Raw genomic sequence first — 57,058 nt, forward strand, 5'->3', positions numbered from 1 at the left:
GGCCAAATACGACATTGATACGCTCGATCTGCCTGCCGATATGACCACGCCCAAAGTGGAGCAGCGTTTTGCCGTGAAGCGTCAGAGTGGATTTTTACTGGATTTTCCGGTTGAACGTTTACGCGCCGCCAGCGTGATTCTGTTTGATGGCAATAACCAGCCGCTGCCGGTATCCAGCCAGGTGATCCGTCCGGGACAGGCAACCGGCTACGTTGGCTGGGACGGCATCGCCTGGCTGGACGACCTCAGCGAGCACAACCCTATCAAGGTCATCGCCCCCGATGGCCGAACCTGTGAAACCGATCTGACACTGCCTGGCGGTCAACCGCAGGCATTAAAAACCTACGGGCCGCTGACCTGCCCCCTACCGCCGCTGCCCAAAGGTGCACCGGTGCCCAATCCTGATAACGCTACCGCCGGAATGACGCCATGAAAAACCTGATGCTACTCCTTTGCCTGCTGTTGTTGCCCTCGCTGGGTTATGCAGCCTGTGCCCTGCCTGCCTCTAGCGCCAGCTTTGGCACAGAAACGACCTTTGTTGCAAATACCAGCGTCAGTTCCACCTCCACCAACGCTAACGTCAACTGCGGATCGGGCACGGCCCTGACCCTGCTGGGTAATAACCAGATTACGTTTCAGTTGACCAGCGCCAGCAACACCAACGGCACGCGCGGTACGCTCAAACGAAGCGGCGATACCGGCAGCGACAATATTCCGGTACGGCTGTGTACCGACAGCGCCTGCGCCAATGAACTCACGATTGGCGGGTCGGCTTTTGTCTACAGCTCGGCGACGTTGATTAATCTGGCGGGGTTACTGGGCAGCCTGAACTTTGCGATTCCCGTCTATTTACGCACCGTCGCCGGGCAAACCGTGGCGGCGGGCAGCTATACGCTGACGCTGAACATGGCCGTCACCTATAACGTTTGCACCAGCCTTTCCGCCCTGGGCGCTTGCCTGACCCCGCAGACCGGCAACGGGGTCATTCCCATCACCGTGACGGTTGTCCTGACTAACGACTGCACCGCGATTACCGCACCGAATATCAGCTTTGGGAGTGCACCGCTGGTCGCCAGCTTTGGGGCGGTTTCGCAAACCATCAATGTATTATGCAGTAAAGGCAGTACCTACACGGTGGGCTTAAGCAATGGCAACAACGCCTCAGGCAGCGTACGCAATATGACGAGCGGCACGAACCTTCTGAGTTACGAAATCTACAAAGGAACCAGTAGCGATCGTTGGGGACCGAGCGGGACAGAACGCGTTGGCAGTGCGGCGGCGAATACCGTCAGCACCGATGGACTGACGCGCAGCTTTAACTACACTGCGCGCGTCCTCACCACCCAAAACACGCCGCCTGCGGGCAACTACAGCGACAGCGTGGTGGTCGATATTGCCTTTTAAAGTGCGGCGCTGACCGGCGTGCCGCCGTGGCGCGCGCGGTACTGTTTGACCATTCGACCAATCAGCAAGGTGCCAATCAGCCCACAAATGGCCGCAAAGGTCAGCCATACGCCCGGCATCGCCTTATCACCCGTGGCGTGAATCAGATAACTCGACACCGCTGGCGTGAAGCCGCCAAACAGCGCGGTTGCCAGGCTGTAGGCCATGGAGAAACCGGCGGCGCGCACTTCTGCCGGCATAATTTCTGCCAGATAAACCACCATGGCACCGTTGTAGCTGGCGTAGAGGAAGGAGAGCCATAATTCCGCCTCCAGCAGATGGGCAAAGCTCGGCGAACCCACCATCCAGTGCAGTACGGGCCAGGCCGTGGCAATCATCAGCACGGTAAACGTCAGCAACAGGGGGCGACGACCGACGCGATCGGACAGCGCGCCCATCACCGGTAGCCAGAACAGGTTGGAAATGCCCACGAACAGCGTCACCATAAACGCCTGCTTGTCGCTCATCATCAACACCGTTTTGCCAAAGGTTGGCGTAAAGGCGGTAATCATATAGAACATCACGGTCGTGGTGACGACCATCAACATGCCCGCCAGTACCAGTGCCCAGTTGCTGGCAACCGAACGCATAATTTCTGTCATCGCCGGGTGATGTTTACGTTGGCTGAAGGCGTCGGTTTCTTCCAGCATACGGCGGATATAGAACAGGAATGGCACGATCAGGCAGCCCACCACAAAGGGAATACGCCAGCCCCACTCGGTCACTTCATCATGGGAAAGCAGATGGTTCAGCGCCAGACCCAGCAGCGCAGCAAAAATCACGGCGATCTGCTGACTGCCCGATTGCCAGCTCACAAAGAACCCTTTGCGTCCTTTTGGGGCCACTTCGGCCAGATACACGGACACACCGCCTAACTCCACGCCGGCTGAAAAGCCCTGCAGCAGACGACCCAGCAGAATCAGGACCGGTGCCGCCGCGCCAAGCGTGGCATAACCCGGTACCAGCGCAATGGTGAGCGTACCCACTGCCATCAGGCCGAGCGTTAACAGCAACCCTTTGCGACGACCATGGTGGTCAATGTAAGCCCCCAGAATAATCGCCCCCAGCGGGCGCATCAGGAAACCTGCGCCGAAGGTCATCAACGTCAGCATTAATGAAGAGAAGGGATCGTCACCGGGGAAGAAGGTTTTGGCTATCGCGGTCGCGTAATAGCCAAATACCATGAAGTCGTACATTTCAAGGAAGTTACCACTGGTAACGTTGAAAATGGTTCTGGCCGCGCTCTTGGGCGGCTTTTGTAAAGTTTCACTATGGCTCATCACGGCTTCCTTGGTTTTTTATCCGTTTTAGCCTGCCAGAAGCCAGATTAATGTGACATTGATCACCATTGCACTTTACAAACTCGTGAGTTTCCGTAACAAGAAATTAACAGAAGAGCTACAGCAGCATATCTGCCTGCGTTGATTGACAAAAGGCTATCGAAGATTCTGCAAAAAAGCAGAGACAAAAAAAGCGCTACAGAGTGAGCGCTTTTTGAGGAGGGCTTAAGATGTGGGGACAGGTAAGCGTATTAACTGCATCTGAGAAGTGAAAAAGGGTCAAGGCTTGCGGCTTAACCGGGTTTACCCCGCCTGATTCATCACTTCTTGACCGTTTCCATTCCCATTAAACCGATTTTTAAATAACCGGCCGTGCGCAGTTCATCCATAACGCTCATCAGCGTTTCATAATCCACAGACTTGTCGGCCTGGAAGAAAATCGTGGTGTCTTTCTTGCCTTGCGTCTGCTGCGTCAGCACGTTAATCAGCGACGCATTATTTACCGCCTCGTTGCCGACATAGAGCTGCTTGTCGGCTTTGATAGAGAGGTAAACCGGTTTTTCCGGGCGCGGCTGAGGCGCACTGGTGGACGCCGGGAGATTCACACGGACATCAACGGTCGCCAGCGGCGCCGCGACCATGAAGATGATGAGTAGCACCAGCATCACGTCAATAAACGGCGTGACGTTGATTTCGTGCATTTCACCCTCGGTTTCGGACGGGTCGTTTAATCGCATTGCCATAACGCTTACCCTACACGCAGTTTTTGCGCGGCGGCAGGACGGTTGGCTTCAGGCTGTGCCAGGTTTCCCAGGTCGATATCGCGGCTTTGCAGCAGCATAATTTGCGCAGCAACATCCCCTAACGAGGCTTTGTAGTTGGCGATCATGCGGGCAAACACGTTGTATATCACCACCGCCGGAATCGCGGCCACCAGACCGATCGCGGTCGCCAGTAAGGCTTCAGCGATGCCGGGGGCAACAACGGCTAGATTGGTCGTTTGGGTTTTGGCGATACCAATAAAGCTGTTCATGATGCCCCAGACCGTGCCGAACAAACCGATAAACGGCGCGACGGAACCAATCGTTGCCAGGAAACCATTGCCGCGGCCAGCGTGTCGGCAGAAAGCAGCGACGCGACGTTCGAGCCGGAAAGCGGTACGATCTTTGATTCCGGCCGTGTCTTCAACGCCTGCAGAAAGTTCCAACTCGTTTTGCGCGTCGTTAAGGAGCACCGCACTGTGGCTGGTGGTTTTAAACTGCTGGGCGGCGCGCGCGGCATCATTCAGGTTGCGGGCTTCACCCAATGCCAGCTGTTCACGTTTCAGGCGTCGTTTGGCCGCGCTCAGCTCAGCATACTTACCGAAGAAAATGGCCCAGGTCACAACAGAGGCCAATAACAGACCAATCATGACGACCTTCACCACGATATCAGCATGCTGGTACATGCCCCATACGGAAAGGTCTGCTTGCATTAAATCACTGGCTACCACGCGGCTTCTCCAACTTCATATTCAGGATGCGGAATAAGTGCAGATGATAGCAAAAATCAATCGAATTGATAGTGGTTCTCATTAGTATTTACAATCTGCCGTGGGTTTAGGCTATGGAGCCAGCACTGGAAAAAGGACGCTTAGGCCCGGTCCGCGCTGGCTTTATTACGTTCGTATTGGGATGGCCTGCATTGCGCCTGAGCCGCCAGTGCTTCAGGCGCGCGGTTCACAGGCCCGCGGCGCTCTTTTCCATCTCGCCCCACACGTCAGCTTTCACCACAAGGCACTGTGTTTTAGCACAGGAACGATAGCACCTGCCCACTTCGCCTTGTCGTCGCCGGTTTCATCAAACCCTGTTTCACCTGTCAACGGTCAACGGTCAACGTGAGTGTGCCGGTGCCCGACCTCGCCGCATCGCTCTGCTGGAATACGTGGTAGCAGCTCTGCCATTGATGGTCTGAAGTGGAGGTTCCCTCGTTATAGCCATCCGCGCACACCCAGGCGACATAACGGCCTGCAGGGAAATAACGCAGGGCTTTGGGCTGCGGCGGCGAGTTGATTTTACCAGGCCACCAGGCCCAGACAATATGCTTCGCGCCGCGTTGTACACAGATAACATGGCGTGATTGTCGCGACCACGGGGCTTTTGGCTTTTGGCTTTTGGCTTTTGGCTTTTGGCTTTTGGCTTTTGGCTTTTGGCTTTTGGCTGACACCCTGAGCAGAGGTTGCTCAGTTAACCCAGCATTTTTACCGCATCCAGATGCGCCAAAACGGCTAATTAGCGATCAATCTCATAAAATAAGTTTTTCGTTTCGGTGAATGTAAAAATTATGTTGCGGCCAAAATCCCCCTGCAGCAGGATGAGTAGAACGTTCTACCTACTATAAAAACGCTAATAACAGCGCAACATTGGGGAAACCTGGCATGAGACTGCTCTCAGGATTTGTTAAGTCGTTATCAAAACTATCAATGATTGGCCGGGCGCTCATGCTGCCCATTTCGTTGCTGCCTGCAGCTGGCTTGCTACTGGCATTTGGTAATAAATTTGAGTTGCCGCTGATGATGAATGCCGGCGGGGTGATTTTCGATAACCTGCCGATGCTGTTTGCTATCGGCTCTGCGGTAGGGCTGGCCTCCGAATCCGGTATCGCCGCGATCTCTGCCGCGGTTTCCGTCTTTGTGACCAATATTACCATCGGCACTATGTTGCATATCACACCGGAAATGGCGGCTCAGGGCGGAAAATATGCCATGGTCGTCGGCATTCCGACGTTGCAGATGGGTGTGTTTGGCGGGCTTATCTGCGGCATACTGGCCGCCTGGTGCTATAACCGCTTCCATACCCTGCAGCTCCCGGAGTTTCTCGGTTTCTTTTCCGGTAAGCGTTTTGTCGCCATTGCCACCGCGTTTTTATCCTTCCTGCTTGGCCTGCTGATGCCGTATGTCTGGCAACATATTCAGGCAGGGATTGATGTGCTGTCGGTTATCGTTAACGGTGATAATCAGGCGGCCTCAACCTTTATTTTTGGGCTGGTCGAACGCGCCCTGATACCGCTTGGTCTGCACCATATCTGGTATCCTTCATTTTGGTACTCCTTTGGCGATTACGTGACCAAAAGCGGCCAGGTGATCCATGGCGATCAAACCATCTGGTTCAAGATGCTGGAAGAGGGCGTGAAATCCTTTAGCAGCAACACCTACCAAAATGCGGGCAAGTTTATGCAAGGTGAGTACCCGCTGATGCTGTTCGCGCTGCCCGCCGCCTGTCTGGCGATGTATCACGAAGCCCATACCAAAAACAAAAAGATCGCCTTCGGTATCCTGTTTTCGGCGGCGCTGACCTGCTTTTTAACCGGGATCACCGAGCCGGTAGAATTCACCTTTATCTTTGTCGCGCCCCTGCTGTATGTCTTTAATGCCATCATGGCTGGCCTGGCGTATATGACCATGTACCTGCTGCATGCTCATATCGCGAAGTCCTTTTCGGCCGGAATGATTGACTACATTACCTTTGGCATTGTGCCCTCTCTTAACGGTTATCAGACTCACTATCTCAGTGCCGTTATCGTAGGCGTGCCGATGGCATTGATTTATTATTTCACCTTCCGCTTCGTGATACGCCGGTTTAATGTAAAAACGCCGGGACGAACCGATGTGACGGCCACGACCGATGATAAAACCGATGCAGAGCTGGCAAGCGACATTATGGTTCTGCTGGGCGGCGAGCAGAATATCAGCGCGGTGGGCGCCTGCATTACGCGCCTTCGGCTTGAAGTGGCCAACAGCAATGAGGTCGACCGTGAAGGGCTTAATAACCTTGGCGCGCGCGGCGTGGTTTTTGTCGGCGATAACGGAATACAAATTATTTTTGGTGCCAGAGCGCAATTTATTGCCCAGACGCTGTCCGGGATGGTGGGCAAATCCTAGCCTGCGTTTCTGCAGGCGACGGGCAAAGCGGTATCAGGCGGATGACGTGAATGTCAGGGAGCAGGTTTGAAGAGAGTCAGCATTACTGACGTTGCTAAACATGCCGGTGTTTCGGTTTCGACCGTTTCACTGGTGCTGCGTCAGAAAGGAAAAATATCCGATGCCACCATCAGGAAAGTTCACGCCGCCATTGATGCGCTCGACTATGTGCAGAATGTGGCCGCGGCGAATCTGCGCGCCAGTACCTCTAACCTTATCGGTTTGATTCTGCGCGATTTCAGCGACAGTTTCTCTGTCAAGGTGATGGCAAGCATTGTTCAGCAGCTTGAAAAGCAGGGCTACCTGGTATTTCTGGGCCAGCCCACTGACGACGACGAATCGCTGGCACGCTGCCTGCTTTCGTTTAAACAGCAAGGCGTCGCCGGGGTCGTCTATCTGGCGTCAAACACGCGAAACGCCAGCCTGCCCGAGCAACTCCTGCACTGCCCTTTGCCGCTGGTGGTGGTATCGCAGTCGCTGCTGGCAGAGAAGTGCAATCTGGTGATGCGTGATAACCGCCAGGCCGCGCACCTGGCGACGCGCTATCTGATAGAACGCGGTCATCGCAATATTGCTTACATTGGCGGGATTGAAGGGGATCTGATCCGGCAACAGCGCTTACTCGGGTTTCGCAGTGCCCTGACCCAGCACGGGCTGGCGCTGCGGGAAGGGTTTACGCCGTCCTGTCGGGCCGATACCCAGGCCGCCGCTTATGCCACTCGCCAGTTACTGGAGCAGAACAACACCATTACCGCCCTGCTCTGTCACTCGCCGGATGCGATCATTGGGGCGATTTCAGGGATTCATCATACGGGGCGCACCGTGGGTAAAGATGTGTTCCTGACCCAACAGGTCGCGCTGGTGGGCTTTGAAGACATGCTGCACGTGAACCTGACCTCGCCCTCTTTCACCTATGTTTCTTCCGCCAGTGAAGAATCCGGGCGGCAGGCGGCGGAACTTATCCTGCGTCAGGTGAAAGAACCCGAACGGCAAACGCAGCGTATTTTATTATCGGGCCAATTAATTACACGAGAGTCAGCATAAATCGGCATTTCCATTGTCAGAGAAGCGAGTCAGTGAAAAATCGCTTTCGTGAGCAGGGGGAATCCCCGCGCACGATTGTTGCGCAAACAGAATGATAAACAGACTATGAGCAATGCAATCATAACCAGCCTACTTTCGCTTTTACGTCGGACAATACCGTGGCTTTCATTACGAGGCCGCCGTTTACCGCATGACCACGCTGACCTTACTCGTGAGGGAGATCGCCCATCACGCCTGTCTCCCGCTCCCGTTTTCGCCGGGCCTGACGGCACCCTTTCTCACGCCAGTAACGCCTTAATCCAGGCAAGCGAGACGTCATCCGATCCCTGCCCGCCGCCAGACCGGACGATGCTGCTCTGGCTGTCTCGCTGTTTTTTGTTTGTATCACTGCTGCTACCCGGTTCAAACATGGCTTCACACTGTTCGGGAGCCTGCTATGCCGCCACCAATACCCTGATCACTTTGCACTTTTTCAGGCGCTGTTATGAATCCGGTAAACCCTCATCCGGGATGGTTAAATGTTTTAGTCGCCAGTTGCGCAGCGTGGCACTGATTCGTTTCATCCATGCCTCACGCAGCGCGGCCCCGCCGGGCAGGTTAAAGCGTTTTCGTCACGACCATCACTCAGGTAAGAAGAAAAGAAGCCAGGTACGTCCGCCCTTCCGGGCCGATCCCGAGCCAGAGCAGCCCGTCCGTGCCAGCCCGGCAGAACCCTCTTTGTTCTCGCCTGACACATTGCTCAGACAGCACCCGCTGCCACCGTCGTCGCCCTGCACCGGACGGCAATATCAAGAAATGCCATCCGGGGTGAGCCCGCCGCTGAACACGCCGACCACCTCAACCGGCTGTGTGCCCTGAGCGGACAGCATCTGGGCGTAACATAGCCCTGATTAGCGGATATCCCCTGGGCTAATTCCCCAGCGGGAAGGCGTGCTTCTGCTGGCGGCCTGGCGCTGCTGATAACGTCCTTTTGCCGTAATCATCGCCACCGTTAACAACGCCGGAATAGCCAGTACGGCAAAAATGGTGGCAAATCCCCAGCCCAGCGCCAGCATCTCTGCCCCGACCAACGCGCTCAGAATCGCGCCGATGCGTCCCACGCCGTGCATCCAACTGGAGCCGGTCGCGCGGGCCTCGGTCGGATAAAAGCTGGCCGAGAGCGCATTCATTCCAGTGTTAGCGCCACCGATGCAAAAGCCGATCATCATGGCACAACCGCCCAGCAGCACCGGGTGCGCAAGCGAAAATCCCATACCGACCGTGAACAGCGCGCCCGCACCGTAAATCAGCGACAGCGCCCGGTGCGACTCAATCCTGTCCATTAACCAACCCGAAAACAGCGAACCGCAGGTGCCGCCTGCCTGGAACAGCGCAGTAATAATCGCAGCCTGTACCACGTCAAAACCGTTATCTTTAATCAGCATGGGTAGCCAACTGCCCAGGGTGTAGAACAAAAACAGGGCGGTAAAATAGGCGCCCCACAGCATCAGGCTGCCAAACCGATACGCGTCATTGAGTACCACTTTTACCGGCTGCGCGTTCGCTTTGCTGACGGGCGGCAGCTCGACGCTGCACTGTTGCAGGTCCAGATCCGGCGCCAGCTTAGCCAGAATACGGTGAATTTTTTTGCTGGCAGCGCGCCTGACCACTAAAAAGCACACCGACTCCGGCAGCGCCCAGAGCAGCAACGGCACGAACAGCATCGGCAGGATGCCGCCCAGCATCAGTACGGCGTGCCAGCCAAAGTGCGGCATCAGCCATGAAGCGGCAAAGCCTCCCAGCGCGGCACCAAAGGTGAAGCCGCAAAACACCACGGTGATGAGAAAGGCCCGCCGCCTGGCAGGCGCAAATTCGGCCACCAGCGTACCCACATTGGGCATCGCCGCACCCAATCCCAGACCGGTCAGGAAGCGAAACAGGATCATCTGCTCCATGTTTTGCGAAAAGGCGGTGATCAGCGTCCAGGCACCAAAAAAGAACACGCTGTTAATAATGACCACTTTGCGGCCCAGCCTGTCAGACAGGGGACCAGAGAGCATCGCGCCCAGCGCCAGTCCCACCAGCGCTGCGCTGATAATCAGCCCCAGCTCGCGGTTGGTGATCCCCCAGTCGGCTTTTAATTCAGGTGCAATAAATCCCATGATGGCAATATCAAATCCATCAAGGGCGATGATGCAGAAGCCAAACAGCACCACCATCTTTTGCCACATCCCCAGCGGGCGGCTGTCGATTAACGCCCGAACATCAATTGTTTTGCTTTCCGCCACGGTGACTCTCCGGTGAAATACGTTATGTGGGGTTACTATATGCAGGCGCTGTAGGGCGATAAACGGCGATAATCGAAATTTTGTGCGTTTATCGCGCAACAATGCGTTAAATAAAATTCATTATCGCGTTATTAGATTGTTATATAAGGCAATTTTTCTGACAGCATGGCTCCCGTTATCCGCTAAGGATTGTGAGCGGGATCGGGCGTGTTTTCAGGCGGAGGGATGCGCTACAGAGGAGACAGGTGCAGGATAACGGGCCAGCGAAACTGGCCCGTCGAAGGATTACCGCATGGCGGTCAGCCGCACGGGCGCATTGGCCGCGCCAAAGCCGCGATAGCCGCCACGCCGTTCCAGCAATTCGAAGAAAAAGCGGCCTTTTTCATAGGGAACGGTATAGACATGCAGCAGTTCCCCGCCCTGTTCATCACGGTCATACAACACATCGTAGCGTTGCAGCTGCGCCAGAAAATCGGCATCGAGATCGAAGCGCGCCATCAGGTCCTGATAATAGTTATCGGGAATCGGTAAGGTTTTTAGACCGCGTTCGCGCGCGGCTTTTACCGCGCTAAACAGGTCGTCACAGCCAAAGGCGACGTGCTGTAATCCTGCGCCCTGATAGGTCGTTAAGGCACGGGCAATTTGGGTTTCCCGGCTGACCGACATATTCAGCGGCAGGCGAATCGCATCGTTGGGACTCCGCAGCACCCGACTGCGCACCAGACCCAGCGGATCGGGCAGTTCCCACTCGGTATCCTGCACAAAACCCGGCACGCTGCGCAGGAACATAATCCAGTTATCGCGTGTGTCATCGGGCAGGGCAATCGCCAAATGATCGATCGTCTGCATCGCGGGCTGCGGCGCTGTGCGGTGCGTTAAATGAAAATCGTTGTGGTAACCGTCCTGACCTGCTGGCTCATCTTCCACCAGATAGATCAGGCTGCCGTCGGGGGCACATAGCGCCGGTATCTGGCGTTCGTTCGGGCCGGTCTCTCCCTGCCAGATGGCGTAACCATAGTCCTGCGCGCGTTTAATCAGCTTATCGACTCCGCGAACCCGCCACGCCACCGCACACAGCGAAATGCCGTGTTGATGATAATACCCGCTGGCCTGGCTCTCCGGCTGGGCATTCAGGATCACATGCACCTTGCCGTTGCGATACAGCGCCACCTGCTTGGAGCGATGATCCCCCGCATGAACCAGGCCAAGCTGCGTCAGCCATTGCCCCAGGGCCAGTGCGTCGTTGTGGCTGACGGCAAATTCGATGAACTCCAGTGACAGCAGCGGCGGCTGGGGCGCAGAGTGAAACAGCCCGTCTCCGGCCAGGGAAGCCAGCGCACTGGGCAGCAGCGGCTGTTTGATCAGCCAGTCACGGGTTTGCTCCTCAAGCCACAGCAGCGATCGATAACCGTCCTGGGCGGTCGGCACTACCGGCGAAGCACGGAATCCGTCGTTAAAAATCTCCAGCGACCAGGCGTCCCGGTAACCATGGGCAGACAGCTGCGTCATAAACTGAGTCAGATTGAATTCGCCCTGGCCGGGAAAGCAGCGGAAGTGGCGACTCCATGACAGCACGTCCATTTTCAGCAGCGGCGCATCCGCCAGTTGCACAAACACAATCTTCTCTGGCGGCACCACGTCAAGCCCGTCAAGGCTGTCGCCGCGCGACAAAATGTGAAAACTGTCGAGCACGATGCCCAGCGCTGGATGGTTGACGGCCTCGACTCTGGCCCAGGCATCGCGCCACAGGCTGACATGGCGTCCCCAGGCCAGCGCCTCATAACCGAGAGTAATACCGTGTTGCTCCGCCAGCTCTGCCAGTGCCTTAAGATCGCTGACCTGAGTGGCGAAATCGTCACTGCAGTCGGGTGAGACGTTGCTGCAGAGCAGCATCCGCTGACAGCCCAGCTGTTGCATGACTTCAAACTTCCGCGCCGCGCGCGCAAGGTTGTGCGCCAGCCTGTCACGCGGGCCGCCCTCGAAGTCACGGAAGGGTTGAAACAGCAAAATCTCCAGCCCGAGCTGTTCACACAGCTGGCGGATTTCCACGGGTGAGCCGGGATAATAGACCAGATCGTTATCGAAAATTTCAACGCCATCAAAGCCTGCGGCGGCGATGGCCCGCAGTTTGTCCGGCAGCGTGCCCGATACCGAGACCGTTGCGATAGAACGTTTCATTGTTGCCTCCAGATAAACGGTCACCGGGTGACCTTAAAGCAGCCAGTCAGCAGCGAGGCGTTCCACTGACGGAGATTGGCAATTGTTATGAACCAGTTGGAACATTTCGTCAATGTGTAACTGGTCATGATTTTTGGTTATGACAAAGCCGACAATTTTTCACTTTTCTTTTACAAGTTGCGCTTCCTACACTTCCTGCTCTGTAGCCGAAAAATAATAAAGGATGCCTGGATGAAAAATGACTGGCCCGCCCGCGAACTGGTGCATCGTGATTACCGTGATCACCCACCGGCCCTCGCGCCCTTGTATAAAACAAGCCTGTTGCGATCCCCGCGCAATGCGCTGATTTCGTTGCAAAACTCATTATCAGAAATCACCGCGCCGGTGTTTACCCGCCAGGAGCTTGGGCCACGAGACAGTGACCTGATCCTCAATTACGCGAAAGAGGGTTTGCCCATCGGCGAACGCATTATCGTGCATGGCTACGTGCGTGATGCGTTTGGTCAGCCAGTAAAAAATGCCCTGGTTGAGGTGTGGCAGGCCAATGCCGGAGGACGCTATCGTCATAAAAAAGATCAGTATCTTGCGCCTATCGATCCTAACTTTGGCGGTTGCGGTCGTATGCTGACAGACGACAACGGTTACTACTGTTTTCGCACCATCAAGCCCGGCCCTTATCCCTGGCGCAATCAGGTCAGCGACTGGCGGCCGGCGCATATTCATTTTTCCCTGTCTGGCGAAGCCTTTGCCCAGCGACTGATTACCCAGATGTATTTTGAGGGCGATCCGCTGGTAGGCCGCTGTCCGATTGTTCAGTCGGTAGGCAGCGAGGACGCCGTGCGAACGCTGATTGCAGAACTGGATACGCACTCCGCTGTGCCGCTGGATTGCCTGGCCTATCGCTTTGACCTGGTCCTGCGCGGTCATCGTGCGACCTGGTTCGAAAACCGGACCCAGGGAGCCGCATCATGAAACGCTATCTTGCCGAAACGGCGTCGCAAACCGCCGGGCCTTATGTGCACATTGGCCTGGCGCCCCATGCGGCAGGCTTTGATATTTTTGAAAATAACTTTAGTGAGGTGCTGACCCAGCCGGAAACGCGCGGCGAGCGCATTGTAGTTGAAGGCTGCGTTTACGACGGTTCCGGCACGCCGGTTCGCGATGTGCTGATTGAAGTGTGGCAGGCCAATGCCGAGGGACGCTATCAGCACCCCGCTGACCAGCAGCACGATAAACCGCTGGACCCGGCGTTTCGTGGCTGGGGGCGGACCTGCTCGGATTTTGACAGCGGTATCTGGCGTATCAACACCATTAAACCCGGCAGCGTGACCGGGCGCGATGGCCGCCCCATGGCCCCGCACCTGAACCTGTGGATTGTGGCTCGGGGCATTAACATCGGTCTGAATACCCGGCTCTACTTCGCCGATGAACAGGCGGCAAATGCCAGCGATCCGGTGCTGAATTTAATTGAATGGGAAACGCGACGCAGCACCTTACTGGCGCAGCGTGAACAGCGCGGCGATGAGACGATCTACCGCTTCGATATCTGGCTGCAGGGTGAAAAAGAAACCGTGTTCTTTGACATCTGATTCTTAACTTCCTTGCAACATTGTTCTTGCCGCTTCGGCGGCAAATTCATAACATGAGCCATGGATAGGGTTTCCCGGTTTAGTCAGCGCGTGCGCCTGCGTCATCTTCACGCTTTTGTTGCCACCGCGCAGCAGGGGACGCTGGGTCGTGCCGCCCTCCATCTGGGCATTACCCAGCCTGCCCTGTCCAAAACCCTTAACGAACTCGAATTCCTTACCGGTGAGCAACTGTTGCTGCGAAGCCGCCAGGGAACCGAGCTTACCGCCAGCGGCGCGCGTTTCCTGCACGACGCCATTCGTATTCTGGATGCCCTGAATATTGCTGACCAGGTCATGCGACCCGGCTGCGCGCCTCAGCCCGCGCCGCTGCACCTTGGCGCGCTGCCTACCGCCATAATCAGCGTCGTTGCGCCAGTGTTAGCCAGCCTGCAGCAGCACTATCCCGGCTGGCGCATCCAGGTCAGCACGCTGGCGAACGATGCCCTGCTGATGGGGATAAAATCGGGACAGATGGCGCTGGGGATTGGCCGCATGGCCGAACCCGTGTTGATGGAGGGGCTGAATTTCGAGCTGCTGTATCTGGAAACCCTGCGCCTGGTGGTGGCCCCGCATCATCCACTGTTGCACGCCGGCGTGACGCTGGCCGAAGCCCTCAGCTGGCCGCTGATCCTGTCTCCTCGCGGGACGGTGCCGCGCCAGAACGCCGAATCACTGATGACCAGCCATGGCCTGACCTTACCGGATGGCGCAGTGGAAACCCTGTCCACCACGCTGGCCCGTCGTCTGACGCTGGGGCACGGTTACGTCTGGCTGGTGCCCTACGGCGCGGTGCGCGACGACCTGACCAGCAACCAGCTACGCACCTTGCCGCTTCCCAGCCAGGGCATGGCTGAAGCGGTCGGCATCCTGACCCGTCAGCAGCAAACGCCGCCACCTGAGCAGCTGCAACTGGTAGCGGCCTTGCGGCAACGGGTGCTGGACGTGCCTGTCTGACATCGCCGTTTACCGCGCGCTATCCTGCTCATCGAATACCGTCTGCGCCAGATGGAATGCAGCGTTGGAGGCCGGCAGGCCGCAATAGAGGGCAGCATGCATCAGCAGCTCTTTGATTTCATCCCGGCTGACGCCGTTATTGAACGCGGCCCGCAGGTGCATCTTCAGCTCTGCTTCCCGGTTGAGCGCAATCAGCATGCCGATGGTGATCAGGCTGCGCGTGTGGCGAGTCAGGCCAGGACGGGTCCAGATCTCGCCCCAGGCATAGCGGCTGATAAAGTTCTGGAACTCGTCATTCAGCGGCGACAGGTTTTCCAACGTACGGTCCACATGGGCTTCGCCAAGCACGGCCCTCCGCACCCTCATGCCCTGCTGATAGCGTTGATCCTGCGTCAGCTGAGCGTCAATAAAAGGCTGCAGCGCACGGTTAAACGCCAGCCACACCTCCACGCTGGACAGATGCGAGGCGGGCAGCACGACACGCTGCGCGCCCGGAATCTGTGCAACCATCGCATCCGCATCGGCCACCGTGGTGACCTTGTCGTCCCGTCCGGCAATCACCAGCACAGGTAGCGAAATCGCCGCCAGTTCATGGCGCAAATCGGCTGTCGCCAGGGCTTCACAGCAGTCGGCATAGCTTTCGGCATCGCAGGCGCTGAGCTGCGATAGCAGGCTTTGTACCGTCGCGGGCGCGCGTTCACAGAATGCCGGCGTAAACCAGCGCGCAGCCGCGCTCTCCGTGATAGCGGTCATGCCGTGCTGACGGACAACTGCCGCCCGCTGCTGCCAGGCCGCTGGCTCGCCGATCTTTGCCGCACTGTTGGCGACCGTTAATGTCATCAGGCGTTGAGGATGAAAACGCGCCAGCCAGAGTCCGGTCAGCCCGCCCATTGAGATGCCGCAAAAGTGCACCCTGTCGATGCCCAGCGTATCCAGCAGCGACAGAACCTTGCTCCCCAGTTGTTCCAGCGAACGGGTTTGTCCGTCCGGTGCCGAGGCACCGTGGCCGGGAACGTCGTAACGCAGGATGCGATACTGGTTGATCAGCGCATCGCGCTGCGGCTGCCACATCTCTGATGTGGTGCCTAAGGAGTTGCTGAACAGAATAACCGGGGCATCGTCTGGCCCCTCAAGTACGTAATGCAGCGTCATGATTCCCTCGCAGCCGCTAAAACCTGGTGAATAAAGCGCGATGCGCTGCCCGTAGCGGTGGCCGGATCGAGCAGCGTCTCCAGTGCAGGCCGGCTCAGGTGCGAGACAACGGTGTCATCTGCACACAGAATGGTCAGCAAACTCTGCTGCGTCTCCAGCGCCCGGCGGCAGCACTGCTCAATATGATGGTGTGCCTGTTGTCGTCCCAGCGACTCTCCCAGCGCCAGCGTGACCGCTTCGGCCATAATTAATCCCTGCGTCAGACCGAGATTGCGTTGCATGGCTTCTTCATGCACTTCAAGGCCGTCGATCAGTTCCGTGCTGTGCACCAGCGCCGCGCCACTGAGTTCTGTCAGCTGCGGCAGGCTCTGCCACTCTGCCTGCCAGCCGCCCAGCGCACGCTCGTGCTCCTGAACCTGGCCAGCATACAGGCCCGACATCAGGCCCGGGACCCGGTTGGCGGCGCTGAGAATCGCGGCACAGAGCACCGGATTACGTTTGTGCGGCATGGTAGAAGAGCCGCCGCGCCCCGGTGCCCGGGGTTCACTGATTTCACCGACTTCGCTCTGTATCAGGAGCGACATGTCCCGGGCCAGTTTACCCAGCGTACCGGTAAGACCGGCATACCAGCCAGCCAGCTCGGTGATCCTGTCGCGTTGGGCATGCCAGGGCGTGGCGCTACGCGGCAGATCCAACGCCTCGGACAGTGCCTGCTCTACGCGCTCGCCCTTTTCCCCCAGCGACGCCAGCGTGCCTGCCGCTCCGCCGAACTGAAGCGCCAGCACCCGGGGCCGCATGGCCACCAGCCGCGCGCGGAAGCGCACCAGCGCATCCAGCGTGCCCGCCAGCTTCAGGCCCAACGTCACCGGTAAAGCGTGCTGCAGCCAGGTCCGGCCAACCATCAGCGTCGTGCTGTGTCGCTCGCACTGAAGAACCAGTGCGGCAATAAGCCGGTCCAGCAGCACCGCCGTGTCGTTAAGCGCGGCGCGCAGTTGCAGCATCAGACCACTGTCGATCGCATCCTGACTGGTTGCGCCCCAGTGCACATAGCGCGCGGCGTCGGGCGACGTCGCCGCCACCACGGCCGTAAGCTGTTTCACCAGCGGAATCGCCAGGTTACCAGCCAGCCCCGCAGCCTGCGTCAGCGCCGCCCGATCGATCGCCTGCGCCCGGCAACAGGACTGAATACAGCGGGCGGATGCGTGATCGATCACCCCGGCTACTGCCAGCGCCTGTGCCAGCCCGGCTTCAAAATCCAGCATTCCCTGGAGCAGGGCCGTATCGCTGAAGCTGTCGCTAAGCGGAGAAGCCATAAACATGGCGCGGTAAAGAGACATTGGTTATACCCGTTCCAGAATGAGTGCGATTCCCTGCCCAACGCCTACACACATGGTGCAGAGCGCGTACCGGCCGCCGGTGCGCCGCAGCTGGTAAGCTGCCGTCATGGCCAGCCTGCCGCCTGATGCGCCCAGCGGATGCCCCAGCGCAATTGCGCCACCGTTGGGATTCACATGGGCCGCATCGTCGGCTAACCCCAGTTCGCGCGTCACCGCCAGCGCCTGAGCAGCGAAAGCTTCATTTAATTCGATCACGTCCATTTGTGCCAGCGTCAGGCCACTCTGAGCCAGCACTTTACGCACGGCAGGCACCGGGCCATAGCCCATAATGCGCGGCTCAATGCCACAGGCCGCCATCGCCACCACCCGCACCAGCGGGGTCAGTCCATGTTCTACCGCCGCGTTCTCGCTTGCCAGCAGCAAGGCGCAGGCGCCGTCGTTAATGCCCGACGCATTACCCGCCGTCACGCTGCCTTCCGGGCTGACCACGCCTTTCAGGCCTGCCAGCGCCGCCAGCGAGGTGCTGCGCGGATGCTCGTCACAGGTGACGTTCAGGGCGTCGCCTTTGCGCTGCGGGATGCTCACCGCCATCAGTTCGTCACTGAACAGCCCCATTTCCTGCGCCCGGGCGGTACGTAATTGACTACGCAGGGCGAAGGCATCCTGATCGGCACGGCTGATAGCGAACTCGCGCGCAACGTTTTCTGCGGTTTCCGGCATGGTATCGACCCCAAAGCGGGCGCGCATCTGCGGGTTAATGAAGCGCCATCCCATCGTCGTGTCTTCCATTTTCAGGGAACGGCTAAACGCGCTTTCTGCTTTGCCGGTCACAAAGGGCGCGCGCGACATACTTTCCACGCCGCCCGCAATCATCACGTTGGCCTCACCGCATTTGATCGCCCGGGCCGCCGTGCCGATGGCATCCAGCCCCGAGCCGCACAGGCGATTGAGCGTAGTGCCCGGCACGCTGGACGGCAGGCCAGCCAGTAACAGGGCCATACGCGCCACATTACGGTTATCTTCTCCGGCCTGGTTGGCGCAACCGTAGATCACATCATCAATGGCCTGCGCCAGCGAGGAAGGCTGGCGGGCTAACAGCGCGGCTAAGGGTAAGGCCGCCAGATCGTCAGCGCGCAGGCTGGCAAGCGCGCCCGCGTAACGGCCAAAAGGAGTACGTAGCGCATCACAGATAAATGCCTGTTGCATCAGTCTCTCCTCAGGCGGTCGCCAGTTCAGGTTGCAATAAGCGCACCGGCGTTAACGCCTGCAGCGCGTCGAAACTCAGTCCGGGGCAGCACTCCACCACCAGCGGTCCCTGCGGGGTAATATCAATCACCGCCATATCGGTATAAAGACGACTGACACAGCCCAGACCGGTGAGCGGATAGCTGCACTGATTCACCAGCTTGCACTCGCCTTTTTTGGTCAGGTAATCCATCATCACATAGACTTTGCGCGCGCCAATGGCGAGATCCATCGCCCCGCCCACGGCAGGAATCGCGTCCTGCGCGCCGGTACTCCAGTTAGCCAAATCGCCGTTAACCGACACCTGGTACGCCCCCATCACGCAGATATCCAGATGCCCGCCGCGCATCATGGCAAACGAGTCGCCGTGGTGGAAAAAACAGCCGCCAGGCAGCAGCGTCACCAGCTCTTTCCCGGCGTTGATCAGCTCCGGATCTTCTTCTCCCGCTGCGGGTGCCGGCCCCATGCCGAGCAGGCCATTCTCACTGTGCAGAAAGATCTCTTTGTCAGCAGGCAGATAGTTGGCAATGCGGGTGGGCAGGCCGATGCCCAGATTAACGTAAGCACCTTCAGGAATATCACGCGCCACGCGCTGGGCCAGTTGGTCTCGGGTGAGTTTTTGCATAGTCTGTTCCTCAGGCGGAAACGGTCAGGGTGACGGGATGCGCGACGGCCACCAGCCGCTGCACAAAAATGCCCGGTGTGACGACGTTTTCTGGATCGAGATGCCCAAGCGGCACCAGTTCTGCGACCTGGGCAATCGTGGTGGTGGCGGCCATGGCCATCACCGGCCCAAAGTTTCGTGCTGCTTTGCGGTAAACGAGGTTGCCCCAGCGGTCGCCCTGGTGCGCTTTTATCAGGGCAAAATCGGCCTTAAGCGGTTTTTCAAACACGTAATGGCGACCGTCGATCTCGCGCGTTTCCTTGCCCTCCGCCAGCGGCGTACCAAAGGCGGTCGGCGTGAAAATCCCGCCTAAGCCGCTCCCGGCTGCCTGCATTCTGGCTGCAAGGTTGCCCTGCGGCACCAGCTCAAGGGCGATTTCCCCACGGCGATAGCGTTCGTCGAAGACCCACGAATCGACCTGACGTGGAAAGGAACAAATCATCTTATCGACGCAGCCCGCTTTCAGCAGCGCGGCCAGGCCGCTTTCGCCGTTACCGGCGTTATTGCTGATCACCGTCAGCCCACGGACGCCACTGTCGATCAGCGCATCAATCAGTTCCAGGGGCTGGCCTGCGGGCCCGAACCCGCCAATCATGATGCTGGCCCCGTCCGGTATCACCGCAACGGCCTCTGCCAGCGTTGCCACACTTTTATCGATCATCTGCTGTTCCTTTAGCCCGGCTCAGGCCGGTTTGTGTTGAATAGTCAAAAAGTAGATCGCTCTGTGACAGCAAACAATACCGATAATCGAAATAGTGTGCGATTATCGGTCAACGACAGACTGAAACGGGGCATTGTGATCGCGCACACAGGCGTGCACGGCTCCAGCCACTCACGGGAGAACATCATGACGGATGAACAACAACCACTGCGCGCTAACAGCGATCCCTGGAAAGGCGATCCCAACTTTATGGCCTCACTGGCGCGGGGACTGGAGGTGCTACAGGCGTTTACGCCGCAGCGGCGTCTGATGTCCGTGTCGCAAATCAGCCAGCGTACCAGCATTCCCCGTGCGGCCGTGCGGCGCTGTCTCTATACATTGAGCAAGCTGGGGTTTGTGTATGCGGAGGATGGTAAAAACTTTGAACTGCGTCCGCGTGTGCTCTCTCTGGGTCACAACTGGTTAGGGGCTACGCCGCTGGCGAGCGCCTCACAGCCGGTTTTGCGCCAGCTCAGCCAGACGCTGAACGAATCCTGTTCGATGGCGGTACTGGACGGGGATGACATTCTCTATATCGCCCGTGCGTCAGCATCGCGCATCATGACGATCGACCTGCATATCGGCAGCCGCTTACCGGCCAGCACCACCTCCATGGGAAGAGTGCTGTTAAGTGGCCTTGCCAGCGAACCGCTAAATGATTATCTGGCGCGTTTAACCCAACTGCGTTACACCAGCCACACGCTGGTCAGCAGTAGCGCGCTGCGTGAGGAGCTGGCGCGCGTCAGGCAGCAGGGTTACGCCATCAACGATCAGGAACTGGAAATCGGACTACGATCGCTGGCCGTACCGCTCAGCGCGCCGGATGGCCGGATCGTGGCCGCCCTGAATGTGGGCGTGCATGCCGGACAGGTTTCCGCCGCTATGCTGCGCCAGCACCATTTACCGCTGTTGCAGGAGGCAGCCCGCGAAATCTCGCTGTTGCTGCGGCAATAATCTGTTTAGCCGCTCAACGCCGTTGCCGAATTCGTGGTAACGTGAAGTCTGAGTTGCAAGCGGCAAAGTAGAGAGCTATGACCACGAAAAAAATTGATACCACACTCGTCAGTGCTGGACGCAACAAGCGTTATACCCAGGGTTCGGTGAACGCGGTGATTCAGCGCGCCTCTTCGCTGGTCTTTGATACCGTGGCTGAGAAAAAACGTGCCACCGCAGGACGTGCGAAGGGCGAGCTGTTTTATGGTCGTCGCGGCACCCTGACACATTTCGCCTTGCAGGATGCCATGACGGAGCTGGAAGGCGGCGCGGGCTGTGTTCTCTACCCTTGCGGCGCGGCAGCCGTCTCCAATGCCATCCTCGCGTTCGTTGAAGCGGGCGACCACATTTTAATGAGTGGGGCGGTTTACGAACCGACTCAGGACTTCTGCACGAAAATACTGAGCAAACTCCAGGTATCCACCACCTGGTTTGATCACTGTATCGGTGGTGATATCGCCGCACTGATTCAACCGAATACCCGCGTGGTTTTCCTGGAATCCCCCGCCTCCATCACGATGGAAGTGCAGGACGTTCCCGCTATCGTCGCGGCGGTGCGCGCTAAAGCGCCCGACGCCATCATTATGATCGATAACACCTGGGCGGCTGGGGTGCTGTTCAGCCCGCTGGCCCTTGGCGTGGATATTTCTATTCAGGCCGGCACGAAATACTTGATTGGTCACAGTGACGCCATGATTGGCACCGCTGTCGCCAACGCCCGCTGCTGGGATCAACTGCGCGAAAACAGCTACCTGATGGGTCAGATGGTGGACGCTGATACGGCTTACATGGCAAGTCGTGGCTTGCGTACGCTTGGCGTGCGCCTGCGCCAGCACGAAGAGAGCGCGTTACAGGTGGCAGAATGGCTTGCTGCGCGACCTGAAGTGGCGCGTGTTAACCATCCGGCACTGCCTTCCTGCCGGGGACATGAATTCTGGCAGCGTGACTTTAACGGCAGCAGCGGTTTATTTTCATTTGTCCTGCAGCAAAAACTCAGCCGTGAACAGCTGGCGAATTACCTCGACCATTTTCATCATTTCAGCATGGCCTATTCATGGGGCGGTTATGAGTCGCTGATTTTAGCTAATCAGCCTGAGGAGCTGGCGGCCATTCGTCCGGCCGGTGGCGTTGACGTCGAGGGCACGCTGATACGGCTCCATATCGGCCTGGAACATGTGGATGATTTACGGGTCGATCTTGAGGCAGGCTTTGATCGCCTGACGCGCTAAAATAGTAAACATGATATAAACCAGGCGCCGACCGTCGTGATATAACACCCGGTCATGGCTGGTTAGCTGTTAACATTCAGTTTATAAAAAAGTGTTCAGCCAGCAGAAGAACCGCAGCATTTTACCCTTCCACCGCACTCTGTTGCGGTGGTGGAAGTAAGAGGTCAGGCAGGTCTGAACAGAACGAGTAAGTCTTATTGTGACGTAATGGGATAGCTAATGGGTGTTTTACACGAGATTGTGCACGCGCTTTGGCATCAAGACTTCGCCGCGCTGGCCAATCCAGATGTGGTTTGGATCGTCTACAGCGTCATGTTTATGACGCTGTTTCTGGAAAATGGTTTATTGCCTGCCTCTTTTTTGCCCGGTGACAGCCTGCTACTGCTGGCAGGTGCCATGGTCGCCAAAGGGGTGATGGATTTTTTCCCGACGTTGTTGATTCTGACGACTGCCGCCAGTCTGGGCTGCTGGCTGAGTTATCTGCAAGGACGCTGGCTAGGCAACACGAAACTGGTCAAGAGCTGGCTGATGCAGCTCCCGGCGCAATATCATCAACGCGCATGGAATATGTTTAACCGTCATGGCCTGATGGCGCTGTTGGTTGGCCGCTTTCTGGCTTTTATTCGCACCCTGTTACCGACCATGGCAGGTATATCCGGGCTGTCCAATGGCCGTTTCCAGTTATTTAACTGGCTGAGCGGCCTGCTGTGGGTCGGCATCGTAGTGACCATGGGTTACGGTATCAGCCAGGTGCCCTTTATTAAACGTCACGAAGATCAGGTGATGGCGATCCTGATGATATTACCGATGGTGCTACTGGTGGTAGGACTGGTCGGCAGCATCATCGTTATCTGGAAAAAGCGTCGTCAAAAACACGCCTGACCATGGGCTGCGTCAGCCGGCGGATTCGGCTACCGTCTGACGCACCCGATTCACTTCTTCTCCCGGCGTCACGCCAAAATAGCGCTTAAACTCCCGTGAAAACTGCGAGGGGCTTTCATAGCCGACGCGCACCGCCGCCACGCTGGCTTTCAGGCCATCATGCAACATCAGTAGCCGCGCCTGATGCAGGCGATAACGTTTAAGGTACTGCAACGGCGACGTCTGCGTCACCGCCTTAAAGTTATGGTGAAACGCCGACACGCTCATATTCACCTCTGCCGCCAGTGCCTCCACGCTGAGATTGTCAGCATAGTGATGTTCAATGCGCCGCACCGCCCGGGCAATCTGGCTGAACTGTGTTTGACGACTGACCAGCGACAGCAGCGCCCCGCCGATCGGCCCGGTCAGCACGTAATAGATAATTTCCCGCACAATGTCCGGTCCCAGCACGCGGGCATCCCGTGGTTGTGTCATCACATCCAGCAGGCGCTCTGCGGCGCATAACATCGGCTCGGTTAGCCAGCCGGCGTGAATACCGGAGGTAAGCGGCTGCGGCTGGAAACCTTCATCATCACCAATCGCCATCAGCAGGTCCTGCAAACTGGCGGTATCCACGTTCAGACACATCCCGGCTAAGGGCTGTTCGGGTGACGCCCAGGTTTCGCACTCGACCGGCAGCGGTACGGTCAGCATCAAATACTTTGTGGCATCGTACTGAAAAACCGTACTGCCGAGATAGCCGGTTTTACTTCCCTGAAACAGGATAACGATGCCGGGCTGATACATGATCGGCGTGCGCGGGCGATACTGACCGGCATAGATCAGCGAGACGTTTTCTACCGGGCACAGCTGTTCGCGCCCGTGGGTCATCAACGTGACCACCTGTTGAGCCAGACGTTGGCACAATGCGTCGTGGGGCATAATCACTCCAGAAAATAAAATAGCAGTTTGCCGCGCACCTGGTTAATTCGCCAGCAAAATGGAGAATCAGGCAAGAAGTTGACAGGATCAGGCAGGGTTATCCTGTGCGGTTCACAAGCAGCCTGCAAATTGTTAGCTAGACTTAAGCACAGCGAAGATTCACTGGTTTACTGCAAATGTAAGGAGCATGTCATGGCAGACCAACCTATTATCAAACTGCACGATGGTAACATGATGCCGCAACTGGGACTTGGCGTGTGGCAAGCCAGCGTCGAAGATGCGCGTCACGCCGTGCTGAAAGCGCTGGAGGTCGGCTATCGTTCCATTGATACGGCCGCCGCGTACAAAAACGAAGAGGCGATTGGTCAGGCGTTACAGGAAACTGACGTCGCGCGTGACGATATCTTTGTCACGACCAAGCTGTGGAATAACGACCAGCAAAATGTCCAGCAGGCGCTGGAAACCAGCCTGGAAAAGCTCAAGCTGGACCAGGTCGATCTGTATCTGATGCACTGGCCGTGCCCGGAAAACGATCACTATATTGACGCCTGGAAGAACATGATCGCGCTCCAGCAACAGGGCCTGGTTAAAAGCATCGGCGTATGTAACTTTAATCAGCCGCACCTGAAGCGACTGCTGGAAGAAACGGGCGTGACGCCGGTGATTAACCAGATTGAGCTGCATCCGATGCTGCAACAGCGCACCCTGCATGCATGGAACGCCATGCATCAGATTCAGACAGAATCCTGGAGCCCCCTGGCTCAGGGTGGCGAAGGTGTATTCGATCAGGACATCATCAAATCGCTGGCGAAGAAATACAGTAAAACCCCGGCGCAAATCGTTATCCGCTGGCACCTGGACAGTGGTCTGGTCGTGATTCCAAAATCGGTAACGCCTGCGCGCATTGAAGAGAACTTCAAGGTGTTTGATTTCCGCCTGGATAAGACAGAAATGAGCGAGATTGCCAGGCTGGACAGCGGCAATCGACTGGGGCCAGACCCGGACACGTTCAACGGCTAACGCAACCGCCTTGTCTGCATCTTGCCCCATCAAGCCTCTCTGCCCCAGAGAGGCTTTTTTATCTCTGGTGCGCGATGCCCAATGCATGGCGTTTCACCGGGCGTACCGGTCCGTATGGGCCAGGTGACTGCGCGCGGTCATGGCGACGCCGCAGGGGAACGCGGCAAACCGCTTTCCCCTGGTATCAGCCTTAAGACAGCGTGGGTTGCGTCAGTAACTGGCCTGCCGTGCCGCGATCCGCCAGTTCCAGGGTCTGACTGTGGTAGACAAAAGGAAAATGCTCTGACGAACTTTGCGTAAAGCTGACCAGCAGCTCGACGTCGCCGTCCACCCAGACGGTATCTTTCCAACCGCGATCTTCGCCCATCGGCTGGGCACCGTTCACGCTCTTAATCAGGAACATCACGCCCTGGATATGGAAGGATTGCGGACGATCGGCACGAATAATCCAGCGCTCGAACGTGCCCTGCTGGGCGGTGGAGTCGATGCGGTTCATATCCCATACGGCACCGTTGATGCCCGGCATACTGTCGCCAATGCGGAACTCCCGCGTGCGCACCGACGCACCGTCCAGAATCTGATCGGCCAGTAAACGCATCGGCAGGTTATCGGTGACCAGCGGCAGCAGGCCGGTAGGCCGTAACGTTAGCACCAGCGTTGAGGTCAGAATCGTGGAGGGTTCAAAGAAACCCCGCAGGCGATCCATAATTCCCGCCGCCGTGCCTGCCGTGATGGAGACTTCATCCCCTTGCGACATATCCACTAAGACTTCGCGCCGTTCGCCCGGTGCCAGGGTTAAGCGCTGTACCGCAACCGGTGACGGCAAGAAGCCCTGATCGCTGGCGATCACCGTAAAGGGGCGGTTATCACTGATGCTCAGTTCATAACGTCGCGCATTGGAGGCATTCAGCAACCGCAGACGTACCCAACCGCGCGAGACCTCAACAAAGGGATTGCGTACACCGTTGACCAGCAACGTGTCGCCCAGGAAACCGCCCTCGCCCGGCGGGTCATAAACCGGCGTGGCAAAGTTATCCAGCCGTTTGTCCTGAATGATCAGGGGGAAATCGTCCACGCCATAGTGTTTCGGCAGCGGTAACTGCTTGCTGATGTCGTCTTCAATCAGCCACATGCCCGCCAGGCCGTTATACACGTGCGGGGCCATACGATTTGGGGTGTTGGCGTGATACCAGCAGGTGGCGGCATTCTGGCGAATCGGTAGCACCGGTGCCCAGTCAACGCCCGCTGACATCATACGCGGCGCACCGCCCATCAGTGCACCGGGCACCTGCAGGCCGCTGACCGTCATGGAAACCGGTTCGTTAAGGCGATTGCTGTAGATCAGTTTGACATCATCACCGCTGTACACGCGCACCGTCGGGCCCAGATACATGCCGTTAATGCCCCAGACCGGGACTTTATTGTTATCACCGTTAAACGACCAGTGGCTGCGCTGCAGGGTTAAAAACAGCGGCTGACCACGGCGCGATTCCAGTAGCGGTGGAACAGGAAGCGGCGTGTCACCACGCGCAGACGCGGCACGCGCCGCATGAGGCATAACCGTGGCACTGAGCGCCACACCGGCAGAAAGCTGGATAAACTGACGTCTGCTGAAAGACATTGAATTTCAGACCTTTTACGCGTGGCGCTGAAACGCCAACTCTGTTTTTATTGCTGTGCTGCGTACACGGCGAGCGAAACCCGCCGTGGGGCATCCATGCAGAATAGTCCGACAAAGGACTTATCGGTTAGATTTTACCGTTTTTTTCACGTTCTTCGACTTCGGCGTTCAGCTCTTCCAGCTTTGCCGCCATTAATTCACGACAGTGCGTCGCCAGTTTACGCACTGAAGTGGCCTCAAATTGTTTGACGTCCACCGGCGGCAGCATCTCCACAATCACCAGTCCGTTTTTCAGGCGATTGAGGTTAATTTTGCCGTGAGTATTCGAGACCACAATCGGAATGACCGGCACGCCCGCCGCAACAGCGGCATGAAATGCCCCGGTTTTGAACGGTAATAATCCGCGACCGCGGCTGCGCGTGCCCTCTGGAAACATCCAGAATGAGATGCGCTTTTTATTAAACTGATCCACCAGCTCACCAATCGTACCGTGTGCTTTGGCGCGGTTGTCACGATCGATCAGCAGGTTACCGGCCAGCCAGTAAAGCTGCCCAAAAAAGGGTATCCATAACAGGCTTTTTTTACCCACGGTGACCGTCGTGGGCTGCACAATCTTGGCTGCCGTCACCATATCGTAGTTGTTCTGATGGTTAGCGATGTAAATCGCGTTGCCATAGTTTTCCGCGCCTTCGGGGCGGCGAAGCTCTACTTTAAGGCCAAACAGGGTCGATAATTTGCCAAACAGGTGACCAAAGGTCGCGACGTGGCGCGGGTTACGTGGCGAGAACAGACACCAGATGCACCCGAAAATACTTAACAGGGTTGAATAAATCACGACGATAATAGTACGTAATATCAGTAACATAGCTTCCTCAATATGACACGACTGGCCATCAGCCAGCCGGGTGAATTACGCGTCGCTGTCGGCGCTGTCAGGACGTGCCGGTGCATCCAGTTCGACCCGATCAATTTTTTGCAGGCCACGCGGCAGCAGTGTGCCACGACGGCCGCGATCGGCACGGAACTTCTGCAACTCTTCACTGCGTAACAGCAGCTTGCGTTTGCCAACGTGCAGCGTAATCGCACTGCCCGGTGGCAGTATCATCAGCCAGGCCAGTTTATCGACTCCCGCTGCGGCATCCGCCGACGGAATGGAGATAATCTTGTTGCCTTTGCCCTTCGACATTTGCGGCAGCTCGCCTACCGGGAACATTAACATCCTGCCGGCCTGCGTAATGGCCAGCAACATGTCGTCTTCGTGATGCACGGCCATTGGCGTCATCACGCGCGCATTCTCAGGCAGGGTCAGCAGCGCTTTGCCCGCACGGTTGCGCGAAATCAGATCGTTGAAGGTACAGATAAAACCATATCCGGCATCAGAAGCCATGAGCAAACGCTGCTCTTCTGGCTCCATCAGCACCTGTTCAACGACAGCACCCGGCGGTGGCGTCAGCTTACCGGTTAGCGGCTCGCCCTGACCCCGTGCCGACGGCAGCGAGGTGGGATCGAGCGTATAGCTGCGTCCGGTTGAATCGATAAAGGCGACGGGTTGATTACTCTTACCGCGCGCCGCCGCCAGATAGCTGTCACCGGCTTTGTAGCTCAGCCCTGCCGGATCGATATCATGCCCTTTGGCACTGCGCACCCAGCCCATCTGCGACAGGACAATGGTGACTGGCTCGGAGGGAACCAGCTCGGTTTCGCTGAGTGCTTTGGCTTCTTCGCGCTCACGCAATGGTGAACGGCGATCGTCGCCAAAACTGTTGCTGTCGGCCTGCAGTTCTTTTTTCAGCAGCGTGTTCATTTTGCGTTCGGACGCCAGAATCGACTGCAGCTGATCGCGCTCTTTTTCCAGTTCGCTCTGCTCGCCGCGAATCTTCATCTCTTCCAGCTTCGCTAAATGGCGCAGCTTGAGCTCAAGGATCGCTTCGGCCTGGGTTTCACTGATCTCAAAGCGCGACATCAGTACCGGTTTCGGCTCATCCTCAGTACGGATGATGTGAATCACTTCGTCGATATTGAGGAAGGCCACCAGCAAACCGTCAAGAATATGCAGGCGACGCAGCACGCGATCTAACCGGTAGTTCAGACGGCGACGCACGGTGTCGCGGCGGAACACCAACCATTCCGACAGGATCTCCAGCAGGTTTTTCACCGCCGGACGGTTATCCAGCCCGATCATGTTGAGGTTAATACGGTAGCTTTTTTCCAGGTCAGTGGTGGCGAACAGGTGGTTCATGACCTGATCCAGATCGACGCGATTGGATCGCGGTACGATCACCAGCCGGGTGGGGTTTTCGTGATCGGATTCGTCACGCAGATCCTCTACCATCGGCAGCTTTTTGTTGCGCATCTGGTTGGCGATCTGCTCCAGCACGCGGGCGCCCGACACCTGATGCGGCAGCGCTGTGATCACCACCTCACCCTCTTCTTTCTTCCACACCGCACGCTGGCGAACCGAGCCGCGTCCGTTTTGGTAGATTTTCCGGATCTCTTCACGCGGCGTAATGATCTCGGCTTCGGTCGGGAAATCCGGTCCCTGCACGATCTCCAGCAGCGCATCCAGGCTGGTTTTGGGATCGTCAATCAGGGCAATAGCGGCCTGGGCGACTTCACGCAAATTGTGCGGCGGAATATCGGTTGCCATGCCCACGGCGATGCCGGTGGTGCCGTTCAGCAGAATATTCGGCAGCCGCGCCGGCAGCATCTTCGGCTCCTGCATGGTGCCATCAAAGTTTGGCACCCAGTCGGCCGTGCCCTGACCCAGCTCGCCCAGCAGCACTTCGGCATATTTAGACAGGCGTGATTCGGTGTAACGCATGGCGGCAAAGGATTTGGGATCGTCCGGTGCCCCCCAGTTCCCCTGACCATCGACCAGCGGATAGCGGTAGGAAAACGGCTGCGCCATCAGCACCATGGCTTCATAGCAGGCGCTGTCGCCATGAGGATGGTATTTACCCAGCACGTCACCCACGGTACGGGCGGATTTTTTAAATTTGGCTGTGGCGTTCAGTCCCAGCTCTGACATCGCAAAGACAATGCGGCGCTGCACGGGCTTTAAACCGTCGCCAATGTAAGGCAGCGCGCGGTCCATGATGACGTACATGGAGTAATTTAAGTACGCATTCTCAGTAAACGTATGCAGGGCAAGACGCTCTGCACCATCCTGCGTCAATTCGCTCATTAAGTCCTCATCCTCACATCGTGACCCGCAACGGCGGATCACCCGGCGGTTGTTTGGCGAGGATAGTACCTTATTCGCGGGTGTTAGTCACAGTCCTGACGCAGTCAGCTCAGGGTTTTTTCCCTGTTTATTGCATGCCAAAAACGACGCTCTGGACAAAATGCTCAGCGTCTTATTTCTAATAGTTTGTGACCGCGCTCGCAATTAATTACTGGCGAACGTCGCGCGTATTAATCCTGTCCTGCTTCCGGGACAACATTTAGTATTGTTGATTCGCCTTTCTCGCCCTACATTCCCTTTCATCGACATCAGGTTATTTTATTTTTATGCCAGGTTGGATTAAACGAATTGCCACTTAAGCACCGCTAACGAAATAATAGACAGGTGACTGAATGCAGAATCTGACTTCACGACAACATCGCTTACTGAAATTACTGCTACAGGCCGGCACGCCGCTGGCTTTAACGCAATTAGCCCAGCAGTTGAGCGTGTCGGAAAAAAGTATTTATCGCGATTTACAGCGCCTGGAAATCTGGCTGAGTGACTGGCAGGTGCCGTTGATCAAGCTGCCCGGACGCAGTGTGATGCTGCAAACCGACGACAGAGAGCAACGCCTGCTTTTACAGCAGCACCTTGCCAGTGAAGAAAACTGGTCTGAGGGGCTAAGCAACAATGCACGCCGGGTGAAAATTCTGTCGCAGCTGCTGAGGGATGCCCCGCGAGAAACCTCAATCAGTAAATTATCTGAACGTTATTTCATCAGCCATGCCTCTATCGTCAACGATTTAAAGGTGATTGAAGAGTGGCTGCAGCCGCTGGAACTCCAGGTCGTGCGCAGTCAGAGCGGTACCCATGTGGAAGGCAGCGAACAGGCATTGCGCCAGGCAATGGTATCGCTGATTAACGATGTTATGCAGCATAACGTTGGCAGTAATACGCCGTTGCCGCGGCTGGACCCGGGCAGTTACCAGGCGCTGATTCACTATTTTGGCGAAGAAGATGTGGCCTTTGTGCAGACCTTACTGCAGCACATGGAGCAGCAGCTTGGCTATCCCCTGAGCGATGCCTACTACATCAATCTGTCGACCCACATCCTGATCATGATCCACCGCATGTCGCAGGGTAAAGCCTTATCCCTGCCGCTGGCGCTGAGCGCCCAGGAAATGGACAACCGTATCCTGAAGATTGCCCGGCAAATGGTGGTACAGATTGAACAACGTTTAGGACAGTCAGTTCCGGCTGATGAGATCGGATTTATTTATCAGTACATTATTTCTTCCGGCATTGTTGTTGAGGAACGCGGTAGCGATATGCTGCCGCAATATCAATTTTCGAATAAAGAATCGCGCAATATAACGCTTGAATTAATTCACTGTTTCTCAGATCTCATTCAACAGGATCTCACCACCGATCCTTTATTATTTGAAGGTTTACTTTTTCATATTAAGCCATTACTTAACCGGCTTAAATATCATATTCGTATTCGCAATCCGTTACTGGATGATATTAAAACGGAGCTGAGTGAAATTTTTACGCTGACGCAGCGGGCCATGCAGATTACCGCGACACGTTTTCATTATGCGTCCATCGCTGATGATGAAGTGGGTTATTTGTGTGTTCATTTTCAGGCTGCGCTGGAACGGCAAATCGCCCACAAACGTATTCTGCTGGTGTGTTCCAGCGGCGTGGGCACTTCGCATCTCCTTAAGAGCCGTATTCTGCGCGCGTTCCCGGACTGGATTATTGCGGGCGTCATTTCTGCCAGTAACCTGGGCGATTTTTGCCAGCAAGAGCCGGTGGACCTGGTGATTTCTACCATTCATCTTGATATCGCGACGTTTCCAACCGTGTATGTGACCGCGTTTTTCAATGACGACGACATTCGTCGTGTGACTGACGCCATGATTGGCAGCCAACTGCCGCAGGCCGTTAACAGCGTCCTGGCTGAACATTAACTGAATGAGGTCTGACAGATGGATATTTCTCGCATTCTTACGCCGCGCCGCGTCAATCTCAACCTGCAAGCCAGCAGTAAAGAGGAGGCGATTGTTGAACTGACCGATTTGCTGTTCAGTGACGACGCCATCAGCGATAAAGCGACTTTTATTAAGGACGTCTGGCTACGTGAGGCGGAAGGATCGACAGGGTTTGAAAACCATATTGCCATTCCGCACGGTAAATCGTCAGCCGTTAAACAAACCACATTAGCCATTGGGCGTAGCCAACAGGATATTCCGTGGGAAACGCTGGATGGCAGTAAGGTGCGCTGCATTATCCTGTTTGCCGTGCGTCTTGAAGATCAAAATACTCCCCATATTCGCCTGCTGTCCCAGGTGGCCAGTGCGCTGGCCGATGATGAGGTGATAGCGCAGTTGCTGGTGGAAAATGACCCCAGCGAAATCATTCGGCTGTTCAGTCAGTACGCCGAAACCGACCTCTGTTAATCCTACACGTCCGAGGTAGACCATGAACATCGTCTGTGTTGCCGCCTGTACGGCGGGCATCGCGCATACCTACATTGCGCGCGAAAAACTGATCAAGGGTGCACATGCCCTTGGTCACACCATCCACGTGGAAACGCAGGGCACCATTGGTACCGAAAATGCCCTGGATGCCGACACCATCGCCGCCGCCGATGTGGTCATTCTGGCGGTAGATGTGAAGATCAACGGTGAAGAACGCTTTCGCGGCAAACCGATCGTCAGGGTGAAAACCGAAGTGGTGATCAAGTCGCCGATCAAGTTTCTGGAAAAAGTGGCGGATTCACTGGCGCGCGCCTGAGGAGATCCACAATGAACGATAACAAAAGACAGTATGGGCAGGAGATCAAAGGCCATCTGTTGACCGGGATCTCCTGGATGATCCCGCTGATTGTCGCCGCCGGGATCTGTATCGCCCTGGGCCAGGTGATCGGCGGACCGGACGTTGGCAAACATCCCGGCACGATAGCCTGGATGCTGAACCAGATGGGCGGCTGGGGCATGGGATTGATCGTGCCGTTGATCAGCGCCGCCATCGCCTATTCAATTGCCGACAGGCCTGGCTTTGCACCCGGTTTAATCGTGGGCTTTATCTGCGGTCAGATCGGCACCGGCTTTATCGGCGGCATCCTGGGTGGCTTCCTGGTGGGTTATACGGTGATTCTGCTGCGGCGCACTATCCGGCTGCCACAGTCGATGCAGGGGCTGATGCCCATCATGGTGTTGCCCGTGCTGAGCACCATTATCGCCGGGCTTCTGATGATGACCTTTATCGGCCAGCCCATCGTCTGGCTACAGAAGGCGCTGATTGCGCTGCTGGAATCCATGCAAGGCGGTTCTAAATTCGTCATGGGGGCGATTCTTGGGGCGATGGCGACCTTCGACTTCGGCGGCCCGGTGAATAAAACCATGTCGCTGTTTGCGGATGGCATGCTGGTCGACGGCATTTATGGACCGGAAGCGGTCAAATTTGTCGGCTCGATGATCCCCCCCTTTGGTATCACCCTTTCCTGGTTGTTAACCCGCCATAAGTACACCCGCGCGGAAAAAGAAGCGCTGAAGGCGGCCTTTCCGATGGGGATCTGCATGATCACCGAAGGTGTGATCCCGATAGCTGCCCGCGATCTGTTTCGTGTCGTCGGCAGCTGTGTGGTGGCGTCCGCCGTCGCCGGTGGGCTGATTATGGTCTGGGGCGTCGAAGCGCCTGTGCCTCATGGCGGTATGTTCGTGGTTCCCCTCTTTACCAAACCCTGGCTGTTCTGTCTGGCGCTCGGTATCGGCAGCACGATCTGTGGCGTGATGTTATCGCTGCTGAAAAAGCCGGTCACCGAAGCCGACGAGGAGTTTGACGACGTGGAAGACCACAGCGTTCGCGATGACGACATTAAATTCACACTGGAATAAGGAGTGCGTATGTACGCGGCAATGAATGACCTGATAGCGCAGGCCGCCCGTCATCAATACGCGGTACTGGCCATCAACTGTTTTAACCTGGAAAGCGCCCGTGCGGCCGTGCAGGCGGCGGAGGAGCAACGTGCGCCCCTGATCCTGAATGTTTATCAGGGACACAGTCGTCATTTTCCGCCCGCTGTTGCCGTGCCGCTGGTTCAGGCGCTGGTGGCGGATGCCAGTGTGCCGGTCGCCCTGGCGCTCGACCATGGGACAGACTTTGCGCTGATTGGGCAGGCCTTTCGCGCGGGGTTTACCGGACTGATGATCGATGCCTCTTCGGAGCCATTGGCAGAAAATATTCGCCAGACGGCAAAGGTGGTCGAGATGGCCCACACCGCTGGCGTTTGTGTGGAAGGCGAACTGGGGCATATCGCCGATGCCCCAACTTATGCGCTGGCGGACGCCGCGGTAAAAATGACACAGGTGGCGGATGTGCTGCCCTTTCTGGAACAAACGGGCATCGATCTGTTAGCGGTGTCGGTTGGCACCGCGCACGGGCTCTATCCCGCTGGCGTCAAACCGCAAATCGACTTTCAGCGTCTGGCAGAACTGCATGCCGTCTCGCCGGTCCCCCTTGCACTTCACGGCGGCAGCGGCACACCTGCGGAGGCGATTCGTCGCGTCAGTCAGCACGGCGTCGCCAAGATTAACGTCGGTGCAGCCGTTTTTGATGCCGGCAAGCAGGCGATCCAACAGGCGCTTAAACAGCATCCTTCTGCTGAACTGCCTGACCTGATGGCGCTGATGGCGTCCGCCTGTCGCGCAGTCGTACATGACTATCTGAGCGACTCCGGCTCCGCGAATCAGATCTGATTTTTTTCTGCTGTAACCCGGTGCGCGTCGCTGAACGTCAGCGCAGGGCATCCCTTTGTCGTAAAACAAGCTGAGGAAGATTTAACATGTTGATTTCAATGAAAGAGATGTTAAGCCCCACCCGTCAACACCGCTTTGCTATAGGCGCATTTAACGTGGCTGACAGCTGTTTTATCCGCGCGGTGGTGGAAGAAGCCGAAGCCACCCACACCCCGGCCATTATCTCTATTCATCCCAGCGAACTGGAGTTCGTGACGGATGCGTTTTTTGGCTATGTGCGGGAGCGCACCCTGAAAAGCCGCGTGCCCTTTACCCTGCATCTGGATCATGGCGCTTCGGTTGCCCATGTGTTGCGGGCCATTCAGTGTGGCTTTACATCGGTCATGATTGATGGCTCGCTGCTGCCCTATGAAGAAAACGTGGCGCTGACCAAAGAAGTGGTGAAACTGGCCCATGCGGTGGGCGTTTCCGTGGAAGGCGAACTGGGCACCATTGGCGATACCGGTACGTCGGTAGAAGGTGGCGTCAGTAAGGTGATTTATACCGAGCCGGCGCAGGCGGAAGATTTTGTGCAGCGCACCGGCGTGGATACCTTAGCGGTGGCAATAGGCACGGCGCACGGTATTTATCCCAAAGATATGAAACCGGAACTGCAAATGCACATCCTGCGGGATATCTCGCAACGCGTGTCCATTCCGCTGGTGCTGCACGGCGGTTCGGCAAATCCGGATGCGGAAGTGGCTGAAGCGGTTACGCTGGGCGTGGGTAAAATCAATATCTCCAGCGATATGAAATATGCCTACTTCCAGAAAGTCCGCGAAGTCTTAACCCGTGAAACCTGGTGGGACCCTAACGTTATCTATCCCGAAGCGATTGAAGCCGCTAAAGCGGTGATCCGCTACAAAATGAATTTGTTTGGCGGACTGGGAAAAGCGTCGCTGTATTGAGCCTATTCGTCTCTGATTCAGGCAACAGCGCGCTGGCATATCAAAGCGGTCCGGCAGGGGTGCTGAGCAGGCAATCCACAGCGCTGAACAGAGAGATGAAGCCAGGATTTGCCCGCAGGACGCGGGCAAAAGACGGAGCCGGTACAGGACGTACCGTCTCCGTCGGTCCGTCAGGCTGAAGAGCGGCGTGAAGGTACCGCGTCAGCGGCGCGAGGACGCCAGCGCAGAAACCCTGTCGGACGGCGTTTGCACCCGTCTCCGAAAGAGCCCCGCCTTACTTCATCACACCCATCCACTGCTGGGCGATCTGCGCATATTCCCCGGTCGCGGTGCTCAGATGCAGCCACTGATCGACATACTGCTTCCAGCTCATATCATCACGCGGAATCATATAGGCCTTTTCGCCATACTGGAGCGGTTTATCCGGGTTGAGCGCACATAACGTCGGAAAGCGTTTTTGCTGGTACAGCGCCTCGGAGGCATCGGTGATCATCACATCGGCTTTGTTGTCCACCAGCTGCTGGAAGATGGTCACGTTATCGTGAAACAGCGTTAACGAGGCCTGAGGTAAGTGGCTGTGAACAAACGCCTCGTTCGTGCCCCCTGCTGGCTCAACCAGACGCACGCTGGACTGGTTCATCTGGTCGACCGTCTGGTACTTCGTTTTATCCGCACAACGCACCAGCGGAATTTTACCGTCCACGCCCAACGGCTGCGCAAACCAGGCGGTCTGCTGGCGCTTCAGCGTGACCGATACGCCACCCAGCGCGATATCGCACTGCTTAGCCAGAAAGTCCTGCGTCAGGGTTTTCCAGGTCGTGGGAACCCACTGCACCTTCGCCCCAAGTGATGCCGCCAGCGACTGGGCCATACTGATATCCAGCCCCTCATAGCTGCCATCGGGTTTCAGAAAGCTGTAAGGCTTGTAGTCCCCGGTGGTGCAGACTTTGAGGGTTTTACTGCTGAGGATGGTGTCCAGACGAGACTCGGCCTGAGCGCCGGTCGCCGCCAGCAGTAACGTGATTACGAGTGTTTTTTTCATCATTATATTTTTTTCGAAGATGGGTTTGCGCCGTTATGGTGACATAACCCCGCTGGTTATTGCGCTATTCGCAAAAGTGTTGTGATCATTCTCGCATTTTTCTCCGGCACGTCTCCCCCTAAGCTATCCCCATTGACGTATAGGGGAGAGAAGCTGAATGAGTAAAATTTTAATTATCGATGGCGGTAAAACCTTCGCCCATTCTAAAGGCGAGCTGAATCATACACTGACCGATGTGGCCGCCAGCCAACTGCGTGATCTGGGCCATGAAGTGACGATTACCGTTGCCGACAGCGATTATGTCGTGGCCGAAGAAGTGCAAAAATATGTCGACAGTGACGTGGTCATTTACCAAATGCCGGGCTGGTGGATGGGCGAGCCCTGGACCGTGAAACGTTATATTGATGAGGTTTTCACCGAAGGCCACGGTAAGCTTTACGCCAGCGATGGACGCACACGTGCTGACGACGCCAAAAAATACGGTTCAGGCGGACTGATTCAGGGCAAAAAATATATGCTGTCCCTCACCTGGAACGCGCCCCTCGAGGCTTTTACCGACCCCGAGCAGTTCTTTGAAGGCGTTGGTGTAGACGGACTCTATCTGCATTTCCACAAGGCGAATCAGTTCCTGGGTATGGAAGCATTGCCGACCTTTATCTGTAACGACGTGATGAAACAGCCTGATGTCCCACGCGATATTGCACGTTATCGCACGCACCTCAGCGAGATTTTTGCTTAAATAGCGTTTCATCCAGAAAGAGGAAAAGTGAATGTTAACCGTCGTTGCTGAAATTTGTGTAAAACCAGGCTGTCGTCAGAAAGTGCTGGATGCGTTTCACCAGGTGATTCCTACCGTGCTGGAAGAAGAAGGCTGTCACCAGTACAGCCCTCTGGTCGATCATCAGGCGCAGGTGCCGTGGAAGCACAATTCACCCGATTCGGTTTTTATGCTGGAGCAGTGGGAAACGCTACGCCATCTTGATCAACATCAGCAGATGCCGCATATGGAAGCCCATCGTACTGCGATTAAAGACTATGTGACGGACGTGAAAATTCTGGTGCTTGAGCCGGGTAAATAGTTTTTTGCGGCGCTTACATGAAAAAGCCCCGGCGATGGCCGGGGCTTTTTGCATCTGGCGGCGAACTACACTTCAATGTCCGCTTTATCGCCTTTTTCCTGTAACCAGTTGCGGCGGTCTTCGGAACGCTTTTTCGCCAGCAGCATATCCATGACCCGCAAGGTCTGGTCAATATCATCGTCACTGATGGTGAGCTGTACCAGACGTCGCGTATTGGGATCGAGCGTGGTTTCGCGCAGCTGCAGCGGGTTCATTTCGCCCAGCCCTTTAAAACGCTGCACGTTTGGCTTGCCCTTCTTGCGCTTCAGTTGCTCCAGCACGCCCTCTTTCTCGTCTTCATCCAGCGCGTAATACACTTCTTTGCCCAGATCGATACGATAAAGTGGCGGCATCGCCACATAGACGTGGCCATTTTTTACCAGCGTGCGGAAGTGCTTCACAAACAGAGCGCAGAGCAATGTGGCAATGTGCAGTCCATCCGAGTCGGCATCCGCAAGAATACAGACTTTACCGTAGCGCAGCTGAGACAGGTCTTCACTGTCGGGATCGATACCGATCGCCACCGAAATATCATGCACCTCCTGCGAGGCCAGCACTTCATCAGATGAGACTTCCCAGGTATTCAGGATCTTACCTTTAAGTGGCATGATCGCCTGATATTCACGATCGCGCGCCTGCTTCGCCGATCCGCCCGCCGAATCCCCTTCCACCAGGAACAGCTCGGTTTTATTCAGATCCTGCGCGGTACAGTCCGCCAGTTTTCCTGGCAGGGCCGGGCCGCTGGTCAGTTTTTTACGCACCACTTTCTTGGCCGCACGCATACGGCGCTGGGCGCTGGAAATCGCCAGCTCCGCCAGCTGTTCCGCTGCCTGCACGTTCTGGTTCAGCCACAGGCTGAAAGCATCTTTTACTACGGCAGACACAAAGGCGGCGCACTGGCGCGAGGACAAACGCTCTTTTGTCTGTCCTGCAAACTGCGGGTCCTGCATTTTCACTGACAGCACATAGGCGCAGCGATCCCAAATATCTTCCGCAGACAGCTTAACGCCGCGCGGCAGAATATTGCGGTACTCGCAAAATTCACGCATGGCATCCAGCAAGCCCTGACGCAGCCCATTCACATGGGTGCCGCCCTGCATGGTGGGAATCAGGTTTACATAGCTTTCCGTCAGCAGCTCACCGCCTTCCGGCAGCCACAGTAACGCCCAGTCAACCGCTTCAATATCACCGGCAAAGGTGCCGACAAAGGGTTTTTCCGGCAACGTCGGCAGGCCATTAACGGCTTCACACAGGTAATCGGTCAGGCCATCGTCATAGCACCAGCGCTGTTCGGTATTGTTTAGTTTGTCTTTAAAGACAATTTCCACGCCCGGACACAGCACGGCTTTGGCTTTAAGCAGATGGGATAAGCGGGACACCGAGAAACGCGGGCTGTCAAAGAAGTGCTCATCCGGCCAGAAATGGACGCTGGTGCCGGTGTTACGCTTGGCAACGGTGCCGGTTACGGTAAGATCCTGCACTTTGTCGCCATTTTCGAAGGCGATAAAGTAGATCTCGCCATTACGGCGCACGTTGACTTCAACACGTTTGGACAGGGCGTTAACCACCGAAATGCCGACGCCATGCAGGCCACCGGAAAACTGGTAGTTTTTATTCGAGAATTTGCCGCCCGCATGCAGCCGGCACAGAATAAGCTCCACGGCCGGGACGCCTTCTTCCGGGTGGATATCCACCGGCATGCCACGGCCATCGTCGATGACTTCCAGCGACTGATCGGCATGTAAAATCACTTCTACGCGCCTGGCATGGCCCGCCAGTGCCTCATCGACACTGTTATCAATCACTTCCTGACCTAAGTGGTTAGGCCGCGTCGTATCGGTATACATTCCCGGGCGACGGCGAACCGGCTCAAGGCCAGTCAGGACCTCAATGTCACCCGCATTATAGCTTGATTGACTCATGGTAACTGTCTGATTAGAAGAAGAAAATGGTTGCGATTTCCGCGTTACTCAAGAGTGATTCAGGCCCAGAAAGTCCAGAATTTGCGGGAAATGGCGCTCGAATCCAGTGAATGCATGATTTCCGCCCTCTTCCACCGTATGACGGCACGCGCTGTAGTAGTCGAGCGCCTGGCGGTAATCGAGCACTTCATCGCCGGTTTGTTGCAGCAACCACAATAAATCAGGTGCTTCCAGCGGTTCAATCTGCATCACTTTCAGATCGTAAATGTGGCGAGACTCTAACACATATTGCTGGCCGGTGTAGGGATTCTGATTTTCCCCTAAAAAATCCACCAGCAACTCAAATGGCCGCACGGCGGGATTGACGACCACCGCAGGCAACATAAAGCACTGTGACAGCCAGGTCGCGTAATAACCGCCCAGGGAGGAGCCTACCAGCCCCATATCGCGCCCGCTGTTGCTCAGCACAATATCTTCCAGCATCGCGGCGGCATCGGCCGGAAACGTGGGAAGCTGCGGCACAATCATCTCAATATCAGGATGATTGTGGCTCAGCCACTGTTTAAACAACGTGGCTTTTGCTGAAAGCGGTGAACTGTTAAAGCCGTGCAGGTAAAGCAGTGCCTTCATCCGTCAATATCCTTCAGCGTCAAGATCGGGACAAAACGCCTGAGTGGTGAGCCGGTTAACTTCCGTCTCTAGCTGACCGTCATCGTGCAGCGTAAACCAGCGCCAGCCCGGCGCAACGGTATCAATAGTGAAGCTGGTGCAGTGCGGTTTGAACTGCACGCAGGTGGAAGGCGTTGCCAGAACGCGTCGGCCGTGCCAGTCCACATCCATTTCCTGATGGATATGGCCGCATACCAACGTCTTTGCCAGCGGATAGTGCTGTAGCACGGCATCAAGCTGATGCGGATTGCGTAGGCTGTGCTGATCAAGCCAGGTACAGCCTGAAGCGAGAGGATGATGGTGCAGCAGCACCAGCGTATGACGTAGGGGAAAGCGCGCGAGCGCGTTATGGAGCCAGTCAAGTTGATAGTCACTTAACATGCCATGCGGCACGCCGAAGACCTGGCTGTCCAGCAGCACCACCTGCCAGTGTTCCCCCATCAGTACATGTTTATGGGTGTTAATCCCGGCCTTGGCCAGCGTATCTACCATCGCGGGCTGAAAATCATGATTACCCGGCAGCCAGACGCAGGGTTTAGGCAAGCGCGAAATGCCCTCAACAAAATGCTGATAGGCTTCGACCGAGTGATCCTGAGAGAGATCGCCGGTGGCTACAATGAGATCATAATCGCACTGCTGCGCGATGATCGCATCCAGCACCGCGTCATAACTCGACCAGGTATTCACTCCCAGCAGCGATTCATGTTTTCCTGCGAACAAGTGTGTGTCCGTCACTTGCAGAATCCGAAACTCGGACCCCGTTGTCGCAGGAAGAGTTAGCAGGCTATCCAAAGCGTTTCCTTCGTCTCTACGCCATTCAATGCATTATACGTATCAGCAAACCGGTACTGCCATCGCGCCATGCGTCAGACAGTAGCGTAACCAGTCAGCGAGGAACTGATTGATTTGATGTTTTTCATCACGCTGATTCATCTTTTTATTCGGGTAATCATAACGCGCTTTAAACCGATAGATCTGCTGTGTTGAACACACTTCAGCGACCATGGCGTCATGATACAGCCTGACAGACATCGACGGCAGGCTCCAGTAACTCACCGCCGGGACCGTCTGACGAATTTCGACCAGCGTGGTGTAACGGGTGGATTCTTCAATCGTTAACTGATAGCGGGCGCCACTTACCTGATAGATCACCGATGCGCCTGCCTCGTCATCGCGTGGTAGCAGACGGCGTAACTGGGCGAAATTGGTCTCGCACAGCCGCATCATCTCGGGGAAATCAGGGGTATAGCGCTGTTTCATTTTTGCGTCCACTCTTCTCGAAGTTCTTTATGGTGCAGTGCCAGCCATTGCAAGGCGATGACAGATGCCGCGTTATCAATAATCCCCTGTTCCACCCAGTGGTAGGCCTGTTCACGGCTGACCACATGCACGAGAATATCCTCATTCTCTTCCTCCAGACCATGGCATCCTGTTGCCAGACTGGCATCCACTTCACCGACCATCACCGATAAACGTTCGCTGGTGCCGCCGGGGCTGGCAAGATAGTTCAACACGGGCTTCACCCGGCCAACGTCCAGACCGGCTTCTTCTAAGGCTTCACGGCGTCCTACCTGTTCCGGGGTTTCACCTTGCTCAATAATGCCCGCAATCATTTCCAGTAGCCACGGCGTTGGGCTGCAGTCAAAGGCCGGGATGCGGATCTGTTCAATCAGCACCACTTCATCACGGATGGGATCATAAGGTAGCAGTACGGCAGCATGACCGCGCTCAAAAACTTCACGGGTCACTTCCCCGCTCATCCCGCCCTTAAACAGACGGTGACGAAAGCGGTAGCGAACGATGGAAAAAAAACCGTCGTAGGCTGTTTCTCGTGCAATAATTTCTACATCATTTTTTGTGAAAGTCACAGGTGATGTTTTATTGTCCTTCATCATTGGGTTCCTTTTGCAGATTGGGATGACACAGATAAAACACAAGCCCAGGCACCATTCAAACAGTCATTACTGAGTTATTTACCTGAAACACACAAATATGGCACGTTCAGCCACCTTATCTCACAGTTGCCCTCTGCTAGAATCTGCGATAATTTTTGGCTTACCGGCGGCACTATCATTGCGATTTGCTGCAACAAAAGGAATGCAAATGAAAAAACTGCTCCCATTATTTATTGGGCTGAGCCTGGGCGGTTTCAGCGTCGCCAGCCAGGCGGAAAACCTGCTTCAGGTTTACCAACAAGCGCGTTTAAGCAACCCGGATCTGCGGAGTTCCGCTGCCACTCGCGATGCTGCGTTTGAGAAAATCAACGAAGCGCGCAGCCCTTTATTACCACAGCTGGGTTTGGGTGCAGACTATAGCTATGCAAATGGCTATCGTGATAGTAGCGGTATTCATTCCAACACGACCAGTGGCACACTGCAATTGACGCAAACCATTTTTGACATGTCAAAATGGCGCGCGCTGACTCTGCAGGAAAAAACCGCCGGTATTCAGGACGTCACGTATCAGGTTGCTCAGCAGGATTTGATTCTGAATACCGCCACGGCCTATTTCAACGTGTTGAAAGCTATTGATACGCTTTCTTACGTCGAAGCGCAGAAGATGTCCATCTACCGCGAACTGGATCAAACCACTCAGCGCTTCAACGTGGGCCTGGTTGCGATTACCGACGTGCAGAACGCCCGCGCTCAGTATGACAGCGTGCTGGCGAATGAAGTGACAGCGCGGAATAACCTGGATAACTCGGTGGAGTCCCTGCGTCAGATCACCGGCATGGACTACCTGGCGCTGGCCTCGCTGAATATCGATCGCTTTAAAACCACCAAACCTGATGACGTTAACTCGCTGCTCAAGCAGGCAGAAAGCCGTAACCTTAATCTGCTTTCTGCTCGCCTGAATCAGGATTTAGCCCGTGAGCAGATTCGTTCTGCAGAGTCAGGCCACCTGCCAACGCTCGATCTGACTGCCTCAACCGGCCTGTCTAACAGCAAGTACGGCGGAAGCCGCGCTGAACAGAGTGCAAACTCAACCGACTCGATTACCGGAAACAGTAAAGTCGGCCTGAGCTTTACGCTTCCGCTATACAGCGGCGGCAGCGTGACCTCGCAGGTGAAACAGGCGCAATACAGCTTTGTCAGCGCCAGCGAGCAGTTGGAAGCGGCGCACCGTTCCGCTGTCCAGACGGTGCGGTCTTCTTACAACAACGTAAATGCGTCAGCGAGCAGCATTGCGGCCTATAAACAAGCCGTGGTTTCTGCGCAAAGCTCATTAGACGCAATGGAAGCCGGTTATCAGGTCGGTACGCGTACCATCGTTGATGTGCTGAACGCCACCTCAACCCTGTATAACGCGAAACAGCAGTTGTCAGATGCCCGTTACAGCTATCTGATTAATCAGCTGAACATCAGCTATGCGCTGGGTACGCTGAACGAGCAGAGTCTGGGTATTCTCAACAGCCAGTTAGGCAAAGAGATCTCCACGTCACCTGAAACCGTTCAGCCGCAAAACGTTCAGCAGGTGTTGGGTGAAGATCATATCGCGTCCTCTTCAGAAACCGCGACGGCGCCAGTGCGCCCTGCGGCCCATAAGAGCAACCGTAATCCATTCGGTCACTAATCAGGTTGCGGGCTGCTTTGCGGCCCGCTTCTCTTAAAAACGTATAACTAAGTAAAGATCCCCGTCCTGCCTGGCCGTTAGCTTCATTTCTCGCCACTCATCCCCTATTCTATGCGCTACCTTTGGGCACAGGATATTTATAATGAAACGGACTAAAACGATCCGCTATGCCGCCTTTCGTAAGAGCTGGCAAGCAAGACACTTAACGCCTGTTGCTATCGCTGTATCAGCGGTATTTATGCTGGCAGGTTGTGAACAAAACGACGAAACCGTCTCGCTTTATCAGAACGCTGATGATTGCGCAAAAGCCAACCCTGGCCAGAATGCGCAATGCACCACCGCGTTTAACAATGCGAAAAAAGAAGCTGAACGCACCGCACCGAAATACGCAACGCGTGAAGACTGTGTGGCGGAATTTGGTGAAAACCAGTGTCAGCAGGCACCTGCTCAGGCGGGCGTGGGCAGCACTAACGCCGAGTCGCAGCAAAGCGGCAGCTTCTGGATGCCATTGATGGCGGGCTATATGATGGGCCGCATGATGGGCGGCGGAGCAGGTTTTGCGCAGCAGCCGCTGTTCTCACCTAAAACGCCAAACAGCCCGGCTAACGGTCAGTTTGTCGATGCTTCCGGTCGTAACTACGGTAACGCCACTTCCGGTAAAACCATGACGGTTCCTAAAACCGCCATGGCGCCTAAGCCGACCACGACCTCAACCATCACGCGCGGTGGCTTTGGTGAAACGGTCGCGAAGCAAAACAGTATGCAGCGTAGCAGTGCCACCGGCACCTCTAATCGTTCGCTGGGAGGCTAACCCCGTTTATGCAACGCATCGCGATTTCAGAGCGCCCGGGCTGGCGGGAAAAAGCCACGGAGTTTGGTTTTCGTTTTCACACCATGCACGGTGAGCCTTACTGGTGTGAAGATGCTTACTATCAGTTCACGCTGGCGCAGATTGATTATCTTGAGGACGTCACCGCCGAGCTTCATCAGATGTGCCTGCAGGTGGTGGAAAAAGTGGTGAACAGCGAAACGCTGCTCACCAAATTCCGCATCCCTAAGCACACCTGGGACTTCGTGCGCGACTCATGGCAACAACGTCAGCCTTCGCTTTACTCGCGCCTTGACCTTGCCTGGGACGGCAAAAGCGATGCCAAACTGCTGGAAAACAATGCCGACACGCCCACGTCGCTGTATGAAGCGGCGTTTTTTCAGTGGCTGTGGCTGGAAGATCAGCTCAACGCTGGACAGCTGCCGCAAGGCAGCGATCAGTTCAACAGCCTGCAAGAGAAACTCATCGACCGCTTTACGGTGCTTCATCAGCAACAGGGGTTTAACTGGCTGCATTTCGCCTGCTGCCGTGATACCGATGAAGATCGCGGTACAGTGCAATACTTACAGGACTGTGCCACGGAAGCCGGACTACCGAGCGAGTTTCTCTACATCGATGAGATAGGGCTGGGGGAGAAAGGCCAGTTTACGGATGCCCAGGATCAGGTCATCAGCAATCTGTTCAAGCTTTATCCGTGGGAATTTATGCTGCGCGAGATGTTTTCTACCAAACTGGCCGATGCGGGCGTACGCTGGCTGGAACCTGCCTGGAAAAGCATCCTGTCAAACAAAGCGTTGCTGCCTCTGCTGTGGGAGATGTTCCCGAATCACCCCAACCTGTTGCCCGCCTGGTTTGCCGAAGACGATGTGCCACCGATGGACAAGTACGTCGTCAAACCGCTGTTCTCGCGCGAAGGTGCCAATATTCGTATTGTGGAAAACGGCAAAGAGATCGCCCGTGTGGACGGTCCTTACGGCGAAGAAGGCATGATCGTCCAGCAGTTTCACCCTCTGCCAAAATTTGGTGACAGCTACACCCTGATTGGCAGCTGGTTGATAGACGATCAGCCTGCAGGCATTGGCCTGCGTGAAGATCGCGACCTGATCACCCAGGATCTTTCGCGTTTTTATCCGCACGCGTTCATCGACTGACTGTTCTTATCCAGGCCAGCACGCTGGCCTGTTTTCATACTAGCCGACCTGCACCGACAACATACTGATAGCGCCCATTTCCATACCTTCGACAGGGACGGTGACGGCCTCGTCTGCATGGCGAGATCCCAGCACATACAGCAGCGGCAGGAAGTGTTCCGGCGTCGGATTGGATAACGCCGCATCCGGATGCTGCATAAAATTCACCAGCGGATGTGCATCTGCCTCGGCCTGAACCGCCAGATTATCGCGCACATAGTCGTTGAATCCGGTCGCCCAGTCATAAGCGTTTCCGCCGCCCCACAGAACCTTACGCAGGTTGTGCACGACATTGCCGCTGGCAACGATCATGACACCGCGATCGCGCAGTTCAGACAGCTTTTTGCCCATCTCAAAATGCCAGGCCGCAGGCTTGCCGCTGTCGATACTAAGCTGGACTACCGGAATATCCGCCTCAGGATACATTTTAATGAGTACGCCCCACGAGCCGTGATCGAATCCCCATGCATGGTCCTGATAAACCGGCACAGGCGATAAAATCTCAGCGATTTCGTTTGCCAGTTCAGGCGAACCCGGCGCGGGATAGCGGGTATCAAACAGCGCCTGCGGAAAACCGCCAAAATCATGGATGGTGCGCGGCTTCTCCATCGCGGTGACCGCCGTTCCCTGGGTGTACCAGTGAGCCGAAATGGCCAGGATCGCCCGTGGTCGTGGCAGCGTGGCACCGGCTTGACGCCAGGCTTCGGTGTAGCGGTTTTCTTCTAGCGCGTTCATCGGGCTGCCGTGTCCCAAAAACAGTGCCGGCATACGTACCTGGTTCATAGCGATCCTTAATATGTTCACTCAATAAACACTACGATACGCTGTTTGCAGACGTTATCACGCGGATAAGCATGATGTTGTCTTTCAGGAAATTTGAATAATATGGAGGGGTAAAACAGAGGGAAAAACGGGCGGTGCCAGGTGAAACAATCAGGCCAGAATATCTGGCCTGATGAGAAAACGCTTAGCTGGCCTGACGCGTTTCATGCTCGCGACGATAGGCGACCAGGTCTTCGATGGTAACCACCGGCATAGCATGTTGTTTCGCGAAGACGATGACTTCAGGCGCATGGGCCATCGAGCCGTCGTCATTCGTCAGTTCACACAACACGCCTGCAGGTTTAAAGCCCGCCAGCGTAACGAGATCAATGGTCGCTTCCGTATGACCGCCACGGGCCAGAACGCCGCCATCGTGTGCACGGAGCGGGAAAACGTGGCCAGGACGGTTTAAGTCTTCTGGCTTAGCGTTATCGGCAATCGCGGTGCGAATAGTAGTGAGACGATCCTGGGCGGAAACACCTGTGGTAACGCCTTTCGCCGCTTCGATGGTGACGGTAAAACCCGTGCCGTAGGCGCTGGTATTGTTTTCCACCATCATCGGCAACGCCAGCTGCTGGCGGCGTTCTTCGGTCAGGCAAAGACAAACGATGCCGCTACCGTGGCGAATGGTGAGCGCCATCTGCTCGACGGTCATGGTTTCAGCGGCGAAAATCATATCGCCTTCGTTTTCACGATCTTCATCGTCGAGCACCATCACACCGCGACCTTCGCGTAGCGCTGCGATAGCACGTTCTACACGCTGTTTCGGCGTGCCAAATTCAGAAAGTAGAGTCTGATTCATGGTAATAAAACCTTATAAATGTATTGGGTTACCAGAATCAGGGCAAGCTTAGGAGTGACGCCTTAAAGACGTAGCAATGACGCAAAACAGACATAATGCCTGACAAATGTCGTTACCCTCTCCCATCCGGACTTTAACCGTCGGCCCCGGAATTTCACCGGATCTGCTGACCTTCACCATGAGAGTGAAGCGCTCGCGGGCTGTCAGCCTGGGCTGATTTACCGCCGGTGGGGAATTTCGCCCCGCCCTGAGAATAAGCGTTTTAACTATAACGCTTCCCATTCGGGGCGGCAATGCAGAAAGCCATTATTGCTTTAGCATTTTTTGCGCTAAGGATTTCAGGTTTAACCTTTTCAATTCAGGCATTACACTTAAGTCACCATAGCGTTGGTAAAATGCTGCCATAGCAACCCGTAATCAGGAAACCATCATGATCGACACGAAAAAAATTGAACAAATGGCCCGTCAGGTTCATGACGCGCTGCCGAAGGGAGTTCGTGAATTTGGCGATGATGTCGAGAAGAAAATCCGGCAGACGCTGCAGGCACAAATGACCCGCATGGATCTGGTCAACCGTGAAGAGTTTGATGTACAGACTCAGGTGTTACTGCGTACGCGGGAAAAACTGGCGGCGCTGGAGCAACGTCTGGCTCAGCTGGAAAGCAAGAGTTCGGCTTCTGCCGCGCCCACTGCCACCAGCACACCCGGCCCGGCACCGGCAATCGTTCCGGCAGCAAACCCTGCTGACAAGACCGCTAAATAAAGGGATGGCGGGCGCGCAGGCTCCCGCCATCATCATTCAGTCGCCGCGAATGGTTTTGATGATGTTGGTGGTCGAGATACCATCTTCAAAATTGAGCACGCGTACGTCACCGCCATTTGCCCAGACTTCTTTACTGCCCGCGATATCTTCAGGTTTGTAATCTCCGCCCTTCACTAACAGATCGGGCAGCACGCTGGCGATCAGACGCTGAGGCGTGTCTTCTTCAAACAGCACCACCCAATCCACCGCTTCCAGCGCACCCAGCACAATCATGCGGTTTTCCTGCGGGTTCACCGGACGACTGTCGCCTTTCAGGCGCTTAGTGGACGCATCGCTGTTTACCGCGACAATCAGGCGATCGCCCAGCTTGCGCGCGTTGGCAAGGTACGAAACATGCCCGGCGTGCAGGATGTCGAAGACACCGTTGGTCATTACCACTTTTTCGCCGCGCTGACGTGCCATCGCAACGGCGTCTTTGAGTTCAGCTTCGGTCATAATGCCAAAGCCGCGTTCAGGACGCGCGCGAATCGCGTTTTCCAGTTCGACGATACTGACGGTCGAGGTGCCGAGCTTGCCCACTACCACGCCTGCGGCAGCGTTAGCCAGGAAACAGGCTTCTTCCAGCGAGTCACCCGCGGCTAATACTGCGGCCAGCACGCCAATCACGGTATCCCCGGCGCCGGTAACGTCAAAGACTTCCTGCGCCAGCGTAGGCAGGTGCAGCGGAGCCTTGCCGGGCTGGAGCAGCGTCATACCGTTCTCAGAACGGGTGACCAGCAGGGCGGAAAGGTCGCAGTCGGCGATGAGCTGCATACCACGTTCAACAATCTCGTTTTCTGTTTTGCACTTGCCGACCACGGCTTCGAACTCAGACAGGTTGGGCGTCAGCAGCGTCGCACCGCGGTAGCGCGCAAAATCCGTGCCTTTTGGATCGATCAGTACGGGCACATTCGCTTCGCGTGCCAGCGTGATCATTTGCTGAACGCTGTCCAGCGCGCCTTTGCCGTAATCCGACAGCACCACCGCACCGCTGCGGGACAGCGACTGACGCATTTTTTCGTGCATCGGGGCGGCATCAACCTGCTCAAACCCTTCTTCAAAGTCCAGGCGGATAAGCTGCTGATTGCGCGAAAGCACACGCAGTTTGGTAATAGTGGGATGGCTTTTTAACGTGACAAAATCGCAGTCAACACGAACATCTTTCAGCGTTTTACTCAGTACCTGAGCCGCATCGTCTTCACCGGTGAGTCCGATCAGACGGGAACCGGCACCCAGCGCAGCAATGTTCATTGCCACGTTAGCGGCGCCGCCTGGGCGTTCTTCAACGGTTTCTACTTTCACCACCGGAACCGGGGCTTCAGGAGAAATACGGCTGGTGGGGCCGTACCAGTAACGATCCAACATGACATCGCCGACGACCAGCACCGAGGCCTGGCCGAACGCGGGCAGAGTAACTTTCATTCCAGACACTCCAGACTGCATTCAAAATAGTGCGCGGATGATAACACAGTTGCGACAGGTGCTATCAGCCTCACGCCGTGAGAGATTGTGGTGACTGTAGCCAGCGCTGCCAGCTGCCGTTCACCGCCTGTTTTTCCTGCGCGAATGCGTCGGGTTCAACGTGCCCCGGCTGCTCCTGAAGCGCCAGATGGTGCAGCGCATCGCGCAGCGTGACATAAGCATGGGTAAGCGCAGCCGCTTCCTCATCTGACATTTTCTGATGGGTGGCCATCAGTTCAAAAATCCGCACATTGTCCGACCAGCGCGTTAAGGCGGGCTGCGTGGCCGCGTAACGCAGCACCAGATACTGCGCGATAAACTCAATATCCGTAATGCCGCCTTCGTCGGTTTTGATTTCCCAGCGGCCTTTATGCTTATTACTCAGATGCGCGCGCATTTTGTCACGCATCTCTCTGACGTCGGTTTGCAACGCCGTTGCGTCGCGAGGCAGGCAGAGAATGGCACGGCGAATGGCGCTAAAGCGCTCGCTCAAGGCGGGTTCACCGAACACCACGCGGGCCCGAACCAGCGCCTGATGCTCCCATGTCCAGGCTTCATTGCGCTGGTAGTCGTCGAAGGCTTCAAAGGTGCTGACCAACATGCCAGCCGCCCCCGACGGACGCAGTCGCGCATCTACTTCGTACAAAATACCGGACGAGGTGCGGGTACTGAACAGATGCATGATGCGCTGCGCCAGCCGCAGATAAAACTGACGGCCGTCGATGCTGCGTTCTCCCTGCGTGACCGCTTCCAGCGGGCAGTCATGCAGGAAAACCAGATCGAGATCCGAGCTGTAGCCCAGTTCCCATCCACCCAGCTTGCCGTAGCCCAATACCGTGAAGCCCCGTTCGTGCTCATGCACAAGGTGTGACGGTCGGCCATAGCGCTGTACCATCATATTCCATGCCTGTTGCACCACCGATTCAATGATGGCTTCGGCCAGCCAGGTTAAGTGATCGCTCACTTTCATCACCGGCATCGTGCCTGCAATGTCAGCCGCCGCGATGCGTAACAGCTGTGCCTGTTTAAACTGGCGCAATGCTTCAAGCTGCTGTTCTTCATCATCAGCGGGAATGCGCATCAGATACTGACGTAGCTCATCACGATAGGCATCGGTGGCGGTGGGTTGATACAGCGTGGCGGGATCAAGAAGCTCATCCAGTAGCAGGGGATAACGTGCCAGCTGGCTTGCCACCATCGGCGAGGCCGCACAGAGGCGAATCAGGTGACGTAACGCACCGGGGTACTCGGTCAGCAGTTCAAGATAGGTGCTGCGGGTCAGAACGCTCAGCAGCAACGGTGCCAGTCGGCTGAAGGTCACTGCGGCATCGTTGCGCAAACACACTTCACTCAGCAGCCGTGGCATGAGCTGATCCAGCGCCTGGCGACCACGCGGGCCGATGGTACGGCGGCTGATATCCTGGCGAAACGCCTCCAGCGCCTGATTGAGTGCCTGGCACTGCGCGGTATCCAGTTGCGGCACCAGCGGCGCCAGCTCACTGTCCTCCAGGCTGTCCTGCCAGAGCATATTGAAATCGGCCAGTTCGGGCCGATCGCCAACATCCGGTGTATCTTCCCCGATCAGCTCATCGAAAATGGCCCGCACGGCGGCCATGTGCGTGTCCAGCTGTGCGCTCAGCATGGACCAGTCATCACACTGCATCGCCCACGCCAGACGGGCGCGCGGTAATGCCTCTTCCGGCAGCGTTTGCGTTTGCTCGTCTGTCAGGCTTTGCAGCAGGTTTTCCAGCCTGCGCAGAAACAGGTAGGCAGCGCGCAGTGCAGCAACCTGTTCAGGTGGCAGCAATGCCAGGGATTCAATAGCCGACAGCGTGGGTAACAAGGCTCTGAGCTGAAGCGAGCGCTCACGTCCACCGCGAATCAGCTGAAACACCTGCACGATAAATTCCGTTTCACGTATCCCACCGGCACCCAGCTTGATATTGTTTTTCAGCCCACGGCGGCGCACTTCGCGCGAGATCATCGCTTTCATATTACGCAACGACTGGATCACGCTGAAATCGATGTAACGGCGATAAACAAAGGGCCGCAGCATCTGTTGCAGCTCCTGGCTCCAGCGATCCTGCTCATCGCCCATCAGCCGGGCTTTCACCATCGCGTACCGCTCCCAGTCGCGGCCCTGCTCCTGGTAATAATCTTCCAGAGCGGCAAAGCTCATGACCAGCGGCCCGCTGTCGCCAAACGGACGCAGGCGCATATCCACCCGGTAAACAAAACCGTCCGCCGTGGGCTGGTCGAGCACCTTAATCAGGCGCTGGCCCATACGGGTAAAAAACTGCGCATTGTCGAGTTCACGGCGACCGCCGCGCGTCGTGCCATTTTCCGGCCAGGCAAAAATCAGGTCGATATCCGACGAGAAATTCAGCTCGCCGCCGCCCAGCTTACCCATACCGAGGATCAGCAGCGGCTGTGGCTCACCTGCGGCATTGCAGGGCGTGCCAAACTCGCGGCAGCAGTCCTGATAAACCCAGGCGCGCGCGGCGTCGATCAGCACCTCGGCTAACACGCTTAACTGCTGCAGCGTCTGCTCTGTCGTGGCGTGATGTAAGCACTGCATCCAGGCAATGCGAACCAGCATGCGACGACGAAACAGGCGCAGCACGCGCATCAGGCTGGCTTCACTGTCTACCGCTGCCATGTCACTGTCCAACCACTGCGTATACTGCTGCCACTCGTCGGCCTGAGGCGACTGCGCGGCGATGGCTTGCCACCAGTCCGGATTCTGCTGCAGGTTATCCAGCACAAAGTCGCTGAACGCCAGACCGGCAAGCTGTGCCTCACTCAGGGCGGAATCCGCAAGACCGAGCTGTTCGACGGCCTGCGCGGCCTGCGTGCGCAATAGGTTGGGTAAGGATGGCAACATGTTCTCTCCCTGATAGCGTGCGGTGTGACTCAGCGTGGCGAGCCGCTGGTTAGCCAAAATGGTGGCTGTTTCATGGCCTGGGCCTTTAACCAATCCAGGCTGGCGTGCTGCTGATCCCTGATTGCGCGCTGCAGCTGCTGCCACGGTGCCAGCCAGTCGTGCACCGCGTCCGGCGAGTAGGCGCCCGCCAGTAAATGGACCGCCAGCAACTGCCGATCCAGACGTGTGGCCTTGTCCTGATACTCGTTAGTCTGGTGAATGGTGCTGAAGGTTTCTTTCAGGTCGGCATTGATGCGGCCCAGCATGATATCGCCAAAGCGTTTAAAGGAGCCGTTCAGCTTGGTTTGTCCTTTTTCATCAATCCACTGCCGCCAGTGCGACTCGGCTAACCAGTGAGTAAGTGCTAACTGGGTTTCCACAGAGAGGGCAGAAAAACAGAAGCTGTCGGCGTCAACATCCTCGTTCAACAGCGTCTCTTCCAGCGTAGTGAGTTTCTGACGCAGCTCGCTGCTGGCCTTGCGCGGCACTAACGCACCAAACAGCGCGAATGCCTGACGCAGCACATCCAGCGCCTCACGCACCGCTTCCCTGGCCCGCTTGTTGCCACGCAGCCACACTTCTTCATGATATTGCCAGTGGTCAAGACCTGCCGCCATGGCCGCGACCATGCCCTCTTCCACCGTGGCTTTCGGCCCCGCTTTTAACAGCGGAAAGGGTTTTAACTCACGCGGCGGATTGCCTTTCGCTAACTGATAACCACGCGCAGCCTTGCTCAGGCTGCCCATCCGCAGATCGCCAACGGCAATTAACTGCCGGGCAAACGTCAGCATCTCGCTACGCTGGCCGCCTTTTAGCTCAAGCTCAACCTCTGACAAGGGTTCACTAAACTCCCCCGCCGTGACTTCGCCCCGATCGCAGGCAATTTCGACATCACTGCTGCCCGCCGTGACCACCCAGATCTCACGTTCAAAATGGGTGCTGAACAGCGGCTGCAGGCGCTGCTGTAATGCCGCAACGTCGGTGCCTTCCGGCCAGATGTCGGCTGGCAGACGGCTGATGTCCAGCGTCGGTTCGGTCAGTTCAACGTTGTATTCGCCTCGCTGATGAAGCCCGCCCAGCGTGGTGCCGGCGGTTTTCAGCGTCATTTCGTAGCGCTGGTCCACGCCACGAATGCGTAATCCCATATTCCATCGACGTAACTGGTTATCGTCGGTTTCAAAATAGATATTGGTCAGCTGACGGGCAGCCTGATGCTGATGCGGGAATGCCGCCAGCCGTTCTGCCAGTTTCCCGGCAGCATTTGGTTTAGCAATGAACTTAAGCTCGATCTCGATGGTCATATTTTTTTATTCACTAACGCCGCTGGTACTTGAGGATATATTCCCTACCTGTTTCAGGTTATCTTCTGCTGCATCCACTGAGCTGAAGGTTAGGGGTTTTCAGGCGAAGAGTAATGCACAGAAGCCGGGCTGTCTCTGCTTTCTTTGTGCTTTCGCTACCCTTTTCGCACTGTCATGAGACCAGGATAGTTCTCATTCAGATTTATGCGAAGCCTCTACAGACTGTGCCGGTAAATTATCTTCATTTTAAGCAAAACGAAATCTAATGAAAAAAATCACACTCACTGGAATCACTTTGCTGGCCCTCAGCACCCTTGCACCTGCTCACGCTGATGAAAAACGTTACGTTTCTGACGAATTATCCACTTGGGTTCGCAGCGGCCCTGGCGATCAGTTTCGCCTGCTCGGCAAGCTGAACGCCGGTGAACAAGTCCAGTTGCTGCAGACCAATGACGCCACCAAATATGGTCAGGTGCGCGATGCCGAAGGCCGTACCGTCTGGATCCCGCTGTCGCAGCTGAGTGAAAACCCCAGCCTGCGCACCCGGGTTCCACAGCTGGAGCAACAGGTGAAAGACCTGACGGCTAAGTTAGCGAATATCGATAACAGCTGGAACCAGCGCACGGCAGAAATGCAGAATAAAGTCGCCAGCAGCGACAGCGTGATTAACGGCTTAAAAGAGCAAAATCAGAAACTTAAAAACGAACTGATTGTGGCCCAGAAGAAAGTCAGCGCCGCCAACGTTCAGTTGGATGACAAGCAGCGCACGATCATCATGCAGTGGTTTATGTATGGCGGCGGCGTGCTCGGTGTGGGCCTGCTGCTCGGTCTGCTGCTGCCGCATATGGTGCCGCGCCGGAAGAAAAACGATCGCTGGATGAACTAGTCTGCATCACAGCTCGCTATCAGGGGATCGCCAGATGCCCCTTTTGGCCTGTCTGCAATATGCCGAATTTGTGCAACAATAGAGTTCGTGCCCGTCTGGATTCAGGTGCCGGAAGCCCCCGGACGCGCAGTTCACTTATTTATCTCTGGAGTTGTGCGTGAAGACCTTTCTTGTTGGCGGCGCGGTACGTGATGCGCTGTTGAAATTGCCGGTTAAAGACAAAGACTGGGTGGTGGTTGGCGCGACGCCAGAAATCATGCTGGAACAAGGCTATCAGCAGGTAGGCCGCGATTTCCCCGTGTTCCTCCATCCCGACAGCCGGGAAGAGTACGCGCTGGCACGTACCGAGCGGAAAAACGGCAAAGGCTATACCGGCTTTACCACCTGGTCGGCACCGGACGTCACCCTGGAGCAGGATTTACAGCGGCGCGATTTGACGATTAACGCCATCGCCCAGGATGAGAAGGGTGAGCTTTATGATCCCTATCACGGGCAACAGGATATCGCTGCCCGTCAGCTGCGCCACGTGTCCGATGCCTTTAGTGACGATCCCCTGCGCGTGCTGCGCGTTGCACGCTTTGCCGCGCGCTTTGCCCATCTCAACTTCCGCATTGCCGATGAAACCCAGGCCCTGATGCAACAAATGGCGGAGAGCGGCGAACTGGCCGATCTCACGGCCGAACGCGTCTGGAAAGAAACGGAAAAAGCGCTCACTTCGCATAATCCTCAGGTCTACTTCCAGGTGCTGCGTGACTGCGGTGCCTTACGGGTGCTGTTTCCGGAAATAGATAACCTGTACGGCGTCCCCGCTCCCGCCAGATGGCACCCTGAAATCGATACCGGGGTGCATACGTTGATGGCCTTAACCCTGTCAGCGGCCTTATCAGACGCTATCGACGTGCGTTTTGCGACGCTGTTCCACGATGTCGGTAAGGCATTAACTCCCGTGGAGAAATGGCCCAGCCATCATGGACACGGCGCGGCGGGCGTTCCGTTGGTCGCCGCACTGTGCCAGCGTTTACGCGTGCCCAATGCGATTCGTGATTTAGCGCTGCTGGTAACGGAGTTTCACGACATGATGCATACCATTGAGCAGCGCCCTGCTGAATCTCTGGTTGCGTTATTTGACCGTCTTGATGCCTGGCGCAAACCCGAACGGGTGAACCAACTGGCGCTGTGTAGTGAAGCGGATGCCCGCGGACGCGGTGGTCTTGCCAGCATGCCTTATCCGCAAGGCGATTACCTGCGACGTGCGTTTGCACTGGCTCAGGCGGTGTCCTCTAAGGCGGTGGTCGAGGCAGGATTTAAAGGCATTGAGGTGCGGGAAGAGTTAACGCGACGGCGTATTGCCGCGGTCGAACAACGCGTAGCTTAACGCGGCCAGTCACCCGGCCGCGTCATAATGGCTTACATGAAAATCATGTAGACCGCGCCCGCCACGATAAAGCGGTAGATGGCAAACGACACGAAAGAGATACGTTTGATCAGTTCCAGGAAGACTTTGATGGCCAGCAGCGCGACAACAAAGGCGGTGATAAAGCCAACGGCAAACATCGGGAAGTCGGCCATCGACAGGAAGCCAAGGCTTTTGTACAGATCCAGCCCGGTAGCACCCATCATCATCGGGACGGCCAGGATAAACGAGAACTCGGATGCGGCATAGCGGCTCACGCCCATCAGCATCCCACCTGAAATGGTGGCACCTGAACGCGAGAAGCCCGGCCACAGCGCCAGACACTGGAAGCAGCCAATCGCAAACGCCTGAAGATAGGTAATATCATCCACGCCGACGGCTTTTGGCTGTTTGGGTTTCAGGAATTCCGCCGCCAGCAGCAGTAAGCCGCCGACCACCAGCGCATACATCACGTTAATCGGATTAAACAAGGTTTTAATCTGATCGTGCAACGCCAGCCCGACCACCACTGCGGGGATCATCCCCAACAGGATATGAATCAGGGTTAAGCGACCCGTTCCCACGCCTTCGTGTTTGACTTCACCAAAGTGGATACCGATTAATCCAAACAAACGCCGCCAAAACATCACGACCACAGCAAGAATGGAACCTAACTGAATGACGACCTCAAAGGTTTCCGCTTTATCGCCCTCAAAGCCCAGTAGGTGCCCCACGATAATCATGTGCCCGGTGGAAGAGACCGGTAAAAACTCGGTTAACCCTTCGACCACGCCCAGGATTGCAGCTACCCACAGCTGATGAAGATCTGCCATCAATGTATTCCCTCTGTCCGTTTTAAAACCATTAAAAAGGCGCTAGCAGCAGCGCTATCGCCTTAATCTTATCTGCTTCACTCTGAGTAAAACCTTAAGC

General features: G+C 56.2%; 53 protein-coding genes, 1 pseudogene and 1 riboswitch (1 of these 55 running past the window's edge). Of the genes and pseudogenes, 26 read left to right on the forward strand and 28 right to left on the reverse strand.

What is annotated here, in order from left to right:
* Together NR177_RS15610 and NR177_RS15615 are read left to right on the forward strand one after the other, a co-directional pair.
* Nucleotides 1-433 carry the final stretch of a fimbria/pilus outer membrane usher protein gene (locus NR177_RS15610; protein ID WP_256853207.1) on the forward strand. The gene continues 2,015 nt to the left of window position 1, outside the view, so only the last 433 of its 2,448 coding nucleotides appear in the window; its start codon lies off the left edge, out of view; its stop codon occupies nucleotides 431-433.
* On the forward strand, nucleotides 430-1,404 hold the full coding sequence (locus NR177_RS15615; protein WP_145394988.1) for a spore coat U domain-containing protein: 975 nt from the start codon (nucleotides 430-432) through the stop codon (nucleotides 1,402-1,404). Before NR177_RS15610 ends, NR177_RS15615 begins: the two co-directional genes overlap by 4 nt.
* Here NR177_RS15615 and NR177_RS15620 read toward each other — a convergent pair.
* From NR177_RS15620 to NR177_RS15635, 4 genes are all read right to left on the reverse strand, one after another.
* Nucleotides 1,401-2,723 (reverse strand): MFS transporter, encoded by a 1,323-nt coding sequence (locus NR177_RS15620; protein ID WP_063880927.1) that lies wholly within the window; start codon nucleotides 2,721-2,723, stop codon nucleotides 1,401-1,403. The two genes, NR177_RS15615 and NR177_RS15620, sit on opposite strands and share 4 nt — an antisense overlap.
* A 320-nt stretch (nucleotides 2,724-3,043) precedes the next feature.
* The gene (gene exbD / locus NR177_RS15625) at nucleotides 3,044-3,466 is read right to left on the reverse strand and encodes a TonB system transport protein ExbD (protein WP_218995730.1); all 423 of its coding nucleotides are present in this window, start codon (nucleotides 3,464-3,466) and stop codon (nucleotides 3,044-3,046) included.
* Between the two features lie 5 nt (nucleotides 3,467-3,471).
* The gene (exbB, locus tag NR177_RS15630) at nucleotides 3,472-4,197 is read right to left on the reverse strand and encodes a tol-pal system-associated acyl-CoA thioesterase (protein ID WP_172823913.1); all 726 of its coding nucleotides are present in this window, start codon (nucleotides 4,195-4,197) and stop codon (nucleotides 3,472-3,474) included.
* A gap of 383 nt (nucleotides 4,198-4,580) precedes the next feature.
* Complete coding sequence (locus tag NR177_RS15635; protein WP_256853208.1) at nucleotides 4,581-4,928, reverse strand: hypothetical protein; 348 nt, start codon at nucleotides 4,926-4,928, stop codon at nucleotides 4,581-4,583.
* Nucleotides 4,929-5,139: 211 nt separating this feature from the next.
* Here NR177_RS15635 and NR177_RS15640 point away from each other — a divergent pair, with 211 nt between their 5' ends.
* From NR177_RS15640 to NR177_RS15650, 3 genes are all read left to right on the forward strand, one after another.
* Nucleotides 5,140-6,642 carry a PTS transporter subunit EIIC gene (locus tag NR177_RS15640; protein ID WP_256853209.1) on the forward strand — a complete coding sequence of 501 codons (1,503 nt, stop codon included), beginning with the start codon at nucleotides 5,140-5,142 and terminating at the stop codon, nucleotides 6,640-6,642.
* Nucleotides 6,643-6,708: 66 nt separating this feature from the next.
* On the forward strand, nucleotides 6,709-7,725 hold the full coding sequence (gene malI, locus NR177_RS15645) for a Mal regulon transcriptional regulator MalI (RefSeq protein WP_063880932.1): 1,017 nt from the start codon (nucleotides 6,709-6,711) through the stop codon (nucleotides 7,723-7,725).
* Nucleotides 7,726-8,133: 408 nt separating this feature from the next.
* The gene (locus NR177_RS15650) at nucleotides 8,134-8,583 is read left to right on the forward strand and encodes a hypothetical protein (protein WP_244915428.1); all 450 of its coding nucleotides are present in this window, start codon (nucleotides 8,134-8,136) and stop codon (nucleotides 8,581-8,583) included.
* A gap of 32 nt (nucleotides 8,584-8,615) precedes the next feature.
* Here the strand turns inward: NR177_RS15650 and NR177_RS15655 are convergent, their stop codons facing one another.
* Both NR177_RS15655 and NR177_RS15660 read right to left on the reverse strand, forming a co-directional pair.
* A complete protein-coding gene (locus NR177_RS15655; protein ID WP_145394983.1) occupies nucleotides 8,616-9,992 on the reverse strand; it encodes an aromatic acid/H+ symport family MFS transporter in 1,377 nt (458 codons plus the stop codon).
* Between the two features lie 285 nt (nucleotides 9,993-10,277).
* Nucleotides 10,278-12,170, reverse strand: coding sequence for a bifunctional sugar phosphate isomerase/epimerase/4-hydroxyphenylpyruvate dioxygenase family protein (locus NR177_RS15660; RefSeq protein WP_256853210.1), 1,893 nt, complete (start codon nucleotides 12,168-12,170; stop codon nucleotides 10,278-10,280).
* A gap of 231 nt (nucleotides 12,171-12,401) precedes the next feature.
* Here NR177_RS15660 and pcaH point away from each other — a divergent pair, with 231 nt between their 5' ends.
* The 3 genes from pcaH to NR177_RS15675 are packed head-to-tail and all read left to right on the forward strand — an operon-like array spanning nucleotide 12,402 to nucleotide 14,752.
* Nucleotides 12,402-13,142, forward strand: a complete 741-nt coding sequence (gene pcaH, locus NR177_RS15665; protein WP_063880935.1) for a protocatechuate 3,4-dioxygenase subunit beta — start codon at nucleotides 12,402-12,404, stop codon at nucleotides 13,140-13,142.
* Entirely contained in the window at nucleotides 13,139-13,759 is a 621-nt protein-coding gene (gene pcaG, locus NR177_RS15670; RefSeq protein ID WP_172897928.1) for a protocatechuate 3,4-dioxygenase subunit alpha, read from the forward strand. Before pcaH ends, pcaG begins: the two co-directional genes overlap by 4 nt.
* 60 nt (nucleotides 13,760-13,819) lie before the next feature.
* Entirely contained in the window at nucleotides 13,820-14,752 is a 933-nt protein-coding gene (locus NR177_RS15675; RefSeq protein ID WP_109716916.1) for a LysR substrate-binding domain-containing protein, read from the forward strand.
* A gap of 9 nt (nucleotides 14,753-14,761) precedes the next feature.
* Here NR177_RS15675 and pcaC read toward each other — a convergent pair whose 3' ends face one another.
* From pcaC to NR177_RS15705, 6 genes and pseudogenes are all read right to left on the reverse strand, one after another.
* Nucleotides 14,762-15,148: a 4-carboxymuconolactone decarboxylase gene (pcaC, locus tag NR177_RS15680; protein ID WP_241568456.1), complete on the reverse strand. Its 387-nt coding sequence runs from the start codon at nucleotides 15,146-15,148 to the stop codon at nucleotides 14,762-14,764.
* Nucleotides 15,149-15,904, reverse strand: a pseudogene (gene pcaD, locus NR177_RS15685) (3-oxoadipate enol-lactonase); the annotation flags it as partial.
* Nucleotides 15,901-17,241: a 3-carboxy-cis,cis-muconate cycloisomerase gene (locus NR177_RS15690; protein WP_256853211.1), complete on the reverse strand. Its 1,341-nt coding sequence runs from the start codon at nucleotides 17,239-17,241 to the stop codon at nucleotides 15,901-15,903. The pseudogene pcaD and the gene NR177_RS15690, both read right to left, overlap by 4 nt.
* Before the next feature lie 3 nt (nucleotides 17,242-17,244).
* On the reverse strand, nucleotides 17,245-18,447 hold the full coding sequence (pcaF, locus tag NR177_RS15695; RefSeq protein WP_256853212.1) for a 3-oxoadipyl-CoA thiolase: 1,203 nt from the start codon (nucleotides 18,445-18,447) through the stop codon (nucleotides 17,245-17,247).
* 10 nt (nucleotides 18,448-18,457) lie between these two features.
* Nucleotides 18,458-19,111: a 3-oxoacid CoA-transferase subunit B gene (locus tag NR177_RS15700; RefSeq protein WP_256853213.1), complete on the reverse strand. Its 654-nt coding sequence runs from the start codon at nucleotides 19,109-19,111 to the stop codon at nucleotides 18,458-18,460.
* A gap of 10 nt (nucleotides 19,112-19,121) precedes the next feature.
* Nucleotides 19,122-19,811: a 3-oxoacid CoA-transferase subunit A gene (locus tag NR177_RS15705; protein WP_109716913.1), complete on the reverse strand. Its 690-nt coding sequence runs from the start codon at nucleotides 19,809-19,811 to the stop codon at nucleotides 19,122-19,124.
* 186 nt (nucleotides 19,812-19,997) lie between these two features.
* Here NR177_RS15705 and NR177_RS15710 point away from each other — a divergent pair, with 186 nt between their 5' ends.
* The 3 genes from NR177_RS15710 (at nucleotide 19,998) to NR177_RS15720 (ending at nucleotide 22,954) form a co-directional block, all read left to right on the forward strand.
* Nucleotides 19,998-20,804 (forward strand): IclR family transcriptional regulator C-terminal domain-containing protein, encoded by an 807-nt coding sequence (locus NR177_RS15710; protein WP_256853214.1) that lies wholly within the window; start codon nucleotides 19,998-20,000, stop codon nucleotides 20,802-20,804.
* Between the two features lie 77 nt (nucleotides 20,805-20,881).
* Nucleotides 20,882-22,072: a cystathionine beta-lyase gene (metC, locus tag NR177_RS15715; protein WP_063880944.1), complete on the forward strand. Its 1,191-nt coding sequence runs from the start codon at nucleotides 20,882-20,884 to the stop codon at nucleotides 22,070-22,072.
* A 219-nt stretch (nucleotides 22,073-22,291) separates the two neighbouring features.
* A complete protein-coding gene (locus NR177_RS15720) occupies nucleotides 22,292-22,954 on the forward strand; it encodes a DedA family protein (protein WP_063880945.1) in 663 nt (220 codons plus the stop codon).
* 12 nt (nucleotides 22,955-22,966) lie between these two features.
* On the opposite strand, the gene NR177_RS15725 is transcribed toward NR177_RS15720, so the two are convergent.
* Entirely contained in the window at nucleotides 22,967-23,875 is a 909-nt protein-coding gene (locus NR177_RS15725) for an AraC family transcriptional regulator (protein WP_063880946.1), read from the reverse strand.
* Nucleotides 23,876-24,067: 192 nt separating this feature from the next.
* Between NR177_RS15725 and dkgA the strand changes: the two genes are divergently transcribed.
* Nucleotides 24,068-24,895, forward strand: a complete 828-nt coding sequence (gene dkgA, locus NR177_RS15730) for a 2,5-didehydrogluconate reductase DkgA (protein WP_256853215.1) — start codon at nucleotides 24,068-24,070, stop codon at nucleotides 24,893-24,895.
* 190 nt (nucleotides 24,896-25,085) lie between these two features.
* Here dkgA and ftsP read toward each other — a convergent pair whose 3' ends face one another.
* The 3 genes from ftsP to parC form a co-directional block, all read right to left on the reverse strand.
* The gene (ftsP, locus tag NR177_RS15735) at nucleotides 25,086-26,516 is read right to left on the reverse strand and encodes a cell division protein FtsP (protein ID WP_063880948.1); all 1,431 of its coding nucleotides are present in this window, start codon (nucleotides 26,514-26,516) and stop codon (nucleotides 25,086-25,088) included.
* A 127-nt stretch (nucleotides 26,517-26,643) separates the two neighbouring features.
* On the reverse strand, nucleotides 26,644-27,381 hold the full coding sequence (locus NR177_RS15740; RefSeq protein ID WP_063880949.1) for a 1-acylglycerol-3-phosphate O-acyltransferase: 738 nt from the start codon (nucleotides 27,379-27,381) through the stop codon (nucleotides 26,644-26,646).
* Nucleotides 27,382-27,426: 45 nt separating this feature from the next.
* Complete coding sequence (gene parC, locus NR177_RS15745; protein ID WP_063880950.1) at nucleotides 27,427-29,700, reverse strand: DNA topoisomerase IV subunit A; 2,274 nt, start codon at nucleotides 29,698-29,700, stop codon at nucleotides 27,427-27,429.
* 392 nt (nucleotides 29,701-30,092) lie between these two features.
* Between parC and NR177_RS15750 the strand changes: the two genes are divergently transcribed.
* The 6 genes from NR177_RS15750 (at nucleotide 30,093) to NR177_RS15775 (ending at nucleotide 35,392) form a co-directional block, all read left to right on the forward strand.
* On the forward strand, nucleotides 30,093-31,655 hold the full coding sequence (locus NR177_RS15750; RefSeq protein WP_145394976.1) for a transcription antiterminator: 1,563 nt from the start codon (nucleotides 30,093-30,095) through the stop codon (nucleotides 31,653-31,655).
* 18 nt (nucleotides 31,656-31,673) lie between these two features.
* Nucleotides 31,674-32,144, forward strand: a complete 471-nt coding sequence (locus NR177_RS15755; protein ID WP_063880952.1) for a PTS sugar transporter subunit IIA — start codon at nucleotides 31,674-31,676, stop codon at nucleotides 32,142-32,144.
* A 22-nt stretch (nucleotides 32,145-32,166) separates the two neighbouring features.
* Nucleotides 32,167-32,481, forward strand: a complete 315-nt coding sequence (locus NR177_RS15760; protein ID WP_096011875.1) for a PTS fructose transporter subunit IIB — start codon at nucleotides 32,167-32,169, stop codon at nucleotides 32,479-32,481.
* Nucleotides 32,482-32,492: 11 nt separating this feature from the next.
* Nucleotides 32,493-33,584 carry a PTS fructose transporter subunit IIC gene (locus tag NR177_RS15765; RefSeq protein WP_063880954.1) on the forward strand — a complete coding sequence of 364 codons (1,092 nt, stop codon included), beginning with the start codon at nucleotides 32,493-32,495 and terminating at the stop codon, nucleotides 33,582-33,584.
* Nucleotides 33,585-33,593: 9 nt separating this feature from the next.
* On the forward strand, nucleotides 33,594-34,445 hold the full coding sequence (locus tag NR177_RS15770) for a class II fructose-bisphosphate aldolase (RefSeq protein ID WP_256853216.1): 852 nt from the start codon (nucleotides 33,594-33,596) through the stop codon (nucleotides 34,443-34,445).
* Between the two features lie 86 nt (nucleotides 34,446-34,531).
* Entirely contained in the window at nucleotides 34,532-35,392 is an 861-nt protein-coding gene (locus NR177_RS15775; RefSeq protein ID WP_218995717.1) for a ketose-bisphosphate aldolase, read from the forward strand.
* 274 nt (nucleotides 35,393-35,666) lie between these two features.
* Here NR177_RS15775 and NR177_RS15780 read toward each other — a convergent pair whose 3' ends face one another.
* A complete protein-coding gene (locus tag NR177_RS15780; RefSeq protein WP_371873598.1) occupies nucleotides 35,667-36,437 on the reverse strand; it encodes a transporter substrate-binding domain-containing protein in 771 nt (256 codons plus the stop codon).
* A 154-nt stretch (nucleotides 36,438-36,591) separates the two neighbouring features.
* Here NR177_RS15780 and NR177_RS15785 point away from each other — a divergent pair, with 154 nt between their 5' ends.
* Nucleotides 36,592-37,173: an NAD(P)H-dependent oxidoreductase gene (locus NR177_RS15785; protein WP_063880957.1), complete on the forward strand. Its 582-nt coding sequence runs from the start codon at nucleotides 36,592-36,594 to the stop codon at nucleotides 37,171-37,173.
* 31 nt (nucleotides 37,174-37,204) lie between these two features.
* Nucleotides 37,205-37,513, forward strand: coding sequence for a putative quinol monooxygenase (locus NR177_RS15790; protein ID WP_063880958.1), 309 nt, complete (start codon nucleotides 37,205-37,207; stop codon nucleotides 37,511-37,513).
* Nucleotides 37,514-37,578: 65 nt separating this feature from the next.
* On the opposite strand, the gene parE is transcribed toward NR177_RS15790, so the two are convergent.
* From parE to nudF, 5 genes are read right to left on the reverse strand one after another with little or no spacing between them, the layout of a single operon-like run.
* The gene (gene parE, locus NR177_RS15795; protein WP_063880959.1) at nucleotides 37,579-39,474 is read right to left on the reverse strand and encodes a DNA topoisomerase IV subunit B; all 1,896 of its coding nucleotides are present in this window, start codon (nucleotides 39,472-39,474) and stop codon (nucleotides 37,579-37,581) included.
* Between the two features lie 48 nt (nucleotides 39,475-39,522).
* Nucleotides 39,523-40,104 (reverse strand): esterase YqiA, encoded by a 582-nt coding sequence (gene yqiA, locus NR177_RS15800; RefSeq protein ID WP_063880960.1) that lies wholly within the window; start codon nucleotides 40,102-40,104, stop codon nucleotides 39,523-39,525.
* Nucleotides 40,105-40,107: 3 nt separating this feature from the next.
* Nucleotides 40,108-40,935, reverse strand: coding sequence for a 3',5'-cyclic-AMP phosphodiesterase (gene cpdA / locus NR177_RS15805; protein WP_063880961.1), 828 nt, complete (start codon nucleotides 40,933-40,935; stop codon nucleotides 40,108-40,110).
* A 42-nt stretch (nucleotides 40,936-40,977) separates the two neighbouring features.
* Nucleotides 40,978-41,403 carry a DUF1249 family protein gene (locus NR177_RS15810; protein WP_063880962.1) on the reverse strand — a complete coding sequence of 142 codons (426 nt, stop codon included), beginning with the start codon at nucleotides 41,401-41,403 and terminating at the stop codon, nucleotides 40,978-40,980.
* A complete protein-coding gene (nudF, locus tag NR177_RS15815; protein ID WP_096011877.1) occupies nucleotides 41,400-42,035 on the reverse strand; it encodes an ADP-ribose diphosphatase in 636 nt (211 codons plus the stop codon). The genes NR177_RS15810 and nudF overlap by 4 nt, the downstream gene beginning before the upstream one ends.
* A gap of 211 nt (nucleotides 42,036-42,246) precedes the next feature.
* Between nudF and tolC the strand changes: the two genes are divergently transcribed.
* The 3 genes from tolC to NR177_RS15830 all read left to right on the forward strand — a co-directional run bounded on the left by tolC (nucleotide 42,247) and on the right by NR177_RS15830 (nucleotide 45,696).
* Nucleotides 42,247-43,716, forward strand: coding sequence for an outer membrane channel protein TolC (gene tolC, locus NR177_RS15820; protein WP_256853217.1), 1,470 nt, complete (start codon nucleotides 42,247-42,249; stop codon nucleotides 43,714-43,716).
* 142 nt (nucleotides 43,717-43,858) lie between these two features.
* Complete coding sequence (locus NR177_RS15825) at nucleotides 43,859-44,527, forward strand: DUF1190 family protein (RefSeq protein WP_063880965.1); 669 nt, start codon at nucleotides 43,859-43,861, stop codon at nucleotides 44,525-44,527.
* 8 nt (nucleotides 44,528-44,535) lie between these two features.
* The gene (locus tag NR177_RS15830) at nucleotides 44,536-45,696 is read left to right on the forward strand and encodes a glutathionylspermidine synthase family protein (protein WP_256853218.1); all 1,161 of its coding nucleotides are present in this window, start codon (nucleotides 44,536-44,538) and stop codon (nucleotides 45,694-45,696) included.
* A 39-nt stretch (nucleotides 45,697-45,735) separates the two neighbouring features.
* Here the strand turns inward: NR177_RS15830 and ygiD are convergent, their stop codons facing one another.
* Complete coding sequence (gene ygiD / locus NR177_RS15835) at nucleotides 45,736-46,518, reverse strand: 4,5-DOPA dioxygenase extradiol (protein ID WP_145394970.1); 783 nt, start codon at nucleotides 46,516-46,518, stop codon at nucleotides 45,736-45,738.
* Nucleotides 46,519-46,702: 184 nt separating this feature from the next.
* Nucleotides 46,703-47,359, reverse strand: a complete 657-nt coding sequence (gene ribB / locus NR177_RS15840; protein WP_063880967.1) for a 3,4-dihydroxy-2-butanone-4-phosphate synthase — start codon at nucleotides 47,357-47,359, stop codon at nucleotides 46,703-46,705.
* 110 nt (nucleotides 47,360-47,469) lie between these two features.
* Nucleotides 47,470-47,618, reverse strand: a riboswitch (FMN riboswitch).
* Nucleotides 47,619-47,789: 171 nt separating this feature from the next.
* On the opposite strand from ribB, the gene NR177_RS15845 reads away from it, so the two are divergent.
* The gene (locus NR177_RS15845; RefSeq protein ID WP_063880968.1) at nucleotides 47,790-48,122 is read left to right on the forward strand and encodes an accessory factor UbiK family protein; all 333 of its coding nucleotides are present in this window, start codon (nucleotides 47,790-47,792) and stop codon (nucleotides 48,120-48,122) included.
* Nucleotides 48,123-48,158: 36 nt separating this feature from the next.
* On the opposite strand, the gene hldE is transcribed toward NR177_RS15845, so the two are convergent.
* The 3 genes from hldE to NR177_RS15860 all read right to left on the reverse strand — a co-directional run bounded on the left by hldE (nucleotide 48,159) and on the right by NR177_RS15860 (nucleotide 53,846).
* On the reverse strand, nucleotides 48,159-49,583 hold the full coding sequence (hldE, locus tag NR177_RS15850) for a bifunctional D-glycero-beta-D-manno-heptose-7-phosphate kinase/D-glycero-beta-D-manno-heptose 1-phosphate adenylyltransferase HldE (RefSeq protein WP_109716902.1): 1,425 nt from the start codon (nucleotides 49,581-49,583) through the stop codon (nucleotides 48,159-48,161).
* Nucleotides 49,584-49,653: 70 nt separating this feature from the next.
* The gene (gene glnE, locus NR177_RS15855; protein WP_256853230.1) at nucleotides 49,654-52,506 is read right to left on the reverse strand and encodes a bifunctional [glutamate--ammonia ligase]-adenylyl-L-tyrosine phosphorylase/[glutamate--ammonia-ligase] adenylyltransferase; all 2,853 of its coding nucleotides are present in this window, start codon (nucleotides 52,504-52,506) and stop codon (nucleotides 49,654-49,656) included.
* A gap of 29 nt (nucleotides 52,507-52,535) precedes the next feature.
* Nucleotides 52,536-53,846, reverse strand: a complete 1,311-nt coding sequence (locus NR177_RS15860; protein ID WP_256853219.1) for an inorganic triphosphatase — start codon at nucleotides 53,844-53,846, stop codon at nucleotides 52,536-52,538.
* A 265-nt stretch (nucleotides 53,847-54,111) separates the two neighbouring features.
* On the opposite strand from NR177_RS15860, the gene NR177_RS15865 reads away from it, so the two are divergent.
* Nucleotides 54,112-54,732, forward strand: a complete 621-nt coding sequence (locus NR177_RS15865) for a TIGR04211 family SH3 domain-containing protein (RefSeq protein ID WP_063880972.1) — start codon at nucleotides 54,112-54,114, stop codon at nucleotides 54,730-54,732.
* 157 nt (nucleotides 54,733-54,889) lie between these two features.
* Nucleotides 54,890-56,107: a multifunctional CCA addition/repair protein gene (locus NR177_RS15870; RefSeq protein WP_256853220.1), complete on the forward strand. Its 1,218-nt coding sequence runs from the start codon at nucleotides 54,890-54,892 to the stop codon at nucleotides 56,105-56,107.
* Nucleotides 56,108-56,139: 32 nt separating this feature from the next.
* On the opposite strand, the gene bacA is transcribed toward NR177_RS15870, so the two are convergent.
* Nucleotides 56,140-56,958: an undecaprenyl-diphosphate phosphatase gene (gene bacA / locus NR177_RS15875; RefSeq protein ID WP_063880974.1), complete on the reverse strand. Its 819-nt coding sequence runs from the start codon at nucleotides 56,956-56,958 to the stop codon at nucleotides 56,140-56,142.
* Nucleotides 56,959-57,058: the final 100 nt, after the last annotated feature.

The organism is Pantoea sp. Fr+CA_20 (genome assembly GCF_024520835.1).
In the GTDB taxonomy this organism is placed as follows: Bacteria; Pseudomonadota; Gammaproteobacteria; order Enterobacterales; family Enterobacteriaceae; genus Pantoea; species Pantoea allii.

Coding starts and splice junctions, on each gene's coding strand:
- pcaG (WP_172897928.1), top strand. CDS start 13,139: ATGAAACGCTATCTTGCCGAAACGGCGTCGCAAACCGCCGGGCCTTAT.
- ribB (WP_063880967.1), bottom strand. CDS start 47,359: ATGAATCAGACTCTACTTTCTGAATTTGGCACGCCGAAACAGCGTGTA.
- NR177_RS15615 (WP_145394988.1), top strand. CDS start 430: ATGAAAAACCTGATGCTACTCCTTTGCCTGCTGTTGTTGCCCTCGCTG.
- NR177_RS15705 (WP_109716913.1), bottom strand. CDS start 19,811: ATGATCGATAAAAGTGTGGCAACGCTGGCAGAGGCCGTTGCGGTGATA.
- nudF (WP_096011877.1), bottom strand. CDS start 42,035: ATGAAGGACAATAAAACATCACCTGTGACTTTCACAAAAAATGATGTA.
- NR177_RS15830 (WP_256853218.1), top strand. CDS start 44,536: ATGCAACGCATCGCGATTTCAGAGCGCCCGGGCTGGCGGGAAAAAGCC.
- NR177_RS15620 (WP_063880927.1), bottom strand. CDS start 2,723: ATGAGCCATAGTGAAACTTTACAAAAGCCGCCCAAGAGCGCGGCCAGA.
- exbD (WP_218995730.1), bottom strand. CDS start 3,466: ATGGCAATGCGATTAAACGACCCGTCCGAAACCGAGGGTGAAATGCAC.
- NR177_RS15790 (WP_063880958.1), top strand. CDS start 37,205: ATGTTAACCGTCGTTGCTGAAATTTGTGTAAAACCAGGCTGTCGTCAG.
- tolC (WP_256853217.1), top strand. CDS start 42,247: ATGAAAAAACTGCTCCCATTATTTATTGGGCTGAGCCTGGGCGGTTTC.
- NR177_RS15825 (WP_063880965.1), top strand. CDS start 43,859: ATGAAACGGACTAAAACGATCCGCTATGCCGCCTTTCGTAAGAGCTGG.
- NR177_RS15660 (WP_256853210.1), bottom strand. CDS start 12,170: ATGAAACGTTCTATCGCAACGGTCTCGGTATCGGGCACGCTGCCGGAC.
- glnE (WP_256853230.1), bottom strand. CDS start 52,506: ATGTTGCCATCCTTACCCAACCTATTGCGCACGCAGGCCGCGCAGGCC.
- NR177_RS15760 (WP_096011875.1), top strand. CDS start 32,167: ATGAACATCGTCTGTGTTGCCGCCTGTACGGCGGGCATCGCGCATACC.
- ftsP (WP_063880948.1), bottom strand. CDS start 26,516: ATGTCTTTCAGCAGACGTCAGTTTATCCAGCTTTCTGCCGGTGTGGCG.
- pcaH (WP_063880935.1), top strand. CDS start 12,402: ATGAAAAATGACTGGCCCGCCCGCGAACTGGTGCATCGTGATTACCGT.
- NR177_RS15690 (WP_256853211.1), bottom strand. CDS start 17,241: ATGTCTCTTTACCGCGCCATGTTTATGGCTTCTCCGCTTAGCGACAGC.
- yqiA (WP_063880960.1), bottom strand. CDS start 40,104: ATGAAGGCACTGCTTTACCTGCACGGCTTTAACAGTTCACCGCTTTCA.
- NR177_RS15780 (WP_371873598.1), bottom strand. CDS start 36,437: ATGATGAAAAAAACACTCGTAATCACGTTACTGCTGGCGGCGACCGGC.
- NR177_RS15710 (WP_256853214.1), top strand. CDS start 19,998: ATGACGGATGAACAACAACCACTGCGCGCTAACAGCGATCCCTGGAAA.
- NR177_RS15725 (WP_063880946.1), bottom strand. CDS start 23,875: ATGCCCCACGACGCATTGTGCCAACGTCTGGCTCAACAGGTGGTCACG.
- parC (WP_063880950.1), bottom strand. CDS start 29,700: ATGAGCGAATTGACGCAGGATGGTGCAGAGCGTCTTGCCCTGCATACG.
- bacA (WP_063880974.1), bottom strand. CDS start 56,958: ATGGCAGATCTTCATCAGCTGTGGGTAGCTGCAATCCTGGGCGTGGTC.
- pcaF (WP_256853212.1), bottom strand. CDS start 18,447: ATGCAACAGGCATTTATCTGTGATGCGCTACGTACTCCTTTTGGCCGT.
- NR177_RS15675 (WP_109716916.1), top strand. CDS start 13,820: ATGGATAGGGTTTCCCGGTTTAGTCAGCGCGTGCGCCTGCGTCATCTT.
- NR177_RS15845 (WP_063880968.1), top strand. CDS start 47,790: ATGATCGACACGAAAAAAATTGAACAAATGGCCCGTCAGGTTCATGAC.
- NR177_RS15750 (WP_145394976.1), top strand. CDS start 30,093: ATGCAGAATCTGACTTCACGACAACATCGCTTACTGAAATTACTGCTA.
- parE (WP_063880959.1), bottom strand. CDS start 39,474: ATGAGTCAATCAAGCTATAATGCGGGTGACATTGAGGTCCTGACTGGC.
- NR177_RS15770 (WP_256853216.1), top strand. CDS start 33,594: ATGTACGCGGCAATGAATGACCTGATAGCGCAGGCCGCCCGTCATCAA.
- NR177_RS15785 (WP_063880957.1), top strand. CDS start 36,592: ATGAGTAAAATTTTAATTATCGATGGCGGTAAAACCTTCGCCCATTCT.
- NR177_RS15650 (WP_244915428.1), top strand. CDS start 8,134: ATGGCTTCACACTGTTCGGGAGCCTGCTATGCCGCCACCAATACCCTG.
- NR177_RS15865 (WP_063880972.1), top strand. CDS start 54,112: ATGAAAAAAATCACACTCACTGGAATCACTTTGCTGGCCCTCAGCACC.
- NR177_RS15700 (WP_256853213.1), bottom strand. CDS start 19,111: ATGCAAAAACTCACCCGAGACCAACTGGCCCAGCGCGTGGCGCGTGAT.
- metC (WP_063880944.1), top strand. CDS start 20,882: ATGACCACGAAAAAAATTGATACCACACTCGTCAGTGCTGGACGCAAC.
- NR177_RS15860 (WP_256853219.1), bottom strand. CDS start 53,846: ATGACCATCGAGATCGAGCTTAAGTTCATTGCTAAACCAAATGCTGCC.
- NR177_RS15640 (WP_256853209.1), top strand. CDS start 5,140: ATGAGACTGCTCTCAGGATTTGTTAAGTCGTTATCAAAACTATCAATG.
- NR177_RS15765 (WP_063880954.1), top strand. CDS start 32,493: ATGAACGATAACAAAAGACAGTATGGGCAGGAGATCAAAGGCCATCTG.
- NR177_RS15810 (WP_063880962.1), bottom strand. CDS start 41,403: ATGAAACAGCGCTATACCCCTGATTTCCCCGAGATGATGCGGCTGTGC.
- hldE (WP_109716902.1), bottom strand. CDS start 49,583: ATGAAAGTTACTCTGCCCGCGTTCGGCCAGGCCTCGGTGCTGGTCGTC.
- NR177_RS15775 (WP_218995717.1), top strand. CDS start 34,532: ATGTTGATTTCAATGAAAGAGATGTTAAGCCCCACCCGTCAACACCGC.
- exbB (WP_172823913.1), bottom strand. CDS start 4,197: ATGCAAGCAGACCTTTCCGTATGGGGCATGTACCAGCATGCTGATATC.
- NR177_RS15720 (WP_063880945.1), top strand. CDS start 22,292: ATGGGTGTTTTACACGAGATTGTGCACGCGCTTTGGCATCAAGACTTC.
- ygiD (WP_145394970.1), bottom strand. CDS start 46,518: ATGAACCAGGTACGTATGCCGGCACTGTTTTTGGGACACGGCAGCCCG.
- NR177_RS15755 (WP_063880952.1), top strand. CDS start 31,674: ATGGATATTTCTCGCATTCTTACGCCGCGCCGCGTCAATCTCAACCTG.
- NR177_RS15740 (WP_063880949.1), bottom strand. CDS start 27,381: ATGTTACTGATATTACGTACTATTATCGTCGTGATTTATTCAACCCTG.
- dkgA (WP_256853215.1), top strand. CDS start 24,068: ATGGCAGACCAACCTATTATCAAACTGCACGATGGTAACATGATGCCG.